We start from the raw sequence: 45,384 nt of genomic DNA on the forward strand, positions 1-45,384 counted from the left end.
GACCATCGAGATTCCAGGCCTGGACGCGCTGGGGCGCCTGCTGGGGCGGATCTCGCAGTTGCCGAACATCATCGAGACGCGGCGTAATCGTACCCCTTGAGACCGGGGCGTCTGCTTCGCGGGTAAACCCGCTCCTACAGGATGGATGCAGGTTTGAAATCTGCACCGTACCTGTGGGAGCGGGCAAGCCCGCGAAGAAGCCACCACCGAAGGACCTGCCTGTATGACCTACACCCTTGACGACCTGCTGCACCTCATGGCCCGCCTGCGCGACCCGCAGTACGGCTGCCCGTGGGACCTGAAGCAGAACTACGCCAGCATCGTCCCGCACACCATCGAAGAGGCCTACGAGGTCGCTGACACCATTGAGCGCGGCGATTTCGAGCACCTGCAAGGCGAGCTGGGCGACCTGCTGTTCCAGGTGGTCTACTACAGCCAGCTGGCCCGCGAAGAAGGGCGTTTCGAGTTCGATGGCGTGGTCGACAGCATCACCCGCAAGCTCATCCGCCGCCACCCGCACGTGTTTCCGACTGGCGAGCTGTACGCGCCGGTGGACACGCCCAGCCTGAGCGAAGCCCAGGTCAAGTCGCGCTGGGAAGAAATCAAGGCCGAAGAGCGCGCGGAGAAGAGCCAGCCCGAACAGCTGTCGCTGCTTGATGACGTGCCGGCAACCTTGCCGGCGCTATCGCGGGCAGCCAAACTGCAAAAACGTGCGGCCACGGTCGGTTTCGACTGGCCGGCGGCGTTGCCGGTGCTGGACAAGGTCCGCGAAGAGCTGGATGAAGTGCTGCAGGCCATGGCCGACGGTGACGCCGATGCGCTGGAAGATGAAGTCGGCGACTTGCTGTTTGCTGCGGTCAACCTGGCCCGCCACCTCAAGCAAGACCCAGAGCATGCGCTGCGCCGCGCCAATCGCAAGTTCGAACGACGTTTCCGTTTTATCGAACAGGCATTGCGCGACAGTGGCCGCCCCATTGAAGATTGTGACCTTGACGAGCTGGATGCCCTTTGGGGGGAAGCCAAACGTCAGGAAAAGAACCTGCCCAGCTGCGGCTGAGCTGTTGCATAAGTGAGTGAATATTCATGAGCCTTTCCCTTCGCGACCAATTGCTCAAAGCCGGTCTGGTCAACCAGAAACAGGTCTCACAGACCAACAAAGCTGAAAAGAAACAGAAGCGCATGGAGCACAAAGGCCAGGTCGAAGTCGACGACAGCCAGCAGCGCATGGCCAAGGAAGCCATGGCTGAAAAAGCCCGGCGTGACCAGGAGCTGAACCGCCAGCAGCAGGAAAAGGCCGAGCAGAAGGCCCGTGCCGCACAGGTCAAGCAACTGATCGAGGCCACTCGCCTGCCCAAACTGAGCACCGAGGATTACTACAACTTCGTCGACGACAAGAAGGTCAAGCGCATTGCCGTCAACGCCCTGATGCGCACCAAGCTGAGCAACGGCGCGCTGGCCGTGGTAGCCCATGCCGGTGGTTACGAGGTTATCCCCCGTGAGGCCGCATTGAAGATCCAGGAGCGCGACCCTGGCCGTATTCTGCTGCTCAACAGCCATGTCGAGGAAACGGACGAAGACGACCCGTACGCGGCTTACAAGATCCCTGATGATCTGATGTGGTAAGCACGAAAATCCCGCCTTGGCGTTAATGCGGTTCATTCAAGATCGCAGGGCCGCTCTGCGGCCCTTTCGCGACACGCGCGTTCTCTAGAAGACGCTGGCCTTGCGTCGCGAAGGGTTCGTCGCTCGCCGAACCGGCGCGGTTAGTCACTTGTACTATCGTCTTGGTTCCCTCCGTTCGTCGGACATTTCCTAGGGTTCCGGCACAACGGCTAGCCTCCAGCTTAGCGTCAGGGATAGCGCTGAACATTCGGTCCAGGAAGGGCCATTACGCCTCGTCGTCCCGACGCTTTATCTGCTGAGGAGACGACAATGAAAATAACCCTGAAACGGCTGGCGTGCCTGGGTGCAAGTTTCACCAGTGCGTTCGCCATGGCCGATGCGGCCAGCCCGCCGGTGCTGTCACCTGCGATTCCCTTCGACGTCACCGCCAATCCCCCCTTCACCCTGGACAACCTGCAACACGATTTCGACGTGCTGTCGTGGCAAACCTTCGTCGCCCTGAACTGGCCCGCCAACGCCGACGGCAGTGCCAACACCTCGGCGAAGATCGGCGCGCCCGGCAAGACCGTGTGGGAGTCGTGGAAAGAAAGCTACGAGATCTTCCTGCCCAAGGGTCAGAAGCCCGTCGCCTGGGACCAGCAGGCGCCCGTGCCCGCGGCCTGCCAAGGCAAGGGTGACTTGCCGGTGCTGCAACAGATGGGCAAGGTCGCCGGTGTGCTCGATGAGTTCATCCAGCCGTTCAAGACCGGCCCGCTGGTTGACCAAAGCGGCACTTACACGCGCAACGCGATCATGGTCAACCAGCCGATGTTCGATGACATCGTCAACAATGGCCTGTACAGCAAGGAGGGCCAGCAAGCGTTCCTGAGCAAGGCCGACAACCGCATCGCTTTCGCCTGCGGTTCGCAAAAGGCCCAGCAGGTCGGCGCGATCATGGTCAAGTCGGCCTGGAAAGTGCTCGATGGCAGCGACAACCCGCAGGAGTTCCACGCCGTCGACGCGCTGGTCTACACCCCCGGCAACGCCGACCCGAACAAGGGGGCGGTGATCCCCGAGTCGTGCAATGCGCAGAAGGTCGGGCTGGTAGGCCTGCACATCGTGCACAAGACCGAAGGCGCACCTCAGTGGGTATGGTCGACGTTCGAGCACGTGCGCAACGTGCCGGAAAAGACCACGCCAATGAACGAGCGCAAGGGGCCCTACCTGTTCTACGACGCCCAGGCCAGCGACCGCCCGGTGAACGAGCCGCCCGCGCCACCGTGGGACCCGTCGAAGAAGGCCATCCCCTCGCAGATCGTGCGTGAAATTCCCATCACCGCCGCTACCCAACAGCTCAACACGCAGTGGCAAGGCGCGCTCAAGGGCACGGTGTGGGCCAACTACCACCTGATCAGCACCCAGTGGCCCACCGCCCCGGCCGATGACTGCCAGGTGCCGTCGCCGACCAACCCGTTAGGTACGCCTGCGCCGAACTTCCTGGCCAACGCCACCCTGGAGACCTACAACCAGGGCACCACCCCGCAGGCCTCGTCCAGCTGCATGGAGTGCCACAACAACGCGACCACCCGCGTGACCCAGTCACCGCGCACCAGCTTCGCCGATTTCACTTTCCTGCTTGAACGTGCCCAATCCACCGGCGCCAAGGAGTGATGCCATGAGCGACCAGAACCTGCAAAACTTCATCGGCTTGTCCGCGGTGCTCACTGGCCTGTCGGCCAAGCTGCTGGCGCCTTCCGTCGACCCGATCAACCTGCCGCCGGTGTTCTTCGCCATCGCCCAGCAGGGTATGGGCCTCGAGGCGTTCAGCAGCTTGCTGGAGCTGTACGCCAGCATCCAGAGCCAGCCGCCCGCGCAAATCGCCAGCGCCGTGCTCGATAACGCGAACCCGCAAATCGCCCAGGGCGCCCGCTCGATCATGAAGCTGTGGCTGCTTGGCAGTTGGTACCAACCCTACGACCTGGGCAACGCCCGCACGGGTGATACGCGTGTGGTCTCCGACCAGGCCTACAAGGAGAGTTGGGCGTGGAAGATCGCCCAATCCCACCCCATGGGCTACAGCCAGTTCCACTTCGGATACTGGGGTGAGCAGCCACCGACCCTCAAGCAATTCACCGGTGTCGACGCCAAGGAAGGGCAGCAGCCATGAGCAATGTACAAACCCAGAACATCGAAACCGCCGATGTGATCGTGGTGGGCGCCGGCATGGCCGGCAGTGTCATGGCCTATCAGTTGGGCCTGGCCGGGTTGAAAGTGCTGGTGCTCGAATCGGGCCCGGCCATTCCACCGAATCGCAGCGAGTACCTGGAGCGCTTCTACACCGCGGTGCTCAAGGCGCCCGAGTCGCCGTACCCACCTGAGCAGAGCGAGCAGACCCCGGCCACGCAGTTCGCGCCACGGGCGACCATCCAGGACCTGATCACCTCAGGTAGCCAAGACCCCAACAAGGCGCAGAAAAGCTACCTGGTGCAGAAGGGGCCGCACCTGTTCGCCAGCACCTACGAGCGGTAGGCGGCGGCACCATGTGGCACTGGATGGGCACGGCCCTGCGCCTGTTGCCCAACGACTTCCGCATGCGCACTGCGTACAACGTCGGGGTCGACTGGCCGATCAGTTACGACGACCTGCAGACCGCCTACTGCCGCGCCGAGGAGGAGATGGGCGTGTCCGCCGATGTCGCCTCGCAGACCTACCTGGGCGTGACCTTCCCGCAGGGCTACAAATACAGCATGCATGGCATCCCGCCGTCGCTGGTCGACCAGGGCCTGGGCAAGCACGTCACGGGCACCGTGTACCAAAGCCCGGAGAAGGGGCCTGACGGCAAGCCGTACCCAGGTGTCACCCTCAATGTCCGGCAAACCCCGGCCGGGCGCAACTCGCAGAATGATAACGGCCGTCGGGTGTGCGCTGGCAACACCAGCTGCACGCCGATCTGCCCGATCCAGGCCAAGTACGACGCCACCGTGACCATGGCCAAGGCACTGGATACCGGCAACGTGCGCATCCTCTACCAGACCGTTGCAAGCCAGGTGCAGGTCGATGCCAATGGGGTCACGGGCATCGATTTCATTCAGTACCAGAACAATGGTACGCGCCAGAACGGCACGGCCCAGGGCAAGCGCTACGTGATCGCCGCCCACGCGATCGAAACACCGAAGCTGCTGCTCAACTCCATCGGCCCGAACAGCCCTAAAGGGGTTGCCAACAGCAGCGGCCAGGTCGGCCAGGCATTGGCTGACCACCCGGTGTACCTGGCCTGGGGCCTGATGCCCGAAGGCAAGCCGCTGTTCCCGTTCCGGGGGCCGTTGTCTACCTCGGGGATCGAGGACATGCGCGATGGCCCGTTCCGCAGCCAGCGTGCCGCCTGGCGTATCGAAATCGGCAACGAGGGCTGGAACTGGTCAGTGAACGACCCCTACACCTCGGTCTGTGATTTCATCGACGGCACCAACCACGGCGGCGCTAACCCCAGCAATCTGGCGTTGTCCGGCCAGGCGCTGGTGCAGCAGCTCAACAGCGTGCTGACCCGCCAGTTCCGTCTGGGCTTCTTGGTCGAGCAGGTGGAGAAAGACCCCGATAATGCGCTGTGCCGGGTGGAGAGGAGTACGGAGTTCTCCGACGGATTGGGCCTGCCTCGGCCGCAGATCACCTACGAACTGTCCGACTACACCAAGGAGGGTTTCAAGCAGGCGCGCCTGGCCGCTACGTACATCATCACCGAGCTGATGGGCGCTACCGAGCTGACCGACCTGAACCCTAAGCTCGAGCCCGGCTCGCAAACGGTGTTCGAGTACGACGGCCAGAACTACGCGTTCTACGGCGCTGGCCACCTGATGGGCACCTACCGCATGGGCTCGGACCGCACCAAGTCGGTGGTGGACAAGGACCAGCGCAGCTGGGACCACCCCAACCTGTTCCTGGTCGGCGACGGCGTGTTCCCCACTACCGGCACCGCCAACCCGACCTTGACCATCACCGCGTTGACGTTCCAGGCCGCCGACGTGGTGGCCAGCGACCTGCTCAAGCGCACCGTGCAGGTGCAGGCCAACCAGGCATGGCAGGGCACGGGCATGCAGGTCAATGGGCAGAGCTGGCAGTTGGCGGTATGCACGGGCGGGCAGTGGACGGCGAACCCGGCCACCGGCATGGTTGGCGCGGCGGGCAACCCAAGGTTGATCGCCAAGCCCGGCTATGCCTTGCCTGGTCAACCGGAAGGGGCGTTGATCGGGCGTATCGGCAACAGCGGCGTGCCGTTCCTGGTCGGCAACCAGGTGCAATTGCCGCGTGGCCAGCAAGGTGAGTTGCAGCTGTGCATCAATGACGACCTGGACGGGCGTTACGGGGCTGGCCTGAGCGATAACCTGGGCAGCCTGTCGGTAGAGGTGCGTTTCGGGGCGGTGTAGGCCCTGTCATGGCAACCCCACGATGCTCCGGCAATGCCGTAGCATTGTGGGGTTGCTCACTGAGCCCAGGCGAGTCAGGGGTTCGCCGCAATGGGCAGGGTCATTGTGTGGCGCGCTGGTTTTCCAGGTCTTCAAGCTCAACGCGGTATTGGTGTGCTTCGTGTTCGTTATGGAACATGCCCACCAGTTGACCTTGTTGGTACACATCCCAGATCCGCACGCCAGCGGCCAGGCCTTCGTGGGACATTCTCGATTCGTCGCGTTCGGTTACTTGGACAGTCATCGGTAAACTCCACTTCTTCAAGATGGCTGCGACAGTGTGTCGCACGTCTTCTTTATAGAGTTTGTTAGCAGACTAAGTAAGTAAAACAGGCATGAAACAAGTTTCATGAAGCTCGAAGGGATGCTGCCTGGGTGGGCTTTTTCGCAGCAAAGAAAAGCCCCGCACTGGGCGGGGCTTCAGGTATTGCAGGCAGTGCGCGATCAGTTGCCCTTCACCGGCTTGCCATCGACCGTGCCATCCTGCAGCACGATCACATACTCCTTGCCATCGGTCTCTACCTGGCGCAGTTGCACCAGCAGGTAGTCCCAGTTCTTGGCAAACCACAGCTCGGTGATGCGCTTGCTCTGGCTGGGATCGCGCACGCGCTCGACCTTCACGGCATCGACCTGGCCGGTCTTGGTGGTGACCTTTTCGGTGCCCAGCACGCGGAAGTCGTAGGTGTCGATCTCGTCGCCGTCGACCACCTGGTAGGTCATGCTCTTCTTGCCTGCGGCCACGTCGTGCTGCAGGGCCAACTGGTAGGAGGATTTGTCCAGTACGCCGCGGTTCAGTGGCAGGCTGACAGCATCGCCACGGTCGCTGCCGGTGATCTTCTTGGTGCTCCAGTCGAAGTCCAGGTCGACCTTCTTGGCCTTGCCCAGGCCGCCGCGCTCGAAGTGATACTTCTGCGGCAGCAGGGTGTCGTTTTCCAGGCGCAGGGTGCTTTGCTCGGTCAGGCTGGCGATCATCATGGAAGCCTTGAAGTTAAGGTCCCAGGTACCGTTGGCATTTTTGACCAGGCTGCGCTCGGCGGTGCCGCTCATGGGCAGCTGCTTCCAGTCGGCGGTGTAGCTGGCCGAGAACGGCTTCAGATCAGCTGCCTGGAGGGGCAGGGCGAGCACGGCGAGAGCCAAGAGCAGGGCGCGACGCATAAATTCTCCTAGGATCGAATCAAGTGACCGCTGGCCGCCAGTGGCTGGCCGTCCAGTAATGCACCCTGTTCGCCAAGACGCAAGCGCCCTTCAGCGAACCAGCGCACCGCCAGTGGGTAGATCAGGTGTTCCTGATGGTGTACCCGCTGTGCCAGGCTTTCGACGGTGTCATCAGACGCCACCGGTACCACAGCCTGTACGACCAGTGGGCCGCCATCGAGTTCCTCAGTCACGAAGTGTACGCTGCAGCCATGCTCGGCGTCGCCAGCTTCCAATGCCCGGCGATGCGTATGCAGGCCCTTGTACTTGGGCAGCAGCGACGGGTGGATGTTGAGCAGGCGGCCCTGATAGTGGCGCACGAAGCCGCCACTGAGGATGCGCATGAAACCGGCCAGCACCACCAGGTCCGGGGCAAAGCCGTCGATGCGCGCCATTAGCGCGGCATCGAAGGCTTCACGGCCGTCGAACTGGGTGTGGTCGAGCACGACGCTGTCGATGCCGGCCGCTGCGGCGCGTTGCAGGCCGTAGGCATCGGCGCGGTTGGAAAGCACCGCGCGGATACGCACCGGGCTGTCCTGCCCTTGGCAGCTGTCGATCAGGGCTTGCAGGTTGCTGCCGGAGCCCGACAGCAGTACCACTACATTGCAGGTCTTGCTCGGCATCAGTGTGCCTTGAGGTTCTGCAGCTCGACCTGGGCAGCGCCTTCGGCGGCTTCGGCGATGTGGCCGATTACCCACGGTTGCTCACCGGCGGCGCGCAGTTCGTTCAGGGCGGCTTCGACCTGGTCCTGGGCCACGCAGATGACCATGCCCACGCCGCAGTTCAGTACGCGGTGCATTTCGTGCTCGTCGACGTTGCCTTTTTCCTGCAGGAAGTCGAACACCGCCGGGCGCTGCCAGCTGGCCACGTCAACCACGGCCTGGGCGTTTTTCGGCAGTACGCGCGGGATGTTGTCCAGCAGGCCGCCGCCGGTGATGTGGGCCATGGCCTTGACTGCGCCGGTGTTCTTGATCAGCTGCAGCAGCGGTTTGACGTAGATGCGGGTCGGCGCCATCAGCAGGTCGGTCAGCGGCTTGCCGTCCAGCTGGGTGTTCTCGATGTCGGTAGCCGACACTTCGAGGATCTTGCGGATCAGCGAGTAGCCGTTGGAGTGCGGGCCCGAGGACGGCAGGGCGATCAGCGCGTCACCGGTGGCAACCTTGGAGCCGTCGATGATTTCGGCCTTTTCCACCACGCCTACGCAGAAACCGGCCAGGTCGTAGTCTTCGCCTTCGTACATGCCAGGCATTTCGGCGGTTTCACCACCGACCAGCGAGCAGCCGGCCAGTTCGCAACCGGCGCCGATGCCGGTGACCACAGTGGCAGCCACGTCAACGTTCAGCTTGCCAGTGGCGTAGTAGTCGAGGAAGAACAGCGGCTCGGCGCCGCACACGACCAGGTCGTTGACGCACATGGCGACCAGGTCCTGGCCGATGCTGTCGTGCTTGTTCAGGTTCAGCGCCAGGCGCAGCTTGGTGCCGACGCCGTCGGTGCCGGAGACCAGCACCGGCTGCTTGTAGCCGGCCGGGATCTCGCAGAGGGCGCCGAAGCCGCCCAGGCCACCCATGACTTCAGGGCGTGCGGTGCGTTTTGCCACGCCCTTGATGCGTTCGACCAGTGCTTCGCCGGCGTCGATGTCTACACCGGCGTCCTTGTAGCTCAGGGAGGGTTGCTTGCTCATTGATCCAGGCCTTTAGGAGGGAGGGATTCTTAAAAACGACCATGACGGCCAAGGCCGGCTGATAAGCGGCGGCGGTCTGAAACGTCAGTGGTCTGTGAAGGCGCGCGATTTTATCAGGGTTGCCGGGCAGCGGCCATCCTCAGGCCGACGGGCAGGGCGGTAATTGTTGAAAAAAGCTGGAGGGTGGTTGATGTGGTTGCATGTGTATAAGCTGCAAGCAACGAGCTTCACGCTGCACGACAATGCAGCCCGGCGCTCGGCCTGCTTTTTCTTGCAGCTTGAAGCTTACGGCTTGAAGCTCGACTGGACAGGAATCCTCCATGCGTTTGTTCAATATTCTGGCAGCCGGTTGCCTGGCCCTGATCTCCGCCACTGCCCTGGCTGAAAATGTCTCCGGCCTTTATCAGGTGCGCGAGCCGGTCACCGGGCCGGGCGCCGAAGCCCGTACCGCGGCCACAGTCAAAGCCCTGGACACGTTGGTGCAGCGTCTGACCGGTGACCCTAAGGCCGTGCAGAGCCCTGCATTGGCCGAGCTGCGCAAGGACCCACAGCAAATCATCAACCAGGTGGGCAGCGAAGCCGGCCCGCCCGAGTCGGTAGTGGTCGAGTTCGACCCAGGTAGCACCGAGCGGGCCTTGCGCAAGGCTGGCCTGGCACTGTGGGGCAGTAACCGGCCCTCGATACTGGGGTGGTGGTTGAACGACACCGTTGAGGGCAGCAGCCTGGTCGGTGATGGCCAGGCCAGTGCCCAACCCCTGCGCCGCGCCGCCCAGCACCGTGGTCTGCCGTTGCGCTTGCCGCTGGCCGACTTGCAGGAGCAGCTGGTCGCCAATGCCAAGCAGATCGAAGGCAACGATCCAGCGCCGCTGCGCGAAGCTTCCGAGCGCTACGGCGCCGATGCCTTGCTGGCGGTACATGCCCAGGAAGCCGACGGCAAGTGGCAGGGCAAGTGGCAGCTGTGGCTGGGCGACCAGCGTGAACAGGGCACTGCCGAGGGCGCCGACCAGGCCGCCTTGGCTGACGCGGTGATGATGGCGGTAAGCAGCCGCCTGGCGCCACGCTACGTTACCCGGCCGGGTGCCAGCAGCCAGTTGCAGGTGCAAGTGCAGGGCATGAACCTGCAGCGCTATGCCGAACTGGCCCGCGTGCTGGAGCCCTATGGCCCACGCTTGCAGGCGGCTGAAGGCACTACCCTGACCTACGGGGTTACGGGCAATCGTGAACAGCTGCGTGCCCAGCTTGGCCTGGCCAAGCTGCAGGAAGTGCCGGTCGAGCAGGCACCGGCGGTGCCGGCCATGCCAGCACCGGCAGTGGACGCCGCAGCCGCGCAGCCCGCGCCTGCGCAGCCAGCACCCAAGCCGTTCGACGGCTTGCGTTTTCGTTGGTAAGGGGCGCTTGCCGTGACTGACATGCGTCGCTGGATCTGGCTGGGCGCTGCACTGCTGATCGCTGTGCTGCTTTATAGCCTGCACAATATTCTTACGCCGTTCCTGGTCGGCATCATGCTGGCCTACCTGGCCGACCCGCTGGTCGATCGTCTCGAGCGCCTGGGGCTTTCGCGTACCTGGGGTGTGGTGGTGGTGTTCGGCCTGTTCACCCTGCTGCTGTTGGCGTTGTTGCTGGTGCTTGTGCCGATGCTGGCCAAGCAGTTGGTGCGCCTGTACGAACTGGCGCCGCAGATGCTCGACTGGCTTGAGCATGTCGCGCTGCCGTGGGTACAGGGCCGCCTTGGCCTGGCCGATGGTTTCTGGAAATTCGACAAGATCAAGGCCGCCATCGGCGCGCACATGGGGCAGACCACCGATATCGTCGGCATGCTGCTGTCCCAGGCCACTGCCTCAAGCCTGGCGTTGGTGGCCTGGTTGGCCAATATGGTGCTGATCCCGGTAGTGGGCTTCTATCTGCTGCGCGATTGGGACTTGATGATGGGCAAGCTGCGCGGCCTGCTGCCGCGCCAGCGCGAGCCGCAAGTGATGGGCCTGGCAGGTGAATGCCATGAAGTGCTGGGGGCATTCGTGCGCGGGCAGCTGATGGTGATGCTGGCCCTGGGCGTCATCTATTCAGCCGGCCTGATGCTGGTGGGGCTCGAACTCGGTCTGCTGATCGGCATGCTTGCAGGCCTCGCGGCCATCGTGCCGTACATGGGCTTCATCATTGGCATTGGTGCCGCGCTGGTGGCCGGCCTGTTCCAGTTCGGTGGCGACCTGTACCCGATGCTGGGCATCGTTGCGGTGTTCATGGTCGGGCAGGCGCTGGAGGGTGTGGTGCTGACCCCTCTGCTGGTGGGCGATCGCATCGGCCTGCATCCGGTTGCGGTGATCTTTGCCATCCTCGCCGGTGGTGAACTGTTCGGCTTCACCGGTGTGCTGCTGGCGCTGCCGGTGGCGGCGGTGATCATGGTGCTGCTGCGGCATGTGCATGACCTGTACAAGGAATCGGATATGTACGCCGGGAATATCGACCCGGAGCTTTGAACGCCCCGTGTTTCGTTTTGAGCTGTTTCGCGGGCGCTGAGCATGGTTCGTCCTGCATCCGGCGCTCGCTTGTGCAGCGCAACTTGTTGATTTTGCTTGCCCTATCTGCAGTCGAGATTGTGCGCCCCGCGTTGCGGGTATAGACTTTGCAGATTGTTCACCAAAGGCCCCCAGCGGTCCCGTCGACCGCCCGCGAGCATGAAACCACCGATCCAGTTGCCCCTGGGTGTGCGCCTGCGCGATGACGCCACCTTCATCAACTACTATCCGGGCGCCAATGCTGCGGCATTGGGTTACGTCGAGCGGCTATGCGAAGCCGACGCCGGCTGGACCGAGAGCCTTATCTACCTGTGGGGCAAGCAGGGTGTTGGCCGTTCCCACCTGCTGCAGGCCGCCACCCATCGCTTCCAGCAACGTGGCGAGCCCGCTGTCTACCTGCCGCTGGCGCAATTGCTCGACCGTGGCGTAGAACTGCTCGACTACCTGGCCCAGTACGAACTGGTGTGCATCGACGATCTGCATGTGATCGCCGGCAAGGCGGATTGGGAAGAGGCCATGTTCCACCTGTTCAACCGCCTGCGCGACAGCGGCCGACGCTTGCTGCTGGCTGCCTCGGCATCACCGCGTGAGCTGCCGATCAAGCTGCCGGACCTGAAGTCGCGGTTGACCCTGGCGCTGGTGTTCCAGATGCGTGGCCTGTCCGACGAAGACAAGCTGCGCGCCTTGCAGCTGCGAGCTTCGCGCCGTGGCCTGCACCTGACCGACGAAGTCGGCCATTTCATCCTCACCCGCGGCGCGCGGAGCATGAGCGCGTTGTTCGACTTGCTTGAGCGCCTCGATCAGGCGTCGCTGCAGGCACAACGCAAGCTCACCATTCCTTTTCTCAAGGAAACCCTCGGCTGGTAACCCCCTGAAAACCCTGGGCCAGAGAGGTAAAACAAAAAAGTCACATCTTTTTCGATAAAATTTGCAAATGGCCATGATAGAGGGCATAGTTTCACCCTTCTAAAGGATTACAGACACGGTCGTGCCCATGCTGAAGCGCTTCGCACCCCTCGTGCCACTCGCACTCGTGACCCTGCTTTTTGGCTGCGCGGCCCAAGGCCCGGTATCTCAGCCCCAGGATCACACCCCGATCACTGCCCAATCGGCAATCAACGCCAAAGCCTCTTCCTCGTCGGTATTCGGCGAGCCGGAAGAGCTGGCCACCGAAGATGACCTGGCGTCTTTCTCCGGCGGCAAGCCTTACCAATTGCCGGTTCTGGCTGACAGCATTCTCGAGCGCGGTATGTCGTTGATCGGCACTCGCTACCGCTTTGGTGGTACCTCGGAAAAGTCTGGCTTCGACTGCAGTGGCTTCATCGGTTACCTGTTCCGCGAAGAGGCGGGCATGACGCTGCCGCGCTCCACGCGTGAAATGATCAACGTTGATGCGCCGAAAGTGGCCCGCAACAAGCTCAAGCCAGGTGACTTGCTGTTCTTCAGCACCAATGGCCGCGGCCGGGTAAGCCATGCCGGCATCTACCTGGGTGACAACCAGTTCATCCACTCCAGCAGCCGCCGCAGTGGTGGTGTGCGCATCGACAGCCTCGGTGATCGCTACTGGAGCAAGACCTTCATTGAAGCCAAGCGCGCCTTGGCCATGGCGCCGACCAACATCGCGCGCAACTGATATCAAAATGATGTACCCTGCCGCGGCGGTGATGCTTTGAAAAAAAAGCTCACCGCCGTGCGCATTTACAGAAAGCGTCTAATCTAAATTCTCAACTCTTTTCGGCTGCAGCGCAGCGGTCTCAGACAGGATGTTCTGGCCATGGTAAAGATGGCGCGCTTCGCATTTTTCTCCTTGGCAGCCTTGCTGGCTGCATGCTCCAGCCGTGCGCCTGCGCCGGCCCCTGTGGTACAGCCGCAGGTGACCTATAGCCAGCCCAGTCCTTCACCGATTGCCGATGACGTACTGATCCGCGCCATTGGTCTGGTCGGCACGCCCTATCGTTGGGGGGGCAATACGCCGGACTCCGGCTTCGACTGCAGCGGCCTGATCAAGTATGTGTACCGTGATGCTGCTGGCATCAGCCTGCCGCGCTCGACGCGAGAGATGATTGTCATGCGCGCACCGACGGTGGATGCCAGTTCGCTGCAGTCTGGTGACCTGGTGTTCTTCGCCACCAGTGGCGGCTCGCAGGTCAGCCATGCCGGCATCTATGTCGGGGACGGGCGCTTCGTGCATGCACCTTCCACCGGTGGCACCGTGCGCCTGGACTACCTGTCGAACAGCTACTGGGCCAAGGCCTACCTGCAGGCCAAGCGGGTGATTCCGCAAGGGCATCTGGCACAGAACCCTTGATATCCATGCCTGTTTAGCGGCCCCTCGAGCTCGGGGCCGATACCGGCTGCCTGGATTCAAGGTGTTTTGCTCACCCGCCAGACCACCCGCTTCGATTGACGCTCCCGGTGCAACCCTCTAACCTTCGCGGCGTGTTTCAGGTGCCCTGCCAGCCCCGACTGGGCAGGGTGAAACTGGGAAGCCGGTGGGCGCCAGCATGGCGCGATTCCGGCGCTGCCCCCGCAACGGTGGATGAGTAAAAGGCCGCGCAGGGCCACTGGATGCCAGCATCCGGGAAGGCGCGCAGGCCAGGGCCAAGGCCCACTCACAAGCCCGGAGACCGGCCTGATACTGCCAACGGCATCACGGAGGGTGATGCGCGGTGCACCGTGGCGCCCAGCCATGGCCTCTGCGCGTTCTCCGTTTGCCTGCCTATTACCTGTCGCCGCGCATTGCCGTGGTGCCAGCCAGCGGAGAACCCTGATGAGCGATTCCACCGAACGCGACGAACGCCACCTGGCGCGCATGCAGCGCAAGAAGGCGGTCATCGACGAACGCATCGCCAATTCCCCTAACGAATGTGGCCTGCTACTGGTGCTGACCGGCAATGGCAAGGGCAAGAGCAGTTCGGCCTTCGGCATGCTCGCGCGCGCCTTGGGCCACGGCATGCAATGCGGTGTGGTGCAGTTCATCAAGGGCCGCAACAGCACCGGCGAGGAGCTGTTCTTCCGTCGCTTCCCCGAACAGGTGCGCTACCACGTGATGGGCGAGGGCTTTACCTGGGAAACCCAGGACCGCCAGCGTGACATCGCTGCTGCGCAAGCCGCCTGGGCGGTGTCGCGCCAGTTGCTGCAGGACCCGGGTGTACAGTTCGTGGTGCTGGACGAGCTCAACATCGCCCTCAAACATGGTTACCTCGACCTGGACCAGGTACTGTCCGACATTCAGGCCCGCCCGCCCATGCAGCATGTGATTGTCACTGGCCGCGCTGCGAAGCCCGAGATGATCGAACTGGCCGACACCGTGACCGAAATGGGCATGCTCAAGCACGCCTTCCAGGCTGGTATCCGCGCACAGAAAGGCGTCGAACTGTGAGTCGATCGCGCCACTGCCCCGCCGTGTTGATCGCGGCGCCGGCCTCTGGCCAGGGCAAGACTACCGTCACTGCTGCGCTGGCCCGCCTGCACCGCAACCTCGGGCGCAAGGTGCGGGTGTTCAAATGCGGGCCCGACTTTCTTGACCCGATGATTCTCGAACGGGCCAGTGGCGCGCCGGTGTATCAGCTGGACCTGTGGATGATCGGTGCCGAGGAAAGCCGTCGTCTGCTGTGGGAAGCTGCTGGCGAGGCTGACCTGATCCTCATCGAAGGGGTGATGGGGCTGTTCGACGGTACCCCGTCAAGCGCCGACCTGGCACGCCACTTTGGCGTGCCGGTGCTGGCGGTGATCGACGGCACAGCCATGGCCCAGACCTTCGGCGCCCTGGCCCTGGGCCTGGCGCGGTACCAGGCCGATCTGCCGTTCGCCGGCGTGCTGGCCAATCGGGTAGGCAGCCTGCGTCATGCGCAACTGCTCGAAGGCAGCCTGACCGAGGGCTTGCGCTGGTATGGCGGCTTGTCCCGCGAGCGCGGCATCGAGCTGCCCAGCCGCCACCTGGGCCTGGTGCAGGCCAGCGAGCTGAATGACCTGGACACCCGCCTGGACGCCGCCGCCGAAGCGCTGGGCGCCAGTTGTGATGCGGCGTTGCCGCCGCCAGTCAGCTTTGCCGAGCCGGAACCGCAAGCCTGCGTTGCCTCGCTGGCCGGTGTGCGCATAGGCGTTGCGCGGGACGAGGCGTTCGCCTTCATCTATGGCGCTAACCTCGACCTGTTGCGCAACCTGGGTGCCCAGCTGGTGTTCTTCTCGCCGCTGCACGGCCACGAACTGCCGGCGGTAGACAGCCTGTATCTGCCGGGTGGTTATCCTGAGCTGCATCACCATGCGCTGGCCGCCAACGCACCGATGTGCGAGGCGATCCGCGCCCACCACGCGCAGGGCAAGCCATTGCTGGCCGAGTGCGGCGGCATGCTGTACCTGCTCGATGCCCTGACTGACGTGGCCGGCGAACGTGCCGAACTGCTCGGCCTGCTGCCGGGTGAGGCGACCATGCAGAAGCGCCTGGCTGCCCTGGCGCTGCAGGCGGTGGAGCTGCCGGAGGGGACATTGCGCGGTCACACCTATCACCATTCGCTGACCAGCACTGCGCTGGAACCGATTGCCCGGGGCCTGAGCCCCAACGGCGGGCGTGGCAACGAGGCGGTTTATCGTCTGGGCCGGCTGACGGCCTCTTACGTGCACTTCTATTTCCCTTCCTGCCCGGATGCGGCGGCGGCGCTGTTGCGACCATGAATGATCACGCCTACAGCGACGCCGAGCGCGCCGCCATTTATCGGGCCATCGGCGAGCGCCGCGACATGCGCCATTTTGCGGGTGGCCAGGTGGCGCCCGAACTGCTTGGCCGCTTGCTGGCCGCCGCGCATCAGGCGCCCAGTGTCGGGCTTATGCAGCCGTGGCGCTTTATCCGTATCACCCAGCGTGACCTGCGCGGGCGCATCCAGGCCTTGGTTGAGGCGGAGCGGGTACGCACGGCCGAGGCGTTGGGCGAGCGATCCGATGCCTTCATGAAATTGAAGGTGGAGGGCATAAACGATTGTGCCGAGCTGCTGGTGGCGGCCTTGATGGACAACCGCGAGCCTCACATCTTCGGCCGCCGCACCCTGCCGGAGATGGACCTGGCCTCGCTGGCCTGTGCCATCCAGAACCTGTGGCTGGCCGCGCGTGGCGAAGGGCTGGGCATGGGCTGGGTATCGCTTTTCGACCCGCAGGCGCTGGCCGCGCTGCTGGGCATGCCCGCCGGGGCCAAGCCGGTGGCGGTACTGTGCCTTGGGCCGGTCGCCGAGTTCTATCCGGTGCCGATGTTGGTGCAGGAAAGCTGGGCCGAAGAGCGTCCCCTGAGTGAAATGCTTTACGAAAACCAATGGGGAGAGCGTCAATGAGCGTGGCCTTGCTGACCGTGGCCGGGGTGGCCCTGGACGCTTTGCTGGGCGAACCACAGCGCCGTCACCCTTTGGTGGCGTTCGGCAATATGGCCGGCAACCTGGAGCGCCGCCTGAATGCGGGCGGGCGCGGCTGGCGCAGCCACGGCGTGAGCGCGTGGATTCTGGCGGTGGTGCCGCTGACCCTGGTGGCGCTGGTCCTTTCGTGGCTGCCGTATATCGGCTGGCTGGTTGATGTGCTGGCACTTTACTGCGCCGTGGGGCTGCGCAGCCTGGGCGAGCATGTGCTGCCGGTGGCCAATGCCTTGCGCCAGGGCGACCTGGCGGAGGCGCGGCGCCGGGTTGGCTACCTGGTCAGCCGCGAAACGCGCGAGCTGGACGAGCCCGCGGTGGCCCGAGCGGCGACCGAGTCGGTGCTGGAGAACGGCAGCGACGCAGTGTTCGCCGCGTTGTTCTGGTTTGTGGTGGCCGGTGCGCCCGGTGTGGTGCTGTACCGCCTGAGCAACACGCTGGATGCCATGTGGGGCTACCGTAACGAACGTTTCGAGCGCTTTGGCTGGTGCGCGGCGCGCATCGACGATGTGCTCAACTATATACCTGCAAGGCTGGTGGCCCTGACTTATGCACTGTTGGGCAAGACCCGTCTGGCCCTGGCCTGCTGGCGCAAGCAGGGCCCGCTGTGGGACAGCCCCAACGCCGGGCCGGTGATGGCTGCCGGCGCCGGTGCGCTGGGCGTGGAGCTTGGTGGCCCGGCGGTGTACCACGGCGAACTGCATGAGCGGCCGCGTCTGGGCGAGGGGCCAGTGGCCGATGCCGATGCCATCGAGCGCGGCTGGCAGCTGGTGCAGCGCGGCGTGTGGCTGTGGCTGCTGGTGATCTGCCTGGGGGCCTATATCAATGCTTGAACATGGTGGCCGCCTGTTACGCGCGGTGCAGCAATACGGTATCCCCCGTGAGCAGTGGCTCGACCTGTCCAGCGGCATTGCGCCCTGGCCATTTCCTGTCCCGCCGATTCCCGTCGACGCCTGGGCCCGCCTGCCGGAAACCGAGGACGGCCTGGAGGACGCCGCGCGCGCGTATTACGGCGCCCGCCAGTTGCTGCCGGTAGCCGGCTCCCAGGCCGCGATCCAGGCCTTGCCGCTGCTGCGTACAACCGCCCGGGTTGGCGTGCTGACGCCGTGCTATGCCGAACACCCCTATGCCTGGCAACGGGCGGGGCATCAACTGCTGGCGCTGGATGAAGCGCAAGTCGAGGCTGCGCTCGACGGCCTCGATGTGCTGGTGCTGGTGAACCCCAACAACCCGACCGGCCAGCGGGTGTCGCGCGAACGCCTGCTGGCTTGGCATGCTCGCCTGGCTGCCCGCGGTGGCTGGCTGCTGGTCGACGAAGCATTCATGGACAACACCCCGGCGGACAGCGTGGTGGACTGCGCCGAACGCCCGGGGCTGATCGTGCTGCGCTCGTTTGGCAAGTTCTTCGGCTTGGCCGGCGTGCGCCTGGGCTTCGTTGCCGCCGAACACAGCTTGCTGCTGCGCCTGGCCGAGCTGCTCGGCCCCTGGACCGTCAACGGCCCGACCCGGGTGCTGGCCCAGGCCAGCCTGTCTGATGAGACTGCCCAGCGCGCGCAGGCCCAACGCTGTGCTGCTGCCAGCCAGCGGCTTGCGCACGTGTTGCGCAGTGCCGGCCTGGCGCCTAGTGGTGGCTGCGACCTGTTCCAGTACGTGCGTAGCGAGCATGCTGCACGCCTGCATGAATTTCTCGCCCGGCGCGGCATCCTGGTACGGCTGTTCGAACAGCCAGCGGCCGTGCGCCTGGGGTTGCCTGCCTGCGCGGCGGACGAACAGTGCCTGGCCCAGGCCCTGGCGGCTTATCAGAAGGAAACGGCATGACGACCCTCATGGTGCAAGGCACCACCTCCGACGCAGGCAAGAGCACACTGGTGACCGCGTTGTGCCGCTGGCTGTTGCGCCAGGGCGTCGCTGTGGTGCCCTTCAAGCCACAGAACATGGCGCTGAACAGCGCGGTGACGGCTGATGGCGGTGAAATCGGCCGGGCCCAGGCGGTGCAGGCCCAGGCCTGCCGGCTACAACCGCACACCGACATGAACCCGGTGCTGCTCAAGCCCAACAGCGACACCGGCGCCCAGGTCATCATCCACGGTCGCGCGGTCACCAGCATGAATGCAGTGGCCTACCACGACTATAAAACCACTGCCATGCAAGCGGTGCTGGCGTCTCACCATCGGCTGAGTGCCGCGTACCCGGTGGTCATGGTCGAGGGGGCGGGGTCGCCGGCAGAGATCAACCTGCGTGCCGGCGATATCGCCAACATGGGCTTTGCCGAAGCGGTGGACTGCCCGGTGATCCTGGTGGCCGACATCAACCGCGGTGGTGTGTTCGCCCACCTGGTGGGCACGCTGGAATTGCTGTCGACCACTGAACAGGCGCGGGTCAAAGGTTTTGTCATCAACCGCTTCCGTGGCGACATTGCTCTGCTGCAGCCAGGGCTGGACTGGCTGGAACAACGCACCGGCAAACCGGTACTGGGCGTCCTGCCTTACGTTACCGACCTGCACCTGGAAGCCGAAGATGGCATCGATGTGCGCCAAGGCGTCAAGCACGAGCGAGTGCTAAAGGTGATCGTGCCAGTGCTGCCGCGCATCAGTAACCACACCGACTTCGACCCGCTGCGCCTGCACCCGCAGGTGGACTTGCAGTTCATTGGCCCAGGCCAGCCGATTCCGGCTGCCGACCTCATCATCTTGCCGGGCTCCAAGAGTGTGCGCGGCGACCTGGCACAACTGCGCGAGCGCGGTTGGGACAAGGCCATCGAGCGGCACCTGCGCTATGGCGGCAAGCTGATCGGTATCTGCGGTGGCCTGCAGATGCTGGGGCGGGAAGTGCATGATCCGCTGGGGCTGGAGGGGGCCGCAGGCTCTAGCCAGGGGCTCGGCCTGCTCAACTATGCCACGGTGCTCGAAGCCGAGAAGCAACTGCGCAATGTGGCCGGCACGCTGAGCCTTGAAGCGGCAACGGTAACCGGTTATGAAATTCATGCTGGCGTTACGACGGGGCCTGCGCTGGCGCAACCCGCGGTCCAACTGGCTGATGGCCGCCATGATGGCGCTGTCAGTGCCGATGGCCAGATCCTCGCCACCTACCTGCATGGCCTGTTCGAAGGCAGCCAGTCGTGTGCCGCGCTATTGCGCTGGGCCGGGCTGGAGGATGTGCAGGTTATCGACTACGAAGCGTTGCGCGAACACGACATCGAGCGCCTGGCCGATCTGGTGGAAAAGCACCTGGACACCGCGCAGTTGCGCCAACTGTGTGGGGTAGCCTGACATGCGTAACCTGATTCTCGGCGGCGCCCGGTCTGGCAAAAGCCGCCTGGCCGAACAACTGGCCAGCGCCAGCGGCTTACCGGTGACCTACATCGCCACCAGCCAGCCGCTGGATGGCGAAATGAACGAACGCGTGTTGCTGCACCGTCAGCGCCGGCCGGATGACTGGGGGTTGATCGAAGAGCCCTTGGCCCTGGCCGCGGTACTGCGCGCCGAAGCGGCCGAAGGGCGCTGCCTGCTCGTGGATTGCCTGACCCTGTGGCTGACCAATTTGTTGATGCTGGAAGATGACCAGCGCCTGGCCGAGGAGCGTGATGCCCTGCTGGCGTGCCTGGAACAGTTACCTGGCACCCTTATCCTGGTCAGTAACGAAACCGGCCTGGGCGTCGTGCCCATGGGCGAGCTGACCCGGCGCTATGTCGACCTGGCCGGCTGGCTGCACCAGGCGGTGGCCGAACGCTGTCAGCGTGTCGTGCTGACCGTGGCCGGCCTGCCCTTAATCCTCAAAGGACCTGCACTATGACCCAAGCCTGGTGGCGTGACGCCTGCCAACCCCTCGACAACGCCGCCATGGACCAGGCCCGCGCCCGTCAGCAGCAACTGACCAAACCTGCTGGCTCGCTCGGCCAACTTGAAGCGCTGGCGATTCAGCTGGCTGGCCTTCAGGGGCTTGAACGACCCACGCTCGATCAGGTCGCCATCACCATTTTTGCCGGCGACCACGGCGTGGTCGAAGAGGGCATCTCGGCCTATCCGCAGGCGGTAACCGGGCAGATGCTACGCAACTTCGTCGGCGGGGGCGCGGCGATCAGTGTGCTGGCGCGGCAGCTGCAGGCCAGCCTGGACGTGGTCGACCTGGGCACCATTGACGCGCAGCTGGAACTGCCCGGCGTGCGCCATCTGCGGCTGGGCACCGGTACTGCCAACTTTGCCCGTCAACCTGCGATGACCGAAAACCAGCTGCAAGCGGCCTTGCAGGCTGGTCGCGACAGTGCCCAGCGCGCTGCCGAACAGGGCGCACAGCTGTTCATCGGTGGCGAGATGGGCATCGGTAACACCACAGCCGCCGCAGCCTTGGCCAGCGTTCTGCTGGGTTGTCCGGCATCGGAGCTGAGCGGCCCTGGCACCGGCCTGGACAACGCCGGCGTGCAGCACAAGGCTGAAGTCATTGAGAGGGCGCTGCGCCTGCATGGCCTGCGTGCTGAAGACCCGTTGCAGGCACTGGCTTGTGTTGGCGGTTTCGAGATCGCGGCGTTGGCGGGGGCCTACCTCGGTTGCGCGCAGGCGGGTGTCACGGTGCTGGTGGATGGCTTTATCTGCAGTGTCGCTGCGCTCGTGGCAGTGCGCCTCAACCCGCAGTGTCGAGCCTGGCTGTTGTTCGCTCACCAGGGGGCTGAGCCTGGGCACAAGACCTTGCTTGCTGCGCTGCAGGCCGAGCCCTTGCTGGCCTTGGGCTTGCGCCTGGGTGAGGGCAGTGGCGCTGCATTGGCGGTGCCGCTGTTGCGCCTGGCCTGTGCACTGCATGGGCAGATGGCGACCTTTGCCGAGGCCGCGGTGGCGGACCGCCCGGCATGATCCTCGACTTGCTGCGCCATGGTGAAACGGAACAGGGCGGCCTGCGTGGCAGCCTTGATGATGCCTTGACCGACAAGGGCTGGGCGCAAATGCGCGGCGCCGTGGCAGACGCCGGCCCGTGGCAGGTGCTGGTCAGCTCGCCGCTGCAACGCTGTGGGCGCTTTGCCGATGAGCTGGGTGCGCAGTTGAACCTGCCTGTGCAGCGTGAGCCCGCCCTGCAGGAACTGCACTTCGGTGATTGGGAGGGCCAAAGTGCCGCGCAGATCATGGAGCACCAGGCCGATGTACTGGGCCGTTTCTGGGCCGACCCTTACGCCTTCACACCGCCCAATGGCGAGCCGGTCGAGGCGTTTGCCGAACGGGTGCTGGCGGCTGTCGAGCGTTTGCGCCTTCAGCATGCCGGCAAGCGCGTGCTGCTGGTGACCCATGGCGGCGTGATGCGGCTGTTACTGGCCCGTGCCCGTGGCTTGCCCAGGGAGCAGTTGCTGCAGGTCGAGGTTGGCCATGGCGCGTTGATGCGGCTGGTGCCGGGTGGCGATGGGCAACTGGTCGAGGCGCCCTGAGATGTTGCCGTTCTGGATCGCCTTGCAGTTTCTCAGCAGCCTGCCGGTGAGCCTGCCGGGCATGCCGGCACCGCGTGAGGTAGGGCGTTCGCTGCTGTACTACCCGCTGGTCGGGCTGCTGTTCGGCTTGCTGCTGTGGTTGGCCAGTCATCTGCTACAGGGTACGCCGTCGCCGCTGCATGCGGCTTTGCTGCTGACGTTGTGGGTACTGCTCAGTGGTGCCTTGCACCTGGATGGCCTGGCGGACAGTGCCGACGCCTGGCTAGGTGGTTTCGGCGACCGTGAGCGCACCTTGCGGATCATGAAAGACCCGCGCAGTGGGCCGATTGCCGTGGTCACGCTGGTCTTGGTTTTGTTGCTGAAGTTTTGCGCATTGTGGGTGCTGGTCGGGCAGGGCATCGGGGCGCAATTGCTGCTGGCGCCGTTGATCGGGCGGGCGGCGATGTTGGGTCTGTTCCTTTGTACACCTTATGTGCGACCTGGCGGGTTGGGCCAGGCGTTGGCCGAACATATGCCCCGGCGCGCAGCAGGGTGGGTATTGCTGGTTTGTGTGCTGTTCTGCCTCTTCCTGGGCGGATGGAGCGTGCTGCTGGCGCTGGCGGTGTTTGCCTGGTTGCGGCATCTGATGTGCCGGCGCCTGGGCGGGACCACCGGTGATACCGCCGGTGCGTTGCTGGAGCTGCTGGAGCTGGCCGTCGTACTCGGTTTGGCGCTGGGGCTTTGAGCTGGACGGCCCTTTCGGGGCCGCTTTGCAGTGCTTTCGCAGCAGGCCATACGGGGGGAGGGGGCCAGTAACTTCCAGAAACGGTCCGGTAGCGCCTGCCTCTTGCTTGTCGGCGTATCCTCAGCCTCCCCCCAGCAACCAGGTAGGCTTCCCGTGCGTCACTGGATCTTTGCCAGTCTATTGGTCCTGTCCACCCTCCCAGCCACTGCTGCAGATCTCATGGCGTTCTGGGACACCCCACGCCACGGCGGCAACAGCTTCAACCGGCTGCCACCCGATCAAGCCTACTTCGATGCCCTGAGGGGGTACGGCGCCACATGGGTGCGGCTGTCGTACGACAAATGGCATCCGGTGAAACGTGATTTCCTCCTTGGCAGCGCCGATACCTATGAAGGCCTGTCCGACGCCGACCTGGCGGTGCTGCGTGCCACCCTCGACCGGGCGCACCAGGCGGGGCTCAAGGTGGTCATCGCGCCACTCTCGCTACCGGGTATGCGCTGGTCGCAAAACAACCAGGGCCAGTTCGATGATCGCCTGTGGCAAGACAAACGCTACTGGTCCCAGGCTGCGGCGTTCTGGCGAGATATGGCGCGCGAACTGAAAAGTCATCCGGCCATCGCGGCCTACAACCTGATCAATGAGCCAGCACCGGAGAAACAGGGTGGCCTGGCTGAACATGCCGAACTCGGGCAGATGCAGCAGTGGTATGCGCAAGCGCAGGGCGGTGCGCGCGATCTGCCCTTGCTGTACCGGCAACTGATAGCGGCCATCCGCGAAGAAGACGCTGATACGCCGATCATGGTCGATGCCGGCTGGTATGCAGGCGCAGACGCGTTCGGCTACTGGCCGGCGCCGCTGGAAGACCCGCGAGTGCTGTACAGCGTGCACATGTATGAGCCCTATGCCGCAACCAGTGCGCCGAACATGGCGCGCAAACAGCCCATCGCCTATCCAGGCCCCGTATCTTTTGCCGGGCAGACACAGCTGTGGGATGGGCGGCGAGTTGAAGGCTACTTGCGCCAGCCGCTGGCATGGGCCGAGGCCATGGGGCTGCCGCTTTCTCGTCTGGTGGTGGGCGAGTTTGGCTGCATGCGCAGGCTGCCGGGTTGTCGGCAGTACCTTGAAGATGTACTCGTCGTGCTGGATCGCAACCGGTTGCACTGGGCATTCTATAGCTTCCGTGAAGACAACTGGGATGGCATGGACTACGAACTGGGCACGGCGAAGGTGCCGTGGCGCTACTGGCAAGCGGTCGAGCAGGGCGCGCCGGACCCCTTGGCGCGCAAGGCGACGGTTGAGTTCGAGCCGATCCGCAGGCGCTTGAACCCGGACTGACGCTTCTCAATCTTTCGTGAAACTTCTTGCAACACTCCGTACGCGGGTATATACACGTATCCATGCTGACCAGTGAATGCATCTGTACCCACCTGCGTCGCGCCGCCCGCGGCGTGAGCCGGCATTACGACGAAGCCCTTGCCGGCTTCGGGGTCAATGTCGCCCAGTTTTCCCTGCTGCGGCACCTGCAGCGGCTCGACCGACCCAGCATCACAACCCTGGCCGAAGCCATGGGGCTCGAGCGCAGTACCCTGGGCCGCAACCTGCGTGTGCTGGAGGCGGATGGGCTGGTAGCACTGGGCGAGGGCGACGACCAGCGTAACCGCGTGGTGCTGTTGACCGCGGCGGGTAAGCAACTTTTGCACGTTGCCCACCCGGCCTGGGAGCAGGCCCAGAAAGAGCTGGTTGAACGGCTCGGGGTGGGGCAGCGGGATGAACTGGTGCGACTGCTGGAACAACTGGCCTGATTTGATACGACTATAAGCGGGTATATACCCGCAAACCTTGCGATGTGCTGGAGATAATGACAATGACTTCGGTGTGGCGAACCAGCGGATGGGTGTTGGTGGGGGCGGCCTTGATACTGGCGCTGTCTCTGGGCGTACGGCACGGCTTTGGCCTGTTTCTGGAGCCGATGAGTACTGATTTTGGCTGGGGGCGTGGGGTGTTTGCCTTCGCCATTGCCCTGCAGAACCTGATCTGGGGCCTGGCGCAGCCGTTCGCTGGCGCCTTGGCCGACCGGCTTGGCGCAGCGCGGGTGGTCATCATCGGCGGTATTCTCTATGCCGTCGGCTTGATCTTGATGGGCTTGGCTGATTCGCCCTGGTCGTTGTCGCTGAGTGCGGGCTTGCTGATCGGCATCGGCCTGTCCGGCACGTCGTTCTCGGTCATCCTCGGTGTGGTCGGGCGTGCAGTGCCGGCCGAAAAGCGCAGCATGGCCATGGGGATCGCCAGCGCCGCCGGGTCGTTCGGCCAGTTCGCCATGTTGCCGGGCACCCAAGGCCTGATTCAGTGGCTGGGCTGGTCGGCAGCGTTGCTGGTACTGGGCCTTTTGGTGGCGTTCATCGTGCCTTTCGTCTGTCTGCTGCGCGATCGCCCGTTACCCAGTCACGGTGCCGAGCAGACCCTGGGCCAGGCGCTGCGCGAGGCGTGCACGCACTCCGGCTTCTGGTTGCTGGCACTGGGCTTTTTTGTCTGTGGCTTCCAGGTCGTATTCATTGGCGTTCACCTGCCGGCCTACCTGGTTGACCAGCATCTGGCTGCGGCCACCGGTACGACAGTGCTGGCGCTGGTCGGCCTGTTCAACATCGTCGGTACCTTCACCGCTGGCTGGTTGGGCGGGCGCATGTCCAAGCCGCGCCTGCTGACCGGGTTGTACCTGCTGCGTGCGGTGGTGATCGTGCTGTTCCTGTGGGCGCCGGTGAGCGAGTTCAGTGCTTACCTGTTCGGTATTGCCATGGGCCTTCTGTGGTTGTCCACGGTACCGCTGACCAATGGGACCGTGGCCACCGTGTTCGGGGTGCGCAACCTGTCCATGCTCGGCGGTATCGTGTTCCTGTTCCATCAGTTGGGCGCGTTCCTGGGCGGCTGGCTGGGTGGGATAGTGTATGACCGCACCGGTAGCTACGACCTGGTCTGGCAGATTTCCATCCTGCTCAGCTTGCTGGCCGCTGCCCTTAACTGGCCGGTGCGCGAACGCCCGGTTTCACGCCTTCAGGCCCAGGCTGTATGAACCGCTACCTGATACGCGGCCTGTTGGCTATTGCCGCTCTGTTGCTGCTGGCACTGGTGTGGTGGGGCTGGCATCAGGGTGGGATGGCGCTGATGCAACTGGGCATGAGTGTGTGTTAGGCGCTACCCTGCAAGCTCAAGGATTGTCATGCGGGAGAAACGAGTCATGCGTGCACATTGGTTGACGGTGCCGGTGCTGGCCCTGCTTGCCAGTACATCGAGCTGGGCTGCAGATTGCCCTGCGTTGTTGCTGGGCAGCCTGCCGGAGTTACGCGGTAAGGGGCAGGTCGACCTCTGCGAGCGCTTTGCCGGCAAGCCGCTCGTGGTGGTGAACACTGCCAGTTATTGCGGTTTTGCCCCGCAGTTCGAGGGGCTTGAGGCGACCTACAAGGAGTATCACGAGCAAGGCCTGGAAATGCTCGGCGTGCCGTCCAATGACTTCAAGCAGGAAGACGCCGACAGTGAGAAGACTGCCAAGGTTTGCTATGCCAACTACGGTGTCACCTTCACCATGACCAAGACGCAGGCGGTGCGGGGCAAGGATGCGATACCGCTGTTTGCGGAGCTGGCCAGCCAAAGCAGTGCGCCGAAGTGGAATTTCTACAAGTATGTTGTCGATCGCAAGGGCAAGGTGATCGGTAACTTCTCCAGCCTGACCAAACCGGATGATCCTGCGTTCCGCGCCGCTATCGAAAAGGCCATTGCCTCACAGCCGTGACCAGGCTGCGCTTGCTGCGGCGTTGCTTTAAAGCGCGAGGCAGTTCAGGCGACGCAGATTGCGACTTCAGGAGGCCGTTCTCCTGAAGTCGCGGGATCGAGATCAAGCACAGGAAGTGGCTGGCTGCGGGTCACTTCACCGTGCATGCACGGTAATAGCCACCAACCGCACCACCACCGGCCGGACCACCAGCACACACACAAATGCCACCGGCATCGCCAACTGATAGGCCTTGAGCACATTGCCCAGATACTCAGGGGTAAACCCGGCATTGGCCGCCGTGATCACGAAGCACATCAACAGCGCCATGATCGACGACATGTAGAACGCGAAAACGTAGGGAGTAGCGACCGGGTGCAATTTACGTCGACTGCGCGACCGGGACAGATTGCTCATGCGAACTCCTGAAAGCTGAGTGGAAGCGCAGATTAGCAACCTGCGCGCCTACAGCTGTAGACCGGCAGCATTGAGTTCTTTATAAAGAAATTCTTACGAATCCAAGCGCTCACCATGGACCTGCTCAACGCCATTCGCTGCTTCATCAAGGTGGTCGAGGCCGGTAGCATCGCTGCCGGTGCCCGTATCCTCGGCCTCAGTCCGGCAGCCGTCAGCCAGAACCTGGCGCGGCTGGAAGGCCACCTGCAAGTTCGCCTGCTCAGCCGAACCACACGCAGTATGGCCCTGACGCCCTCTGGCGCCCAGTATTACGAGCGTGTAAGGCATATCGAGCGTGATTTGGCCCTGGCCGAACAGGCGGTGACAACACCCGACAGCGAGCCTCAGGGGCGGCTGTGCATTGCTTCGACCTCTGCCTTCGGGCGCCATGTGCTGGCGCCATTGATACCTGCTTTCAGTGCCCGCTACCCTTTGCTTTCGATAGAGTTGGTAACGACTGATCGTCGGGTCAATCATGCCCGTGAAGACGTTGACGTGAGCCTGCGCATTGCCCCACAGCTCGAAGACCAGCTGCTGGCCTGGCGCGTCGCCCGCATCCCATTCATTTGTTGTGCCTCACCCGGATACCTGCAAAATGCTGGTGTACCTGCCACGCCCGAGGCCTTGCGCGGGCACCGTTGCCTGGTGTTTCGCTATCCGGTGGATGGCCGCTTCTTGCGCTGGGGCTTCATGCGGGACGGCCTGCGCTTCGAAGCGGAATTCGGCAGTGTATTGATCAGCGACGATATCGATGCCCTGACCCAGATGGCCCTGCACGATGGTGGCATCACCCGTCTGGCCGAGTTCATCGTGCGACCGCACTTGGCATCGGGGGCCTTGGTGCCGCTGTTCGAATACTGCGACAGCAGCCAGGCTTACGCCCAGACCGAGCCCATGGACATCTACCTGTGCCTGGCCGATCGCTTTGCCATGACCACCAAGGTGCGCGCTTTCATGGACTACCTGCGCGAATGCCTGGGCGACAGCTGGCAAGTGCAGGCATGAAAAAAACCGCCACGAGGGCGGTTTTCATGTCACGCGCAAAAATCAGAAGCGGTAGGTGAGGGATGCACCGATACCGTGAGCGCTGTTCTCGTACTTGGCCTGGTAGCTGCCTTTCAACAGCCCTTGTTGTTGCGAGCTTGGCAGGTTGTTGACCTTGGTATCCTCTTCCCACAGATACGAATAGGCAACGTCGATGGTCATGTCATCGTTCGGGCTCCAGCCGGCACCAAAGCTGACCGCTTTACGATCGCCAGTCGGAATGCGTGGCGAGCGATCATGGTTGTTGGTGGGCGACTGGTCGACGGAGAAGCCTGCGCGCAGGGTCCACTCCTTGTTCACCTTGTAGGACGCACCAATGGCGTGGGCCCAGGTGTCGTGCCAGTTCTGCTCTTCGGTGATGGTCTTCAACGGGTAGCCTGCCGGCGCTTCGTTCTCGACGACGATGCTTTCCAGGCGGCTCCAGCGCGTCCAGGTGCTACCCGCATACAGTGTCCAATGGTCATCCAGTTCATGAGTGACCGAGAAGTCCACTGACTCTGGCGTCTTGATCTTCAGGCTGGCGTCGAACCTGCCGTTCAGGCCAAGCTGTGGAATCGGGTAGGAAACGCGGGTATTGCCTTCAAGCTTGTAGTCGACCATCGAGTGATAGGTCAGGCCCAGACGGGTACGGTCCGTAGCTTGCACCAGAACGCCGATGTTGTAACCGATCGCAGTGTCGTCGCCCTTGATCTTGGTCTCGCCATCAGGGCCATTGGGCCCCAGGAGGGCCTTGCTGCTCAGGTTCGAACCCAGTTCACCCTTGATACGGTTGATAGTCGGGCCAAAACCGATCGACACTTTGTCGTTGAAGGCGTAGCTGACGGTTGGCTGGAAGGTGACAACCTCGACCTTGCTCTTCTTGCCCCAGTAGCGTGCAGCGTCATCGCTGCCGTAGTCGGTGATCAGGCCATATGGCACGTAAACGCCGAAGCCAACGCTCCAGTGATCATCAATCGGCTTGACGTAATAGCCCATGGGTACGCCAACGAGAGGCACCATGTCACCATCGGTTTCCCCCCCGAAGTTGCTGCCTGGGCCCGATATGTCGGTCTTGGCGATGACGGCAGCGCCGCCCACGGTGAATTGTTCGCGCTTGAGGCGGGACATGCCGGCTGGGTTGCCATACACGGTGCTGGCATCGTCGGCAGAGGACGAGCGCCCCGCAAAACCGGTTCCCATGCCGCTGATACTTTGTTCGTTCAGCGCGAACCCGGCGGCGAGCAGTTGGCTGGAAGCAAGCGCAACGGCTACGCCGAGGGAGGTTTTGAGCATTACTTTTTTCATTATTAGAAAACTCCTTGGGATCTCCGGGGCGAAAAGCTACCAACAAATCACGCGCTGCGCTATAGGCTCAATCGCAGGAGTTAGAGCGGTTTTGTAGGACAATCCGACCAAAATTCCATTTTTTCCGGTTTGCTTGTAGGACGCGTCTCAAGATGCCTGTGGCAATTTCTGATCTATGCAGGCATGCCAGGCATGGGTGAAGTCGCGCAGACGACCCTGGGGGTTGAAAATCTGTCGCCAGATACGCGCCAGTGCCAGCAGATCGTCCGCCGCAGGCAATGGGGTGGCCTGCTCTTCGATGAGCATCCAGGCAATGGCAGTGGAATAGCGCAGATTGACGGTGAGCTCCAGGTGCGGGCCACCAAGGAAGGCATGCTGGCTGGCCAGGCCGCGGACCAGGCTGGCGAGGTCGGGGTCACGGGCCAGGTATTCGTCCCAGAGTGCCTGGTGACGATGTTCGCCGATGCGGTAGAGGCCGTGCCCGCGTCGGTCGTGCAGGGCTGAGCCGAGTGCTGACTGGCTGGCGGCGATACCCAGTAGCAAGGCTTCGGCGCTGGCGCAGTGACGGTTCAGGTAGACCAGGGTGGGTCGGATCACATACTGACACAATTCATTCGCCGCAATACCCATGATGCCCTCGAGCAGGTAAGGGCCGGACGGGCGCTGGAGCTTGGCAGCTGGTGAATGATCAGGCCCGCCGGGAGCGGAAAGCACCGCTCGAGTTGAAGTGTAGTGTGATAATCGTGGTGTAAAGAGCTGTTTTTAAATCGATTACTGCCTGATGCTCCGGGCTATATGCCCTAAGGCAATTACGCCAAAGGCGTTCAGGCAGTCTTGCGATCGGAGGATTCAGCGCTTGAATACCCCGGTATTCGCCGGTCACGCGGTGAGCGACTGACGCGTCCGGGCGATCACCGCCTGCAGCGGTTCATGGCGGCTGTACTGCTCGTGGTACAGGCGTTCGGTGTGGCAGGCAACGCCGTGTTCGTCTACCAAGGTAAAGCTGAAGCTGCCCTTGCGTGGGGCAACGATAAGGCACTTCAACGGCGAGAAGGCCTGGGAGAGGGTGCCAATGGCAGCCTGAATCTGATGATGAGTTTGCATATTGTTGGAGGTTCCTGCTTTAAACACGGGGGTTATGATCCGTGCATGATAGAAACGTTCCAGTGACGCCTTTATTAAGGGACGAACGAACCTGACTGGAACAGGGCAGCCAGAGGGGGCGCAATCAAATGTAGGCGCTTGGGCTGACTGGTAGGTACTTCGGAAGGCAGGCAGCACGCCGGGGCCAAGGTTCTAGGCCGTCGAGGTGGGATCCTGATCAATCTGTCATGTGATTCGTGCTTGCGCAGCGTAAGGCTGGCGAGGGAATCATTGAATGGGCCGGTCCTTGTTTCAGCAGGGACGCTCTTGGGGGGAGCGAGCCTGCAAGGACGCTTGCGGCCAGAATTGACTTTCAGCTTGGTACTAACGAGGGGCACCTTACCGGAAGCGAAGATGTTTGGCAAGCACTACGTTTGTTCAGGTGAGCCGCGCAGTATGGCGCGAATTTTCGCTGCTGGGAAGAGGGGGCAAATGGCCCAAATGCCGTCCGATGTGCCCTTTTCGTGCACCCAAATGGAGGTTTATGGTGCACTTGTTCACATTCGGGGCAGCGCTTGTAACGGCTTGGCAACACCACCCAGCAGCCTCGCCAATGCCTTGACTGCGTGGTTAAGTCAATGAAAAAAAACACTATTTTTAGCTGGTGAAAAAATCGTCAGTTTGACCAAAGCCCCCATTTCACGGGGGTTTGAGGGGTATGAGAGGGGGTTGTCCACCGAGTTATCCACAGGAACTGTGGATTGTCCCGAGCGCTTGCTCTAGCACGGGCGTGCCAGCAATGGGATGGACTGTCCGACAATCGCCATGCTCCAACAGACCGGTTGGTCATCCACCTGAAAACGTCAAGAAAAGATCATTGAATTTTTTTTCAATCCTTCAGAAATCGACAGGCCAGGGCGAAAAAAAAAGAGTAGAGTGGCGCGCCTTTCGAGTTACCAAACCTGTTGCTCATGAAGTTTCGCGGTAAACACCTTTCCAGCCCCGCTGCATCGACACCTGCACCTCCCGCCAAACGCTTTTCCCTGAAAGTGGCCCTGTGGTTGCTCGACAGTCCGCGCCTGGGCGACAACCCTCAGGTCAAGCACCTGGCCGGGCGCTTGTTGAAGCAGCCGGCGCGCCAAGGTGTGGTTGTGGCGCAGAGCCGCCTGGGGCAGATGCTGTGCCGAGATTGTGGCAACGCCCGTGACCGGCGTATAGGCCATGAGCTGCTGCGTCAGGCTGCCCGCGCAGGGGATCGGCGGGCGCAGCTGGAGTACGCCCGGCTGTGTCAGCACAACGAGCCGGAGCAGGCGCGCTATTGGCTTGAGCTTGCGGCAGGGCAGGGATCGCAGGAAGCGCGGCGGTTGCTGCGACAGTGGTTTCCTGCCTGAGCCTTGTTGCCTGCGCGGGCCCATTCGCGAGCAATCACTGATGTGTGTTTACCTCCGTGGTAGGAGCGGGTTTACCCGCGAATACGGTGGCGGCGGCAACGGTGGACGGCCGGTGGGGATTGGCCAGCAGGTCCGGCCTCTTCGCGGGTGAACCCGCCCCTACGGGCGACCGTGCAGGCATTACCTCTGCCTTCAGGCTTGCGCAGTGGGCTTGCCCGCGAAGAGGCGGATGCAGGCAACACACCCATCAGGCTGATAAGCTGCACTCAATTTGCATCAGAGCGTTCGGGGTAAGCATGACAGTGGATCTGGCCAGCATTCTGCTGGGCTTGGTGGCAGGCGCAATACCCTGCCTGGTGTGGGTCATGCAGGTGCAGCGCCGCCAGGGCGCACGGCAAGCTGAGCAGGCCTTGCTCGAAGAACGCCTCAATGCAGCCCAACTGGCCCAGGCTGGCCTGCAGGCGCAACTGGACGCCAGTCGCGACGAGGTCAGCGACCTCAGTGAGGCCAACGCCGTCAAGCAGGCCCAGTTGGCCGCCCAAAGCCGTGAGCTGGAGCTGCTGCAGATCGATCGCGACAACGCCCGTGATGCCGCCCACGCCTGGAGCCTTGAGCGCGCCAATCGCGAAGCCGAACTGCGTCGCCTGGAGGCGCAAACCGCGCGCCTGGACGCAGAGCTGCGTGAACAGCAGGAAAGCCACCAGCAACGCCTGGAAGACCTGCAGGAGGCCCGTGACACCTTGCGCGCCCAGTTCGCCGACATGGCCACCAAGATCTTCGACGAACGCGAGCAGCGCTTCGCCCAGACCAGCCAGCAGCACCTTGGCCAGTTGCTCGACCCGCTCAAGGAGCGCATCCAGGCCTTCGAAAAACGCGTGGAGGAAAGCTACCAGCAAGAGGCCCGCGAGCGCTTCTCGCTGGGCAAGGAGCTGGAGCGCCTGCAACAGCTCAACCTGCGCCTGTCCGACGAAGCCACCAACCTTACCCAGGCCTTGAAGGGCCAGAAAACCCAGGGTAACTGGGGTGAGCTTATCCTCGAACGTGTGCTGGAACATGCCGGCCTGGAAAAGGGCCGCGAATACCAGACCCAGGTCAGCCTGAAAAGCGCCGATGGTGAGCGTTTCCAGCCGGATGTGCTGATCATGCTGCCCGGCGACAAGCAAGTGGTGGTGGACGCCAAGGTCAGCCTCACGGCGTACCAGCAGTTCGTTGCCGGCAACGACGAAGTTGCGCTCAAGCAGCATGTGCAGTCGCTGCGCAGCCACGTCAAAGGCCTGTCGAGCAAGGACTACAGCCGCCTCGAAGGCCTGCACAGCCTGGACTTCGTGTTGTTGTTCGTGCCCATCGAGGCGGCCTTTTCGGCGGCCCTGCAGGCCGAGCCGAACCTGTTCCAGGAGGCCTTCGACCGGCAGATCGTGATTGTCAGCCCTACCACGTTGCTGGCCACCTTGCGGGTTATCGACAGCCTGTGGAAGCAGGAGCGTCAAGGGCAGAACGCCCGCGAAATTGCCGAGCGGGCCGGCTGGCTCTACGACAAGTTCGTGCTGTTCATTCAGGACCTGGACGAACTGGGCAGCCGCTTGCAGCAGGTGGACAAGGCTTATGCGGCAGCGCGCAACAAGCTGTGCGAAGGGCGTGGCAACCTGGTTAGCCGTAGCGAGCAGCTTAAGCTGCTGGGCGCCCGTGCCAGCAAGAGCTTGCCGGCAGACCTGCTGGAGCGGGCGCTGTCCGATGAGGCGCTGCCCGAGGTAGCGGTTACTGAGCCAGGCTCAGATGGCGATTGAGCAGGGCGCGCAAGGCCGCAGGCTTGACCGGTTTGGCCAGGTAGTCCAGCCCTGATGCATGTACCAGGGCGATGGTTTCCTTGCTGCCGTCGGCGCTGATCACTACACCGGGTACCGGCTCACCCAGCCGTGCTCGAAGCCAGCCCATCAGCCCGGTGCCGGTCTCGCCGTCGTCCAGGTGGTAGTCCACCAATGCCAGGTGCGGGCGCATGCCTTTGGCCAGCAGGGCTTCGCATTCGGCCTGGTTGCGCGCGGTCCATACCTGGCAACCCCAGCGGCTCAGCAGGCTGTTCATGCCGATCAGGATGCTGTCTTCGTTGTCCACGCATAGCACTTGCAGCCCGGCCAGTGGCTGGCCGCCCTGTTGTTCCACGGGCGTGCTTGGCGCCGCGGCGGCCTGGCGTGCAATCGGTACGCTGACGCGGAACACCGTGCCCTTGCCTGGCCATGAGCGCACTTCCAGCGGATGCCCCAGCACCCGACACAGACCGTCTGCAATGGCCAGGCCCAAGCCTAGCCCCTTCTCGGCACGGGTCTGGTGGCTGTCCAGGCGCTTGAACTCCTGAAAGATCACTTGCAGCTTGTCGTCAGCAATGCCCGGGCCACGGTCCCAGACCTCCAGCCACAGGCGCTCGCCCTGTCGGCGCGCGCCCAGCAGGATCGGGCTCTTGCCGTAGCGCAGGGCATTGGTGAGGAAGTTCTGCAGCACCCGGCGTAGCAGTTTCATGTCGCTGTCCACCCGCAGGCGGCTGCCGCGCAGGCGGAACTCCAGGCCTTTCTCGGCCGCCAGCAGCTTGAACTCGGCGCCCAGGGTGTCGAACAGTTCGTTGAGGGCGAAGGGTTTGGCATCCGGGGTGATCTTGCCGTTTTCCAGGCGCGAGATGTCCAACAGGTCGCTGATCAGCTCTTCAGCCGAGCGCAGCGAGCTGTCCATGTGCTGTACCAACTGCCGGGCCTCTTCGTTCATGCCCTCGGCCTGTTGCGACAAGGCGGCAGAGAAAAGCCGTGCGGCGTTCAACGGTTGCATCAGGTCATGGCTGACGGCGGCCAGGAAGCGGGTCTTGGAGTTGCTCACCGCTTCGGCCTGGCTCTTGGCTTCGGACAGCGCCTGGTTCAACTGCGACAGTTCGTGGGTGCGCTCCGCCACGCGTTGCTCAAGGCGTTCGTTGGCATCGCGCAGGGCCTGCTCGGCCTCGCGGAACGGGGTGATGTCGGTGAAGCTCATGACAAAGCCACCGCCCGGCATCGGGTTGCCGATCAGCTCGATCACCCGGCCATTGGGGAACAGCCGCTCGGAGGAGTGCGCGCGGCCCTGGCGCATCCAGTGCAGCCGCCGCGCCACATGCACCTGTGCCTCGCCGGGGCCGCACAGGCCGCGCTCGGCGTTGTAGCGGATGATGTCGGCAATCGGTCGCCCAACGCTGATCAGTCCGTCCGGGTAGTTGAACAGTTCCAGGTAGCGGCGGTTCCAGGCCACCAGGTGCAGGTTCTGGTCGACCACGCTGATGCCTTGGTTGATGTTCTCGATGGCGCCTTGCAGCAGGGCGCGGTTGAACTGCAGCACCTCACTGGCTTCGTCAGCGATGCGCACCACGTCTTCCAGTTGCATGTCGCGGCCTTCGATGGCCGCCTTGACCACCGCGCGGGTCGACGAGGTACCGAGCACCCCGGCCAGCAGGCGCTCGGTGTGCTCGATCCAGTCGCCATCGGCGTTCTGGTTAGGGTTGAAACCCTTGCCCTGGCGGTAGGCAAAGCGGATGAAGCTCTGCCGTGCGCGCTCTTCCCCGACAAAGCGCGAGGCCAGGGTCAGCAGGTCGTCGATCTGCACCGCCAGCAGCGGCTTGCTGCTGGGCCGCGCGCTGGTCTGCTGGCCAATGAACCGGCCGGCCTGCCAGTGCTCGGAAACCCGCGTGCGCGACAGCACCGAAACCCAGGCGAACAGGGTGAAGTTGCCCGCCAGTGACAGCACCACACCTTGGGTCAGTGGACTGATCGGCAGGTTCAGCGGGTTGCCGTGCAGCCACGCCAGGCCAGGGAACAACTGCAACGACCAGCCCAGGCTGTGCGCGGCAATCGGCAGCACCAAGGTGTAGAACCACAGGAAAATGCCAGCGGCCAGGCCGGCGAACACACCGCGACGGTTGGCCTGCTTCCAGTACAGCGCGCCAAGCATGGCTGGGGTGAGCTGGGTCACAGCGGCAAAGGCAATCTGGCCGATGGTCGCCAGGCTGGCGGTGGAACCCAGCAGGCGGTAGCTGACATAGGCCAGCAGCAGGATCACCACGATGGTTACCCGGCGTACCGAAAGCATCCAGTGGCGGAACGCTTCGAAAGGCCGCTCGGCGTTGTTGCGGCGCAGCAGCCAGGGCAGCAGCATGTCGTTGGACACCATGGTCGACAACGCCACGGCCTCGACGATCACCATGCCGGTAGCCGCCGAGGCACCGCCGATGAACGCCAGCAGGGCAAGGCTCGGGTGCGCCTCGGCCAGGGGCAGGCTGATGACGAACGAGTCGGAGATCACCGTGCCGGGCAGCAGCATCTGCCCGGCCAGGGCAATCGGCACCACGAACAGCGCGGCCAGTGCCAGGTACATCGGGAATACCCAGCGCGCCAGGCGCAAGTCCTGCGGTTCGATGTTCTCCACCACGGTAACGTGGAACTGTCGGGGCAGGCAGATGATTGCCATCATCGCCACGGCGGTTTGCACCACCATGGAAGGCCAATTGATGGTTTCTTTCCAATAGTCCTGCAAGTGGATCGACTGGCGGGCCTGGCTGAACAGGTCGTCGAAACCGTCAAACAGGTTGAAAACGATGAAGATGCCCACGGCAAGGAACGCCAGCAACTTGATCAGCGATTCGAAGGCGATCGCCAGGACCATGCCGCGGTGGTGCTCGGTCACATCCAGGCTGCGGGTACCGAAGACGATGGCGAACAGCGCCAGTACCAGCGATATCACCAGCGCGGTGTCCTGCACGCGGGTGCCGGTGGCGTCGGCGTTGGCGCCGATCAGCAGGTTCACGCCCAGTACGATGCCCTTGAGCTGCAAGGCGATATACGGCAGCACACCGACCAGGCAGATCAGTGCCACCACCACTGCCAGGGTCTGCGACTTGCCGTAGCGCGCGGCAATGAAGTCGGCGATCGAGGTGATGTTCTGCTGCTTGCTGATCAGCACCATCTTCTGCAGCACCCAAGGGGCGAAGATCAGCAGCAGTACCGGGCCCAGGTAGATGGGCAGGAACGCCCAAAGCTGTTCGGCGGCCTGGCCGACCGCGCCGAAGAAGGTCCAGCTGGTGCAGTACACGGCCAGCGACAGGCTGTACACCCAGGCACGCAGCTTTGGCGGCAATGGCGTGCTGCGGCGGTCGCCATAGAAGGCGATGGCGAACATGATGGCCATATAGGCCAGGGCGACCACGGCGATCAGCCCGCTGGACAACGACATGAAGACTCCGAAGCAAAAAGGTAACGCGGTCCCGATCAATCAGTCTGGCACGCAAGTGCCGCTTCGTCAGCGCAGACGATGGTTGTAGGAGCGGGTTCACCCGCGAATGGGCCGGAACAGGCAACATCAACCCCTTCGGGTACCCAACCAATAGAACACCCCTGCCAGTATCACCGACAACACCAGCAGGTAGAAGACTGCCCCCGGCCACAGGTGTACCAGTGCAAAACCCACCATCACCGGGCCCAGCGCCGCCCCCAGGTTGGACAGGTTCTGCGCGCCGTAATACACCCCGCGCAAGTGCTCCGGTGCGATCAGGTCGATAAACATGTACTCGGCCGGGATCACGATGATTTCGCCCAGCGTGAACACCAGCATCGCCAGGCACCAGGCCAGTACCGAGCCTGCCAGCGCAAAACCCAGCAAGCCGGCGATGAACAGGCCCATGCCGGCCAACAGCCACGGCATCAGGCGCTGGCGGCTGATACGCCGGCCAATCAGGTACTGCAAGGCAATGACCGTCACGGCGTTGGTGGTGACCAGATAGCCGATCAGCCGTGCCGCTTCGGCCGGGTTGCTGGTGACCACCAGGTACTGGGACAGGTAGGCGGTGAACTGGCCGAACACTACCGCGCTCAGCACCCCGCCCACGGTAAAGCACACCAGCCGACGATCCCGCGCCAGCCCCAGCGCCACTTGGCCGAAGCCGGCCGCAGGTTTGTCCGGCGCGCTGGCCTGCAGGCTGCGATCACCCAGGCGCCAATAAGCCAGGCACATGGCCAGGCCAAGCAGCGCAGAGGCGAGGAACGGCACATGGTCGTTCAGTTCAAGCATGGCCACGCCCAGCAACGGGCCGGCGGCGTAGCCGACGTTGCTGAGGGTGTACTTGATGGCGAATACCTCGGCCCGCTCATCCACCGGCAGTAACGCGCAGAAGCCTGCCTTGGCGGCGATGTCGACCACTGCCAGGGCCAGGTTGATCAACACCAGACAAAAGAAGAACGGCAGTGCCGAACGGCTGGCGACCGCGCCGACGAAGGCCAGGGCGAACAGCAGGGTACTGGCGCTGACCAGCGTGTGGTTGCTCAAGGTGTCGACCAGATGACCACCGTACAGACTCAATAGCGAGGCAACGATCAGCGCGCCACCGATCAGCAGGCCGATCTGGCTGATCGGCAGCTGGAAATTGTCAGCCAGGTAAACCACCAGGTAGGGCAGGGTGAGGGCGCGGGCGACGGTAAGCGTGAAGGTGGTGGTGAGCAGCAGGCGAACGGTGTGCGGGTAGCGTTTTATGGCGGCGAGCATTGCCACGTCCTTGTTGTGCGGGTTTGCCGAGCACAAGCATAAGCCACATGCGGTCCTCCCGACACAAGGCTGTTTCGCCTACCAAAGGGCGACAGGCGGAGGATTGACAGCCCGACAGGCTCAGGGAATACTCTCGAAAAATTCATATATATGTTTATATAACAAGACGAGAGCGAGACCCATGCACCCATTGACCGGTGATGCTCGACTGCCCCGCTACCAACAACTGCGCGACCACATGGTCGCGCAAATTGCCAACAACCGCTGGCGCCCGGGGGAAGCGATCCCGACCGAGGCAGCCTTGGCCACCGAGTTCGACCTGTCGATCGGTACCGTGCGCAAGGCCGTCGATGTCCTGGTGGCCGAAGGCGTGCTGGAGCGCCAGCAGGGCCGCGGCACCTTCATTCGCCGCCCACAGTTCCAGTCGTCGCTGTTCCGCTTCTTCCGTTTCGAGGCCGCCAATGGCGAGCGCATAGTGCCGGAAAGCCGCATTCTCTCCATCGAGTCGCTGCCGGCGCCTTCCGCGGTGGCCGAGGCATTGGGCCTGGCAGGGGAGGCAGAAGTGATCCGCATCATTCGCACACGTCTGCTCGGCGCCCAGCCGGTGCTGGCCGAAGAAATCTGGCTGCCGCGCCAAACCTTCCAGCCGCTGCTGGACGTGGATCTGAACAGCGAGGGCCCGCTGCTGTACCCGATCTACGAAGCGCTGTGCGGTCAGGTGGTCGCCTACGCCGAAGAAACCCTGACCGCCGAAGCGGTCGACGCGGTGCATGGCCGCTTGCTGCAACTGCCGGCCGACAGCCCGGTGGTCGTGATCGAGCGCCTGGCCCGCGATTACGCCGGCAAACCTCTGGAATGGCGCCGCTCGCGCGGCCATGCGCAGCACTTCCGCTACCGCATCGACATTCGTTAAACCGGTCGCTTCACCCTTCACCTGTCTGCGCCGTGCTGCCACGGCGCAGTGGCTTCGCCTGCCCGTCACACCCACGACTAGAAGGATAACAATCATGTTCAGCTGGTATCGCGAGATCACCTCACGGGAACGCAAGACATTCTGGGCCTGTTTCGGCGGCTGGTCGCTCGATGCGCTGGAAGTGCAGATGTTCGGCCTGGCCATCCCCGCGCTGATCGCCGCGTTCTCCCTGACCAAGGGCGATGCCGGCCTGATCAGTGGCCTGACCCTGGTGACCTCGGCAATCGGCGGCTGGCTGGGTGGCACACTGTCCGACCGCTATGGTCGCGTGCGTACCCTGCAATGGATGATTCTCTGGTTTTCGTTCTTCACCTTTCTTTCGGCGTTCGTCACCGGCTTCTACCCGTTGCTGTTCGTCAAGGCCATGCAAGGCTTTGGCATCGGTGGCGAATGGGCAGCCGGCGCTGTGCTGATGGCCGAAACCATCAACCCGAAGTATCGCGGCAAGGTCATGGGTACAGTGCAGAGTGCCTGGGCTGTGGGGTGGGGCCTGGCGGTGGCATTGTTTATGCTGATCTACTCGCTGGTGCCGCAGGAGTTTGCCTGGCGGGTGATGTTCTTCGTCGGTCTGCTGCCATCGCTGCTGATCATTTGGGTACGCCGCAACGTGCCTGAGCCGGACAGCTTCCAGCGCCTGCAGAAAGAAAAAGCCATCCCTTCCAGCTTCTTGCAGTCGATGGCTGGCATCTTCCGCCCTGAACTGCTGCGTGTGACCCTGCTGGGCGGCTTGCTCGGCCTGGGTGCCCACGGTGGCTACCACGCGGTGATGACCTGGTTGCCGACCTTCCTCAAGACAGAGCGCAACCTTTCGGTGCTGAACTCGGGCGGTTACCTGGCGGTGATCATCCTGGCCTTCTGGTGCGGCTGCGTGGTCAGCGGCCTGCTGATAGACCGTATTGGCAGGCGCAAGAACATCCTGCTGTTCGCCCTGTGCTGTGTACTGACCGTGCAGGCCTACGTGTTCTTCCCGCTGACCAATACGCAGATGCTGTTCCTCGGCTTCCCGCTGGGCTTTTTCGCCGCCGGCATCCCGGCCAGCCTGGGTGCGTTTTTCAATGAGCTGTACCCGGCTGACGTGCGCGGCGCCGGGGTGGGCTTTTGCTACAACTTCGGTCGCGTGCTGTCGGCCGTGTTCCCGTTCCTGGTCGGGCACATGAGCGAGTCGATGTCGCTGGGCAGTGCCATCGGCATCGATGCCGGCATCGCCTATGGCGTTGCGGTGATTGCAGCCCTGTGCCTGCCCGAAACCCGTGGCCGCAACCTTGAATCTGCACCTGCGCCGGAAACGGCCGGTGCCGTCGCCAAGTAACCTGAACCTGTTTGTATGAGAACCATGCCCGACGCACCCGCTTTGCACCTGACTGCCATCGACAGCCACGCCCACGTGTTCAGCCGTGGGCTGAACCTGGCCAGCCAGCGGCGTTATGCGCCCAACTACGATGCGCCGCTGGGCGACTACCTGGGCCAACTGCGGGCCCATGGTTTCAGCCATGGCGTACTGGTCCAGCCCAGCTTCCTGGGTACCGACAACCGCTACCTGCTCAGCGCCTTGCAGACCGTGCCAGGGCAACTGCGCGGGGTGGTGATGCTGGAGCGGGATGTCGAGCAGGCGACCTTGGCGGAAATGGCCCGATTGGGAGTCAGGGGGGTACGCCTCAACCTCATGGGGCAAGACATGCCTGACCTGACCGGCGCGCAGTGGCGGCCCCTGCTGGAGCGCATCGGCGAGCAGGGTTGGCACGTGGAACTGCACCGTCAGGTGGCGGACATTCCAGTGCTGGTGCGGGCATTGCAGCCCTATGGGCTGGACATCGTGATTGACCATTTCGGCCGCCCGGATGCCCGCCGTGGCCTGGGCCAGCCGGGGTTTGCCGAACTGCTGACCCTGAGCGGTCGGGGCAAGGTGTGGGTGAAGGTGTCCGGCATCTACAGGCTGCAGGGCTCGCCGGAGGAGAACCTGGCATTCGCCCGTCAGGCGCTGTGCGCGCTGGAAGCCCATTACGGCGCAGAGCGGTTGATGTGGGGCAGTGACTGGCCGCATACCCAGCATGAGTCGGAGGTCAGTTTCGGCAGCGCTGTCGAACAGTTCGAGGCCTTGGGTTGTTCAGCGCAGTTGCGCCAGGCACTGTTGCTGGATACCGCGCGGGCGTTGTTTGGCTTCGAGTGACCTAGCGCCAGTGCTGCAACTGCCAGCAGGTCCTTGAACGCAAGCTTGCGTGGTCATGCCTGAGCCGGTGCTTGCCAGCCAGCGCATTTCCCATGCAGATTTGTGGCCCGGCGCGCTTGGCGAGCCTCCAATTGAAAAGCCCTCAGGACCAAGGACGATGAGTCACTCTTCGCAATTCACCTTGCTCGGCAAGCGGCGTTTCCTGCCGTTCTTCATCACTCAGTCGCTGGGTGCCTTCAACGACAACCTGTTCAAGCAGTCGCTGATCCTGGCGATTTTGTTCAAGCTCAGCCTGGGCGATGGTGACCGATCGATCTGGGTCAACTTGTGTGCCTTGCTGTTCATACTGCCGTTTTTCCTGTTTTCGGCGCTGGGCGGGCAGTTTGGCGAGAAGTTCGCCAAGGATGCGCTGATCCGGGCAATCAAACTGGCCGAAATCGTGATCATGGCGATTGGTGCACTGGGCTTTGTCACCAACCATCTGGCGCTGATGCTGGTGGCGCTGTTCGGTATGGGAACCCACTCGGCGCTGTTCGGCCCGGTGAAGTATTCGATCCTGCCGCAGGCCCTGCGCGAGGAAGAGCTGGTGGGCGGTAACGGGCTGGTGGAAACCGGCACCTTCCTCGCCATCCTCGCCGGCACCATCGGCGCGGGCATGATGATGTCGGCCGACAGCTACGCAACGGTGGTAGCCGGTGGCGTGGTCGGCACGGCGGTACTCGGCTACCTCGCCAGCCGCTGGATCCCTCGGGCGGCTGCCGCCTCGCCGCAGATGCCGCTGGACTGGAACATCTTCAAGCAGTCGTGGGTGATCTTGCGCATGGGCCTGGGCCAGCCGCCGGCGGTGTCGCGCTCGATCGTCGGCAACTCGTGGTTCTGGTTTGTCGGCGCCATCTACCTCACGCAGATCCCGGCCTATGCCAAGGATTGGCTGCACGGTGATGGCACGGTGGTGACCCTGGTGCTGACCCTGTTCTCGGTGGGCATTGCCCTGGGCTCGCTGTTGTGCGAGCGGCTCAGTGGACGCAAGGTGGAAATCGGCCTGGTGCCGTTCGGCTCGTTCGGCCTGACCCTGTTCGGCCTGCTGTGGTGGTGGCACTCCGGTGATGTACCGGCTGCAGCAGCGCCGCACGACTGGCTGGCACTGCTGGGCATGAGCCAGGCCTGGTGGATCTTGCTGTCGATCATTGGCCTGGGTGTGTTCGGCGGCTTCTACATCGTACCACTGTATGCGTTGATCCAGGCCCGCACGGCCGAGGACGAGCGCGCCAGGGTGATCGCGGCCAACAACATCCTCAATGCCTTGTTCATGGTGGTGTCGGCGGTGCTCACCATCATCCTGCTAGGCGTGGCCAAGCTGAGCATCCCGCAGCTTTTCCTGGTGGTGTCGCTGCTCAATATCGCGGTCAACACCTATATCTTCAGGATCGTGCCCGAGTTCACCATGCGTTTCCTGATCTGGCTGCTCAGCCATTCGATGTACCGCGTGCAGCACCGAGACCTTGAGCGCATCCCCGACGAAGGTGCAGCGTTGCTGGTGTGCAACCACGTGTCGTTCGTCGATGCGTTGCTGCTGGGCGGGGCTATCCGCCGGCCGATCCGCTTTGTCATGTACTACAAGATCTACAACCTGCCGGTGCTCAACTTCGTGTTTCGCACTGCCGGTGCCATCCCGATTGCCGGGCGTAACGAAGACCAGGCGACGTACGAGCGGGCCTTCGCGCGCATTGCCGAATACCTGGCGGATGGTGAACTGGTGTGCATCTTCCCGGAAGGCAAGCTGACGGGCGATGGCGAAATCGATGTCTTCAAGGGTGGGGTCAGCCGCATCCTCGAAGAAACGCCGGTACCGGTGATTCCGCTGGCCTTGCAGGGGTTGTGGGGTAGCTTCTTCAGCCGCGACCCGGCCAAGGGCTTCTTCAAGCGCCTGTGGTCGCGGGTGACCATCGTGGCAGGCGCCGCCGTCCCGGTGGAGGCGGCGCAGCCTGAGGTGTTGCGCGAACAGGTCAGCCGCCTGCGCGGCCCTCTGCGATAGGGGTTAGCTGGCGCTGACTTTCAGGCCGACAAGGCCGCAGACGATCAGCGCCACACTGACCAGCCGCACCAGGGCCATGGACTCGCCGAACAGAATGATCCCGGCGATGACCGTACCGACTGCGCCTACGCCGGTCCAGATGGCATAGGCGGTGCCCAGCGGCAACTCCTTCATGGCCAGGCCCAGCAGGCCCAGGCTGATGACCATGGCGCCGACGGTAAGGACAGTGGGTAGCGGTCGAGTGAAACCGTCGGTGTATTTGAGGCCGACGGCCCAGCCAACCTCGAACAGGCCGGCGAAAAACAGGATGATCCAGGACATGAGTGTGTCTCCATCGTTTGAATGATGGGGCCGTCCCCGGAGTGGTCACGCGGTGCGTCGTGAGGTCGTCCTCACCGTGGGCACCATGGTGCCTGTCTGCGGCCTTGCGGGCAAGACCGCGCCTGCAAGGGGTTACCACTTGCAGGCGCGGGTTTACCCGCGAAGAGGCCGGTGCTGGCAGAAAACGATTCAGGCCAGCACCGGCATTTCATACCAATCAGACCCCTTGCGGGATCTCTTCCCCACCCAGCGCCTCGAACAGCACCGGCAGGAATTCGGCAAAGGTCATCATCATCAGCTGGAAGCTGGCATCGAACTGCTGCGCAGCCTCATCGCCACCGTCCTGCTCGGCCTGCTCCTGCAGCAGCTCTTCGAACTTCAGGCGCTTGATGACCATCTTGTCGTCGAGGATGAACGACAGCTTGTCTTGCCAGGCCAGGGCCAGCTGGGTCACCACTTTGCCGGTGCTCAGGTGCAGCTGGATCTCTTCGCCGGTCAGGTCCTGGCGCTTGCAGCGCACGATACCGCCATCTTCGGCGGTGTCGCGCAGTTCGCACTCGTCCAGCACATAGAAGCCTTCGGCGGCTTGCTGCGATTTGACCCAGTCGGTCATGGTGGCCACTGGCGCAATCTTCACCGTGGCCGGGCGCACGGGCAGCGAACCCATCACTTCACGCAGGGTCGACAGCAGGTCTTCGGCGCGCTTGGCGCTGGCCGAGTTGACCAGGATCACGCCCAGGCGCGGGGCAATGGCAGCGAAAATCATCGAGCGGCGGATGAACGCACGCGGCAGGAACGCCTGGATGATTTCGTCCTTGATCTGGTCGCGTTCCTTTTTATAGACCTTGCGCATTTGCTCGGTCTCGATCTCTTCGACCTTCTCCTTGACCGCGTCGTTGACCACGCTGCTCGGCAGGATGCGTTCTTCCTTGCGCGCGGCAATCAGCAGGTACTCGCCGCTGACATGCACCAGGGGAGCGTCTTCGCCTTTGCCGAACGGCGCGACGAAACCATAAGTGGTCAGCTCCTGGCTGGCGCAGGGGCGGGCCGGCTTGCTGGCCAGGGCGGCTTCCAGCGCTTCAGGCTCGAACGGAACTTCCTGGGTCAGGCGGTAGGTCAGCAGGTTCTTGAACCACATGAGGGGCAATCTCTCCTTAATGCATAAGGCGGGCATTATTCTCCGAGCGGTGAATTCAGGCCAGCCCTGTCAGAGGGCCAGCAGTGGCTTATGCATGAAAGAATCGCCCGACAACGCTAGGTCTTTGAAAGGCCTGAGGTTTTTTTTGCAAAAAGTTTAAAAAGTGCTTGCCAGGGTGCGGGGCGCTCCGTAGAATGCGCGCCACACCGAGACGA

At 63.3% G+C, this 45,384-nt stretch carries 44 protein-coding genes, 1 pseudogene and 1 riboswitch (1 of these 46 running past the window's edge); of the genes and pseudogenes, 33 read left to right on the forward strand and 12 right to left on the reverse strand.

The genetic code is table 11. The features are described from left to right. The 6 genes and pseudogenes from relA to ACF8O8_RS01165 form a co-directional block, all read left to right on the forward strand. Nucleotides 1–100, forward strand: partial view of a GTP diphosphokinase gene (relA, locus tag ACF8O8_RS01140; protein ID WP_010952715.1) — the final stretch only. It extends 2,141 nt beyond the left edge of the window; the window shows 100 of its 2,241 coding nt (coding positions 2,142–2,241); its start codon lies off the left edge, out of view; the stop codon is at nucleotides 98–100. A gap of 123 nt (nucleotides 101–223) precedes the next feature. Next, on the forward strand, nucleotides 224–1,057 hold the full coding sequence (mazG, locus tag ACF8O8_RS01145; protein ID WP_003252422.1) for a nucleoside triphosphate pyrophosphohydrolase: 834 nt from the start codon (nucleotides 224–226) through the stop codon (nucleotides 1,055–1,057). Between the two features lie 26 nt (nucleotides 1,058–1,083). Further along, nucleotides 1,084–1,623, forward strand: a complete 540-nt coding sequence (locus ACF8O8_RS01150; protein WP_003252424.1) for a DUF2058 domain-containing protein — start codon at nucleotides 1,084–1,086, stop codon at nucleotides 1,621–1,623. A gap of 309 nt (nucleotides 1,624–1,932) precedes the next feature. Continuing rightward, complete coding sequence (locus ACF8O8_RS01155) at nucleotides 1,933–3,273, forward strand: cytochrome C (protein ID WP_121162105.1); 1,341 nt, start codon at nucleotides 1,933–1,935, stop codon at nucleotides 3,271–3,273. A gap of 4 nt (nucleotides 3,274–3,277) precedes the next feature. Beyond that, the gene (locus ACF8O8_RS01160) at nucleotides 3,278–3,769 is read left to right on the forward strand and encodes a sorbitol dehydrogenase (protein ID WP_049587214.1); all 492 of its coding nucleotides are present in this window, start codon (nucleotides 3,278–3,280) and stop codon (nucleotides 3,767–3,769) included. Further along, a pseudogene (locus ACF8O8_RS01165) lies at nucleotides 3,766–6,023 on the forward strand (GMC oxidoreductase). Before ACF8O8_RS01160 ends, ACF8O8_RS01165 begins: the two are co-directional and overlap by 4 nt. A 100-nt stretch (nucleotides 6,024–6,123) precedes the next feature. Here the strand turns inward: ACF8O8_RS01165 and ACF8O8_RS01170 are convergent. The 4 genes from ACF8O8_RS01170 to purM form a co-directional block, all read right to left on the reverse strand. Continuing rightward, complete coding sequence (locus tag ACF8O8_RS01170; RefSeq protein ID WP_003252431.1) at nucleotides 6,124–6,306, reverse strand: hypothetical protein; 183 nt, start codon at nucleotides 6,304–6,306, stop codon at nucleotides 6,124–6,126. Between the two features lie 200 nt (nucleotides 6,307–6,506). Further along, the gene (locus ACF8O8_RS01175; protein ID WP_010952720.1) at nucleotides 6,507–7,217 is read right to left on the reverse strand and encodes a DUF3108 domain-containing protein; all 711 of its coding nucleotides are present in this window, start codon (nucleotides 7,215–7,217) and stop codon (nucleotides 6,507–6,509) included. 8 nt (nucleotides 7,218–7,225) lie between these two features. Next, complete coding sequence (purN, locus tag ACF8O8_RS01180; protein ID WP_010952721.1) at nucleotides 7,226–7,879, reverse strand: phosphoribosylglycinamide formyltransferase; 654 nt, start codon at nucleotides 7,877–7,879, stop codon at nucleotides 7,226–7,228. Further along, nucleotides 7,879–8,937 (reverse strand): phosphoribosylformylglycinamidine cyclo-ligase, encoded by a 1,059-nt coding sequence (gene purM, locus ACF8O8_RS01185; protein WP_003252437.1) that lies wholly within the window; start codon nucleotides 8,935–8,937, stop codon nucleotides 7,879–7,881. The genes purN and purM overlap by 1 nt, the downstream gene beginning before the upstream one ends. A gap of 320 nt (nucleotides 8,938–9,257) precedes the next feature. On the opposite strand from purM, the gene ACF8O8_RS01190 reads away from it, so the two are divergent. The 20 genes from ACF8O8_RS01190 (at nucleotide 9,258) to ACF8O8_RS01285 (ending at nucleotide 26,758) form a co-directional block, all read left to right on the forward strand. After that, complete coding sequence (locus ACF8O8_RS01190; RefSeq protein WP_392509127.1) at nucleotides 9,258–10,325, forward strand: DUF2066 domain-containing protein; 1,068 nt, start codon at nucleotides 9,258–9,260, stop codon at nucleotides 10,323–10,325. Between the two features lie 12 nt (nucleotides 10,326–10,337). Beyond that, nucleotides 10,338–11,411, forward strand: a complete 1,074-nt coding sequence (locus ACF8O8_RS01195; RefSeq protein ID WP_392509128.1) for an AI-2E family transporter — start codon at nucleotides 10,338–10,340, stop codon at nucleotides 11,409–11,411. Between the two features lie 198 nt (nucleotides 11,412–11,609). Next, entirely contained in the window at nucleotides 11,610–12,317 is a 708-nt protein-coding gene (gene hda, locus ACF8O8_RS01200) for a DnaA regulatory inactivator Hda (protein ID WP_003252443.1), read from the forward strand. A 127-nt stretch (nucleotides 12,318–12,444) separates the two neighbouring features. Continuing rightward, on the forward strand, nucleotides 12,445–13,083 hold the full coding sequence (locus ACF8O8_RS01205; protein WP_049587217.1) for a C40 family peptidase: 639 nt from the start codon (nucleotides 12,445–12,447) through the stop codon (nucleotides 13,081–13,083). 141 nt (nucleotides 13,084–13,224) lie between these two features. Next, nucleotides 13,225–13,758 (forward strand): C40 family peptidase, encoded by a 534-nt coding sequence (locus ACF8O8_RS01210; protein WP_392509129.1) that lies wholly within the window; start codon nucleotides 13,225–13,227, stop codon nucleotides 13,756–13,758. Nucleotides 13,759–13,879: 121 nt separating this feature from the next. Beyond that, a riboswitch (cobalamin riboswitch) is annotated at nucleotides 13,880–14,101 on the forward strand. A gap of 119 nt (nucleotides 14,102–14,220) precedes the next feature. Beyond that, nucleotides 14,221–14,832 (forward strand): cob(I)yrinic acid a,c-diamide adenosyltransferase, encoded by a 612-nt coding sequence (cobO, locus tag ACF8O8_RS01215; RefSeq protein ID WP_003252448.1) that lies wholly within the window; start codon nucleotides 14,221–14,223, stop codon nucleotides 14,830–14,832. Then, a complete protein-coding gene (locus tag ACF8O8_RS01220; RefSeq protein ID WP_392509130.1) occupies nucleotides 14,829–16,124 on the forward strand; it encodes a cobyrinate a,c-diamide synthase in 1,296 nt (431 codons plus the stop codon). Before cobO ends, ACF8O8_RS01220 begins: the two co-directional genes overlap by 4 nt. Further along, a complete protein-coding gene (gene bluB / locus ACF8O8_RS01225) occupies nucleotides 16,121–16,771 on the forward strand; it encodes a 5,6-dimethylbenzimidazole synthase (RefSeq protein ID WP_010952728.1) in 651 nt (216 codons plus the stop codon). Before ACF8O8_RS01220 ends, bluB begins: the two co-directional genes overlap by 4 nt. After that, nucleotides 16,768–17,676, forward strand: a complete 909-nt coding sequence (gene cbiB, locus ACF8O8_RS01230; protein ID WP_049587220.1) for an adenosylcobinamide-phosphate synthase CbiB — start codon at nucleotides 16,768–16,770, stop codon at nucleotides 17,674–17,676. The genes bluB and cbiB overlap by 4 nt, the downstream gene beginning before the upstream one ends. Next, entirely contained in the window at nucleotides 17,669–18,661 is a 993-nt protein-coding gene (cobD, locus tag ACF8O8_RS01235) for a threonine-phosphate decarboxylase CobD (protein WP_392509131.1), read from the forward strand. Before cbiB ends, cobD begins: the two co-directional genes overlap by 8 nt. After that, nucleotides 18,658–20,112 carry a cobyric acid synthase gene (locus ACF8O8_RS01240; protein ID WP_392509132.1) on the forward strand — a complete coding sequence of 485 codons (1,455 nt, stop codon included), beginning with the start codon at nucleotides 18,658–18,660 and terminating at the stop codon, nucleotides 20,110–20,112. The genes cobD and ACF8O8_RS01240 overlap by 4 nt, the downstream gene beginning before the upstream one ends. 1 nt (nucleotide 20,113) lies before the next feature. Further along, complete coding sequence (gene cobU, locus ACF8O8_RS01245; RefSeq protein WP_003252463.1) at nucleotides 20,114–20,635, forward strand: bifunctional adenosylcobinamide kinase/adenosylcobinamide-phosphate guanylyltransferase; 522 nt, start codon at nucleotides 20,114–20,116, stop codon at nucleotides 20,633–20,635. Then, the gene (gene cobT, locus ACF8O8_RS01250; protein WP_010952732.1) at nucleotides 20,632–21,687 is read left to right on the forward strand and encodes a nicotinate-nucleotide--dimethylbenzimidazole phosphoribosyltransferase; all 1,056 of its coding nucleotides are present in this window, start codon (nucleotides 20,632–20,634) and stop codon (nucleotides 21,685–21,687) included. The genes cobU and cobT overlap by 4 nt, the downstream gene beginning before the upstream one ends. After that, nucleotides 21,684–22,250 (forward strand): histidine phosphatase family protein, encoded by a 567-nt coding sequence (locus tag ACF8O8_RS01255; RefSeq protein ID WP_392509134.1) that lies wholly within the window; start codon nucleotides 21,684–21,686, stop codon nucleotides 22,248–22,250. The genes cobT and ACF8O8_RS01255 overlap by 4 nt, the downstream gene beginning before the upstream one ends. A 1-nt stretch (nucleotide 22,251) precedes the next feature. Next, entirely contained in the window at nucleotides 22,252–22,974 is a 723-nt protein-coding gene (locus tag ACF8O8_RS01260) for an adenosylcobinamide-GDP ribazoletransferase (protein ID WP_014860997.1), read from the forward strand. A gap of 219 nt (nucleotides 22,975–23,193) precedes the next feature. After that, nucleotides 23,194–24,309: a glycoside hydrolase family 5 protein gene (locus ACF8O8_RS01265; protein ID WP_079732500.1), complete on the forward strand. Its 1,116-nt coding sequence runs from the start codon at nucleotides 23,194–23,196 to the stop codon at nucleotides 24,307–24,309. Between the two features lie 62 nt (nucleotides 24,310–24,371). Next, nucleotides 24,372–24,776 (forward strand): MarR family winged helix-turn-helix transcriptional regulator, encoded by a 405-nt coding sequence (locus tag ACF8O8_RS01270; RefSeq protein WP_010952736.1) that lies wholly within the window; start codon nucleotides 24,372–24,374, stop codon nucleotides 24,774–24,776. A 62-nt stretch (nucleotides 24,777–24,838) separates the two neighbouring features. After that, nucleotides 24,839–26,041: an MFS transporter gene (locus ACF8O8_RS01275; RefSeq protein ID WP_121162079.1), complete on the forward strand. Its 1,203-nt coding sequence runs from the start codon at nucleotides 24,839–24,841 to the stop codon at nucleotides 26,039–26,041. Then, nucleotides 26,038–26,160 carry a hypothetical protein gene (locus tag ACF8O8_RS01280; protein ID WP_010952738.1) on the forward strand — a complete coding sequence of 41 codons (123 nt, stop codon included), beginning with the start codon at nucleotides 26,038–26,040 and terminating at the stop codon, nucleotides 26,158–26,160. Before ACF8O8_RS01275 ends, ACF8O8_RS01280 begins: the two co-directional genes overlap by 4 nt. 46 nt (nucleotides 26,161–26,206) lie before the next feature. After that, complete coding sequence (locus ACF8O8_RS01285) at nucleotides 26,207–26,758, forward strand: glutathione peroxidase (RefSeq protein WP_350298687.1); 552 nt, start codon at nucleotides 26,207–26,209, stop codon at nucleotides 26,756–26,758. Nucleotides 26,759–26,893: 135 nt separating this feature from the next. Here ACF8O8_RS01285 and ACF8O8_RS01290 read toward each other — a convergent pair whose 3' ends face one another. Next, a complete protein-coding gene (locus ACF8O8_RS01290) occupies nucleotides 26,894–27,154 on the reverse strand; it encodes a DUF2798 domain-containing protein (protein WP_070096274.1) in 261 nt (86 codons plus the stop codon). A 114-nt stretch (nucleotides 27,155–27,268) separates the two neighbouring features. Between ACF8O8_RS01290 and ACF8O8_RS01295 the strand changes: the two genes are divergently transcribed. Further along, nucleotides 27,269–28,198: a LysR family transcriptional regulator gene (locus tag ACF8O8_RS01295; RefSeq protein ID WP_392509135.1), complete on the forward strand. Its 930-nt coding sequence runs from the start codon at nucleotides 27,269–27,271 to the stop codon at nucleotides 28,196–28,198. Between the two features lie 42 nt (nucleotides 28,199–28,240). Here ACF8O8_RS01295 and ACF8O8_RS01300 read toward each other — a convergent pair whose 3' ends face one another. From ACF8O8_RS01300 to ACF8O8_RS01310, 3 genes are all read right to left on the reverse strand, one after another. Beyond that, the gene (locus ACF8O8_RS01300; RefSeq protein WP_014592083.1) at nucleotides 28,241–29,521 is read right to left on the reverse strand and encodes an OmpP1/FadL family transporter; all 1,281 of its coding nucleotides are present in this window, start codon (nucleotides 29,519–29,521) and stop codon (nucleotides 28,241–28,243) included. 147 nt (nucleotides 29,522–29,668) lie between these two features. Next, nucleotides 29,669–30,151, reverse strand: a complete 483-nt coding sequence (locus ACF8O8_RS01305) for a hypothetical protein (RefSeq protein ID WP_003252489.1) — start codon at nucleotides 30,149–30,151, stop codon at nucleotides 29,669–29,671. A gap of 249 nt (nucleotides 30,152–30,400) precedes the next feature. Next, nucleotides 30,401–30,625, reverse strand: coding sequence for a hypothetical protein (locus tag ACF8O8_RS01310; RefSeq protein ID WP_010952743.1), 225 nt, complete (start codon nucleotides 30,623–30,625; stop codon nucleotides 30,401–30,403). Between the two features lie 950 nt (nucleotides 30,626–31,575). Between ACF8O8_RS01310 and ACF8O8_RS01315 the strand changes: the two genes are divergently transcribed. Then, the gene (locus ACF8O8_RS01315; protein ID WP_033726417.1) at nucleotides 31,576–31,995 is read left to right on the forward strand and encodes a tetratricopeptide repeat protein; all 420 of its coding nucleotides are present in this window, start codon (nucleotides 31,576–31,578) and stop codon (nucleotides 31,993–31,995) included. A 410-nt stretch (nucleotides 31,996–32,405) separates the two neighbouring features. Next, nucleotides 32,406–33,779 (forward strand): DNA recombination protein RmuC, encoded by a 1,374-nt coding sequence (gene rmuC / locus ACF8O8_RS01320; RefSeq protein WP_162490567.1) that lies wholly within the window; start codon nucleotides 32,406–32,408, stop codon nucleotides 33,777–33,779. Here rmuC and ACF8O8_RS01325 read toward each other — a convergent pair. Together ACF8O8_RS01325 and ACF8O8_RS01330 are read right to left on the reverse strand one after the other, a co-directional pair. After that, the gene (locus tag ACF8O8_RS01325; RefSeq protein ID WP_010952747.1) at nucleotides 33,751–37,230 is read right to left on the reverse strand and encodes a PAS domain-containing hybrid sensor histidine kinase/response regulator; all 3,480 of its coding nucleotides are present in this window, start codon (nucleotides 37,228–37,230) and stop codon (nucleotides 33,751–33,753) included. The two genes, rmuC and ACF8O8_RS01325, sit on opposite strands and share 29 nt — an antisense overlap. Before the next feature lie 126 nt (nucleotides 37,231–37,356). Further along, nucleotides 37,357–38,535 (reverse strand): MFS transporter, encoded by a 1,179-nt coding sequence (locus ACF8O8_RS01330; RefSeq protein WP_010952748.1) that lies wholly within the window; start codon nucleotides 38,533–38,535, stop codon nucleotides 37,357–37,359. 181 nt (nucleotides 38,536–38,716) lie between these two features. Between ACF8O8_RS01330 and ACF8O8_RS01335 the strand changes: the two genes are divergently transcribed. From ACF8O8_RS01335 to ACF8O8_RS01350, 4 genes are all read left to right on the forward strand, one after another. Next, the gene (locus ACF8O8_RS01335; RefSeq protein WP_020189988.1) at nucleotides 38,717–39,448 is read left to right on the forward strand and encodes a GntR family transcriptional regulator; all 732 of its coding nucleotides are present in this window, start codon (nucleotides 38,717–38,719) and stop codon (nucleotides 39,446–39,448) included. Nucleotides 39,449–39,542: 94 nt separating this feature from the next. Beyond that, nucleotides 39,543–40,817, forward strand: a complete 1,275-nt coding sequence (locus ACF8O8_RS01340; RefSeq protein WP_010952750.1) for an MFS transporter — start codon at nucleotides 39,543–39,545, stop codon at nucleotides 40,815–40,817. A gap of 24 nt (nucleotides 40,818–40,841) precedes the next feature. Beyond that, nucleotides 40,842–41,675, forward strand: a complete 834-nt coding sequence (locus ACF8O8_RS01345) for an amidohydrolase (RefSeq protein WP_049587235.1) — start codon at nucleotides 40,842–40,844, stop codon at nucleotides 41,673–41,675. Nucleotides 41,676–41,832: 157 nt separating this feature from the next. Then, nucleotides 41,833–43,710, forward strand: coding sequence for an MFS transporter (locus ACF8O8_RS01350; RefSeq protein ID WP_129933916.1), 1,878 nt, complete (start codon nucleotides 41,833–41,835; stop codon nucleotides 43,708–43,710). A gap of 3 nt (nucleotides 43,711–43,713) precedes the next feature. On the opposite strand, the gene sugE is transcribed toward ACF8O8_RS01350, so the two are convergent. After that, complete coding sequence (gene sugE / locus ACF8O8_RS01355; protein ID WP_010952753.1) at nucleotides 43,714–44,031, reverse strand: quaternary ammonium compound efflux SMR transporter SugE; 318 nt, start codon at nucleotides 44,029–44,031, stop codon at nucleotides 43,714–43,716. A 217-nt stretch (nucleotides 44,032–44,248) separates the two neighbouring features. After that, nucleotides 44,249–45,169 (reverse strand): recombination-associated protein RdgC, encoded by a 921-nt coding sequence (gene rdgC, locus ACF8O8_RS01360; protein WP_003252510.1) that lies wholly within the window; start codon nucleotides 45,167–45,169, stop codon nucleotides 44,249–44,251. Nucleotides 45,170–45,384 lie beyond the last annotated feature (215 nt).

The organism is Pseudomonas sp. TYF_14 (genome assembly GCF_043105275.1).
GTDB classification, from domain to species: Bacteria; Pseudomonadota; Gammaproteobacteria; order Pseudomonadales; family Pseudomonadaceae; genus Aquipseudomonas; species Aquipseudomonas alloputida.

Bases quoted from the DNA above. Each gene is read 5' to 3' on its own strand.
- mazG (WP_003252422.1), top strand. From the start codon at position 224: ATGACCTACACCCTTGACGACCTGCTGCACCTCATGGCCCGCCTGCGC.
- ACF8O8_RS01190 (WP_392509127.1), top strand. From the start codon at position 9,258: ATGCGTTTGTTCAATATTCTGGCAGCCGGTTGCCTGGCCCTGATCTCC.
- ACF8O8_RS01300 (WP_014592083.1), bottom strand. From the start codon at position 29,521: ATGAAAAAAGTAATGCTCAAAACCTCCCTCGGCGTAGCCGTTGCGCTT.
- ACF8O8_RS01325 (WP_010952747.1), bottom strand. From the start codon at position 37,230: ATGTCGTTGTCCAGCGGGCTGATCGCCGTGGTCGCCCTGGCCTATATG.
- bluB (WP_010952728.1), top strand. From the start codon at position 16,121: ATGAATGATCACGCCTACAGCGACGCCGAGCGCGCCGCCATTTATCGG.
- ACF8O8_RS01270 (WP_010952736.1), top strand. From the start codon at position 24,372: ATGCTGACCAGTGAATGCATCTGTACCCACCTGCGTCGCGCCGCCCGC.
- hda (WP_003252443.1), top strand. From the start codon at position 11,610: ATGAAACCACCGATCCAGTTGCCCCTGGGTGTGCGCCTGCGCGATGAC.
- cobT (WP_010952732.1), top strand. From the start codon at position 20,632: ATGACCCAAGCCTGGTGGCGTGACGCCTGCCAACCCCTCGACAACGCC.
- ACF8O8_RS01155 (WP_121162105.1), top strand. From the start codon at position 1,933: ATGAAAATAACCCTGAAACGGCTGGCGTGCCTGGGTGCAAGTTTCACC.
- cbiB (WP_049587220.1), top strand. From the start codon at position 16,768: ATGAGCGTGGCCTTGCTGACCGTGGCCGGGGTGGCCCTGGACGCTTTG.
- cobU (WP_003252463.1), top strand. From the start codon at position 20,114: ATGCGTAACCTGATTCTCGGCGGCGCCCGGTCTGGCAAAAGCCGCCTG.
- ACF8O8_RS01340 (WP_010952750.1), top strand. From the start codon at position 39,543: ATGTTCAGCTGGTATCGCGAGATCACCTCACGGGAACGCAAGACATTC.
- ACF8O8_RS01260 (WP_014860997.1), top strand. From the start codon at position 22,252: ATGTTGCCGTTCTGGATCGCCTTGCAGTTTCTCAGCAGCCTGCCGGTG.
- rdgC (WP_003252510.1), bottom strand. From the start codon at position 45,169: ATGTGGTTCAAGAACCTGCTGACCTACCGCCTGACCCAGGAAGTTCCG.
- ACF8O8_RS01335 (WP_020189988.1), top strand. From the start codon at position 38,717: ATGCACCCATTGACCGGTGATGCTCGACTGCCCCGCTACCAACAACTG.
- ACF8O8_RS01170 (WP_003252431.1), bottom strand. From the start codon at position 6,306: ATGACTGTCCAAGTAACCGAACGCGACGAATCGAGAATGTCCCACGAA.
- sugE (WP_010952753.1), bottom strand. From the start codon at position 44,031: ATGTCCTGGATCATCCTGTTTTTCGCCGGCCTGTTCGAGGTTGGCTGG.
- ACF8O8_RS01295 (WP_392509135.1), top strand. From the start codon at position 27,269: ATGGACCTGCTCAACGCCATTCGCTGCTTCATCAAGGTGGTCGAGGCC.
- ACF8O8_RS01240 (WP_392509132.1), top strand. From the start codon at position 18,658: ATGACGACCCTCATGGTGCAAGGCACCACCTCCGACGCAGGCAAGAGC.
- ACF8O8_RS01160 (WP_049587214.1), top strand. From the start codon at position 3,278: ATGAGCGACCAGAACCTGCAAAACTTCATCGGCTTGTCCGCGGTGCTC.
- cobO (WP_003252448.1), top strand. From the start codon at position 14,221: ATGAGCGATTCCACCGAACGCGACGAACGCCACCTGGCGCGCATGCAG.
- ACF8O8_RS01280 (WP_010952738.1), top strand. From the start codon at position 26,038: ATGAACCGCTACCTGATACGCGGCCTGTTGGCTATTGCCGCTCTGTTG.
- purN (WP_010952721.1), bottom strand. From the start codon at position 7,879: ATGCCGAGCAAGACCTGCAATGTAGTGGTACTGCTGTCGGGCTCCGGC.
- ACF8O8_RS01205 (WP_049587217.1), top strand. From the start codon at position 12,445: ATGCTGAAGCGCTTCGCACCCCTCGTGCCACTCGCACTCGTGACCCTG.
- ACF8O8_RS01345 (WP_049587235.1), top strand. From the start codon at position 40,842: ATGCCCGACGCACCCGCTTTGCACCTGACTGCCATCGACAGCCACGCC.
- ACF8O8_RS01315 (WP_033726417.1), top strand. From the start codon at position 31,576: ATGAAGTTTCGCGGTAAACACCTTTCCAGCCCCGCTGCATCGACACCT.
- ACF8O8_RS01310 (WP_010952743.1), bottom strand. From the start codon at position 30,625: ATGCAAACTCATCATCAGATTCAGGCTGCCATTGGCACCCTCTCCCAG.
- ACF8O8_RS01290 (WP_070096274.1), bottom strand. From the start codon at position 27,154: ATGAGCAATCTGTCCCGGTCGCGCAGTCGACGTAAATTGCACCCGGTC.
- ACF8O8_RS01275 (WP_121162079.1), top strand. From the start codon at position 24,839: ATGACTTCGGTGTGGCGAACCAGCGGATGGGTGTTGGTGGGGGCGGCC.
- ACF8O8_RS01265 (WP_079732500.1), top strand. From the start codon at position 23,194: ATGGCGTTCTGGGACACCCCACGCCACGGCGGCAACAGCTTCAACCGG.
- ACF8O8_RS01210 (WP_392509129.1), top strand. From the start codon at position 13,225: ATGGTAAAGATGGCGCGCTTCGCATTTTTCTCCTTGGCAGCCTTGCTG.
- ACF8O8_RS01305 (WP_003252489.1), bottom strand. From the start codon at position 30,151: ATGGGTATTGCGGCGAATGAATTGTGTCAGTATGTGATCCGACCCACC.
- ACF8O8_RS01285 (WP_350298687.1), top strand. From the start codon at position 26,207: ATGCGTGCACATTGGTTGACGGTGCCGGTGCTGGCCCTGCTTGCCAGT.
- ACF8O8_RS01150 (WP_003252424.1), top strand. From the start codon at position 1,084: ATGAGCCTTTCCCTTCGCGACCAATTGCTCAAAGCCGGTCTGGTCAAC.
- purM (WP_003252437.1), bottom strand. From the start codon at position 8,937: ATGAGCAAGCAACCCTCCCTGAGCTACAAGGACGCCGGTGTAGACATC.
- ACF8O8_RS01330 (WP_010952748.1), bottom strand. From the start codon at position 38,535: ATGCTCGCCGCCATAAAACGCTACCCGCACACCGTTCGCCTGCTGCTC.
- ACF8O8_RS01255 (WP_392509134.1), top strand. From the start codon at position 21,684: ATGATCCTCGACTTGCTGCGCCATGGTGAAACGGAACAGGGCGGCCTG.
- ACF8O8_RS01350 (WP_129933916.1), top strand. From the start codon at position 41,833: ATGAGTCACTCTTCGCAATTCACCTTGCTCGGCAAGCGGCGTTTCCTG.
- cobD (WP_392509131.1), top strand. From the start codon at position 17,669: ATGCTTGAACATGGTGGCCGCCTGTTACGCGCGGTGCAGCAATACGGT.
- ACF8O8_RS01175 (WP_010952720.1), bottom strand. From the start codon at position 7,217: ATGCGTCGCGCCCTGCTCTTGGCTCTCGCCGTGCTCGCCCTGCCCCTC.